The organism is Micromonospora sp. PLK6-60 (genome assembly GCF_019890675.1).
In the GTDB taxonomy this organism is placed as follows: Bacteria; Actinomycetota; Actinomycetes; order Mycobacteriales; family Micromonosporaceae; genus Micromonospora.
This window is the reverse complement of sequence record NZ_JAIOAA010000002.1, coordinates 1-57,671: the sequence shown is the minus strand read 5'-3', so window position 1 is coordinate 57,671 and position 57,671 is coordinate 1. Positions and strand designations below refer to the sequence as shown.

Here is a 57,671-nt window from a genome sequence, read left to right as displayed (position 1 = left end):
AAACAATTGCCTAGTATGCGATTTCCATGCGCTGTGGCCAGGTGGAACGTAGCACCGGCAAAAGCCGCGAGTCAACGCTCCATCGGGGACACCGGAAGCGGCGCAGATTGGGCATGATAATTGCGAGCAGCCTACGCCCAACCATTCACGAATTGTTTTCGGGCCACCTGCGGCGGCACCGTCCGCTACCGTGACCGGCATGATCATCGAGACCGGGCGGCGGGTCGCACCGGCCCGCCGGGCCCGCGCCACGCTCGGCTGGCTCATCGTGGCACCGGGCGTCGCCTGGGCGGCGGTCCGGCTGCCCGGGGTGGAACGGGGACCGCTGGTGCAGTTGCTGGCCTTCACCCCGTACGTCGCGGGGTGGAGCCTGGTCGCGCTGGTGGCCGCGGTCGCCCTGCGGCACCGGTGGGCGGCGCTGGTCGCGGGGCTCACCGCGGTCGCGCTGGTCGGCGTGGTCGCGCCCCGCACGCTGCCGGGCGGGGGTCCGGCCGCCGACGGCCCGACGGTACGACTGCTCACCGCCAACCTGCTGCACGGCGCGGCCGACCCGGGCGCGCTCGTCGAACTGGTCCGCCGGCACCGGGTCGACCTGCTGACCGTGCAGGAGTTCACCCCGGCCGCCCAGGCCGGGCTGGACCGCGCCGGGCTCGGCGCGCTGCTGCCCCACCGGCAGCTCAACCCGGAGGACGGCACCACCGGCTCCGGACTCTATTCCCGCTTCCCGCTGGCCGAGCCGGGCGTGCGGCGCAACCGGGGCTTCGCCTTCACCCAGGCGTACGCGACGGTGACCGTGCCCGGCGCGCCGCCGGCGCGGGTGGAGTCGGCCCACCCGGCGGCGCCCTGGTCGGTCGCGGTGATCGACGAGTGGCGGATGGACCTCGCCGGGCAGCCGTCGGCCACCCCCGACGGGCCGCTGCGCATCCTCGCCGGCGACTTCAACGCCACACTCGACCACGCGCCGCTGCGCGCCCTGCTCGACACCGGGTACGTGGACGCGGCCGGCGCGGTCGGGGCCGGGCTGGTCGGCACCTGGGGCCCGTACGACGGCGACCCGATCCCGCCGGTGACCATCGACCACGTGCTGGTCGACCGCCGGATCGCGGTGCACGCGGTAAGCGTGCACGCGGTGCCGGGCAGCGACCACCGGGCGGCGCTCGCCACCCTCCGCCTGCCCGCCGGATGAGCCGTCAGGAGTGCGCGTTCACCGGGGGCACCGCGGTGCGCAGGCCGTAGGTGAGCGCGTCGACGAGGGCGTGCCAGGACGCCTCGACCACGTTGGGGTGCACGCCCACCGTGGTCCAGTCCCGGCCCGCGCCGTCGGCGGTCTCCACCAGCACCCGGGTCACCGCCCCGGTGCCGTGGCTGCCCTCCAGGATGCGGACCTTGTAGTCGGCCAGCTCGAAGTCGCGCAGCTCCGGATAGTGCCGGACCAGCCCGACCCGCAGCGCCTCGTCCAGGGCGTTGATCGGGCCGTTGCCCTCCGCGGTGGCGATCAGCCGCTCGCCGCGTACCCGGATCTTCACGGTGGCCTCGGAGACCACCGCGCCGTCCTCGCGGTGCTCGACCAGCACCCGGTACGACTCCAGGGCGAACGGTCGGGGCGCCTCGCGGCCCGGCAGCTCCGAGCGGACCAGCAGCTCGAACGAGGCGTCGGCGGCCTCGAACGACCAGCCGTCCGCCTCCAGTTCCTTGACCCGGCCGGTCACCCGGGACAGCGCCTCCGGATGGCCGGCCAGGTCCAGCCCCAGCTCGCGGCTCTTCAGCTCGACGCTGGCCCGGCCGGCCATCTCGGTCACCAGGATCCGCATGTCGTTGCCCACCACCGACGGGTCGACGTGGTTGTAGAGCAACGGGTCGACCTTGATCGCGCTCGCGTGCAACCCCGCCTTGTGGGCGAAGGCCGCCGCCCCGGCGTACGCCTGGTGGGTGTCGGGGGCGATGTTGGCGATCTCGGCGATGGCGTGCGAGACCCGCACCATCTGCTCCAGGCAGCCGTCCGGTAGGACGGGCATCCCGAGCTTGAGTTGGAGGTTCGCCACGACGGCGAAGATGTCGGCGTTGCCGGGGCGCTCGCCGTAGCCGTTGGCGGTGCCCTGGACGTGCCGCACGCCGGCCTCCACCGCGGCGATCGTGTTGGCGACCGCGCAGGCGGTGTCGTTCTGGGCGTGCATGCCGAGCAGTTCCGGGGCCACCCCGGTCCGCGCGGTCAGGTCGCCGATCGCGGCGGTGACCTGCGAGGGCAGCATGCCGCCGTTGGTGTCGCAGAGCACGAACCGCTCGGCGCCGGCGGCCAGCGCGGTCTGCACGACCACGGCCCCGTACGCCGGGTCGTGCCGGTAGCCGTCGAAGAAGTGCTCGCCGTCGACGAAGACCCGGCGCCCCTGCCGGACCAGGTGGGCCACGGTGTCGTGGATCATCGCCAGGTTCTCCGCCGGGGTGGTCCGCAGGGCCCGCTCGACGTGCCGCACGTCGGCCTTGGCGACCAGAGTCACCACCGGGGTCTCCGCGTCGAGCAGGCCGCGCACCTGCGGATCGGCCTCGACGGCGACGCCGGCCCGGCGGGTGGCGCCGAACGCGGCGAACACCGCGTGCCGCAGGTGCAGCTCGGTGCGCGCCCGGCGGAAGAACTCGGTGTCCTTGGGCACCGCGCCGGGCCAGCCGCCCTCGATGAAGCCGACCCCGAACTCGTCGAGCAGGCGGGCGACCGCCAGCTTGTCGACCACCGAGTAGCTGAGCCCCTCGCGCTGCGCGCCGTCGCGCAGCGTCGTGTCGTACACCTGGAAGGCCATGGGGGTCCCTTCTGTCTTCGTCCCGTGGCAACAAAAAGACCCCCCGCGGATGCGGGAGGTCTGCGCGTCGGCGGAGGGGGCCGGCGCGCTAGGTGCCAATAATCAGGGCGGTGCTGGTCACGACGGGTAGTCTGCCAGGCCACGGCGTTTCTGGGAGGACTAATCCAGATACCGGGACGGCGGGTCCCGGCGCGGACCGGGAACCGCCCGGCCGCGCACGCCGCCGCGGTGGCGCTGGACGCGCGGGCCGCGCTCGCCCGAGCCGTACGCCGGGTGGGTAGGCGTTTTTCACCCGGACGTGTGTAGGGCGCGGCCCGACCGGGTACCTCTTATGCGGACACGAAAGACCTTCTCTCCCAAAACGACTAAGGCAGTCGAGGTAGGAGCAACCATGGACAGGCTCGATCCGCAGAACCCGAACACCATCCCCGAGTCCACCATCGACGGTGGCCAGGGCGGCTACGCCGCCGGCACGCCGGGCGGCGGCTACGACCCGTGGCGCTACCGGGACGAGGCCGGCGTAGCCGGCGCCGACCTGGTCGGCTACAAGGTGGAGGCCACCGACGGTCACATCGGCAAGATCGACCGGGCCAGCCACGACGTGGACGACAGCTACCTGGTCGTCGACACCGGCCCGTGGATCTTCGGCAAGAAGGTGATGCTGCCGGCCGGCACCGTCAACCGCGTCGACCACGAGGACAACAAGGTCTACGTCGACCGGGACAAGGACCAGATCAAGGCCGCCCCGGAGTACGACGAGACCAGCCACGCCGACCCGGCGTACCGGGACCGGCTCGGCGGCTACTACGGCGAGAACTACTCGGCGCTGCCGCCGGACGCCCAGGGCCGGGTCTGACGCTGACCCACCCGGGGCACTGAACCCGGCCGACGGCCGGTGGGACCAGTTCCCACCGGCCGTTACCGTGTGCGGATGGATGCCGTCGACGCCGAGCGCAGCGTGCCGTTCACCACGATGTTCAACTTCCGGGACCTCGGCGGCCTGCCCGCCCGCGACGGTCGCCACGTCCGCCGCCGGCGGCTCTACCGCTCGGACTCCCCGCACCGGATCGACGGCGCCGACCTCGAATCCTTCGCCGCGCTCGGCGTCCGCACCGTCATCGACCTGCGCCGCCCCGCCGAGGTGGAGCGGGACGGGCGGGTGCCGGAGCTGCCCCGGCTGGCGTACCGCCACATCCACCCGGAGCACGTGGACTGGAGCGTCACCCTCTACCAGCCGGGCACCGACCTCGCCCGCTACCTCGCCGACCGGTACGCCGCGCTGGCCGAGACCGGTGCGGCGGGGCTGGCCGAGGCGGTCGGGCTGATCGCCGACGCGACGAACGCCCCGGTGCTGGTGCACTGCGTCGCCGGCAAGGACCGTACCGGGGTCGTCTGCGGCCTGACCCTGGCGGCGCTCGGCGTCCCCGACGCCGACATCGCCGCCGACTACGCGCTCAGCGCCGAGGGGCTCGAACGCTTCCAGGCCTGGTACGCCGGCGCGGGCGGGGTGCTGGGCCTGCCCCCGCTCACCACCCCCGCCGCCGCGATGACGCTCTTCCTGGCGGAGCTGCGCGAGCGGTACGGCTCGGTCGAGGACTACCTGCGGCAGTCGGGGCTGACCGACCGGCAACTGGCCGCGCTCCGCGACCACCTGCTGGACTAGCGCGCCCCGCGCCCCGCGCCGACGCCCCCGCCCATCCGGCGGCGGCCACCGCCCCGCCCGGCGGGTGTTAGGAAGGGGCCCTTCCTATACCGAATGCGTTAACAAGGGCCCCCTCCTTGCACCTCAGAGGATGCGCTGCACCCAGCCGTGCCGGTCCTCGGCGTCGCCCCGCTGGATGGCCACCAACTGCTGGCGCAGGGCCATGGTGGACCGGCCCGGCTCACCGCCGCCGATCAGGAACTCGCCGTCGGGGAACCGGACCCCGCCGATCGGCGTGATCACCGCGGCGGTGCCGCAGGCGAAGACCTCGCGCAGCCGGCCGCTCGCCGCGTCGGCCTGCCAGTCGGCGAAGCTGACCGGCCGCTCGCGCACCTGGTGGCCGGACTCGGCGGCCAGGGTGAGGATCGCGTCCCGGGTGATGCCCGGCAGGATGGTGCCGGTCAGCGGCGGGGTGACCAGGGTGTTGTCGTCGTAGACGAAGAAGACGTTCATGCCGCCCAGCTCGTCGACGAAGCGGCGCTCCACCGCGTCCAGGAAGACCACCTGGTCGCAGCCGGCGTCGATCGCCTCGGCCTGCGCGGCGAGCGAGGCGGCGTAGTTGCCACCGCACTTGGCCGCGCCGGTGCCGCCCGGAGCGGCCCGGGTGTAGTCCGGGGAGACCCAGACCGTCACCGGCTTCACCCCACCGGCGAAGTACGCCCCGGCGGGCGAGGCGATCACCGCGTAGAGGTATTCGTTGGCCGGGCGGACGCCGAGGAAGACCTCGCTGGCGAACATGAACGGCCGCAGGTAGAGGCTGGCGTCCGGCCCCTCGGGAATCCAGTCCCGGTCGATGGTGACCAGCTGGCGCAGCGACTCGACGAAGGTCTCCGGCGGCAGCTCCGGCATGGCCAGCCGCTTCGCGGAGGCGACGAACCGGGCCGCGTTCGCCTCGGGCCGGAACATGGTGACCGACCCGTCGGCCGTCCGGTACGCCTTCAACCCCTCGAAGATCTCCTGCGCGTAGTGCAGGACGGCGCTCGCCGGGTCCATCGGGATCGGGGCGCGGGCCTCGATCCGCGGGTCGTACCAGCCCTTGCCCTCGGCGTACCGGATGGTCACCATGTGATCGGTGAAGACCCGCCCGAAGCCCGGGTTGGCCAGCAGGGCGGCCCGGTCGGCGGCGGATACCGGCGCGGAATTCGGACGGATCTCGAAATCGAGCTTGTCACCACCGCTCATCGCGCTGACCTCCCTGCGGTCGGAAACGGCGTGCGGACGCGCACGCCGGCATCTCTGGTGCCAGAAACTTACCCCGAACGGTCGTTCAGCGGATAGCTCCGCCCGGCTGATCGACCGGCCCGGATGGGGGACGGACGGGGCACGGCGGGGGCCGAATGCGGCCCGGCCGGGGGCCGGTCCGTCGGAGCCGCCGCGGCCACTCGGCGGGCGGGCCGGCGGGCCGGCGGACGGCCGGCGCCGGCCGGCGCCGGCGGTCAGGCCACCGCGTACCCGGCGAGGCGGTCGCCCACCTCGGCCGTGCGCAGCGGTACGCCCGGTACTCGACCGGCCAGCTCGGTGCCGACGGCGGCGGTGACCCGGGCGGCGGCCTCGGCGTGGCCCAGCTGGTCGAGCAGGAGCGCGGCGGAGAGCACCGCGGCGACCGGGTCGGCCACGCCCTGGCCGGCGATGTCCGGGGCGGAGCCGTGCACCGGCTCGAACATCGACGGGAAACGCCCCGCCGGGTTGATGCAGCCGCTGGCGGCCAGCCCGATGCCGCCGGTCACCGCGGCGGCGATGTCGGTGAGGATGTCGCCGAAGAGGTTGTCGGTGACCACCACGTCGTACCGCTGCGGCTGGGTGACCAGGAACATCGCCGCGGCGTCGACGTGCTGGTATTCGGTGGTCACGTCCGGGTGCTCGGCGGCGACGGCCTCGAACGCCCGCGCCCACAGCGACCCGGCGTGGGTCAGCACGTTGGTCTTGTGCACCAGGGTCACCTTGCGCCGCTCGCGGCGGCTCGCCCGGGCGAACGCGTCCCGGATCACCCGCTCGACGCCGTGCCGGGTGTTCAGGCTCTCCTCGGTGGCCACCTCGGCCGGGGTGTCGCGGTGCAGCACCCCGCCGGCGCCGGCGTAGAGCCCCTCGGTGCCCTCGCGCACCACGACCAGGTCGACCTCGCCCGGCTTGACGGCGCCCAGCGGGCCGGTCACCCCGGGCCAGAGCCGGGACGGGCGGAGGTTGACGTACTGGTCGAAGGCGAAGCGGAGCTTGAGCAGCAGGCCCCGCTCCAGCACGCCCGGCGGCACGGTGGGGTCGCCGACCGCGCCGAGCAGGATCGCGTCGTGCCCGGCCAGCTCGGCCAGCACCGAGTCGGGCAGCACCTCGCCGGTGCGGTGGTAGCGCGCGGCGCCGAGATCGTACGCGGTGGCCTCGACGCCGGGCAGCACCGCGTCGATGACCTTGCGGGCCTGCGCGACCACCTCGGGTCCGATGCCGTCGCCGGCCACCACCGCGATCCGTGCCACCTGCCGCTCCCTCGCTCGTCGCTTCCGGCCACGGTACGTCGGCGTCCCGCCTCCCGGTACGAGCCTTCCACAATATGGGAGGGATGGATGCACAGCAGGCTCCCAGGTGGCATTCATGGACCGGTCATCTCCGCTGCCTAGGCTGCTCGGTGAGCGGGTCTTCGGGGCCCGTGACCGGACCGCCGCACCGCTGCGGCGCGTCGGCGAAGGAGCGCTGCGATGCGGATGGACGAGCAACCACGGACGACCTGGACGACCGACCGCCCGGCGAACCGTTGGGTGGCCCAGCCCGCATACCACGGGCGGCGGCCCGACCTGCGCCTCGGTGCCCGCAACCAGCACGTGGAGCGGATCGTCGGTCCGGCCGGCGACCGGCTCGCCGTCCACCATCCGGTGCGCACCGCCACCGCCGAGTACACGATCCTGCTCAACGCCCCGGAGTGGTTCGGCCACAAGGCGGTCGGGGACGCGCTGCGCGACGCCGTCGCCGAGCTGCGCGCGATCGACCTGACCTACGGCCCGACCCGACCGGAGAGCCTGGTCTCCCGGCTGCGCCGGGGCGAGATCAGCGCGGACTCGTACCCCCCGCTGGCCGACCTGGTGGACCGGTGCGCCGCGATGCGCGCCGCCACCGACGGCTGGTTCGACGCCTGGGCCGTGCCCGGCGGGTTCGACCCGGGCGGCCTGCTCGGCGGCTGGGCGGTGGAGCGGGCCGCGGCCCGGCTGCGCGCCGCCGGCATCCACGACTACGCCGTGCTCACCGGCGCCGACCTCGTGGTACGCGGCCACGCCGCGCACGGCGGCCCGTGGCGGGTGGCGGTGCACCACCCCACCGACGGCCGCCGCCCACCGATGGTGCTGGAGATGACCGCGGGCGCGGTCGGCACCTCGGGGGTCACCGGGCGGCGGGGGCACGTGGTCGACCCGCACACCGGCGAACCGGCCGAGCACCTGGTGGCGGCGACCGTGGTCGGGCCGGACCTGGCCGTGGCCGACGCCTACGCGACCGCCCTCTACGCGGCCGGGCCGGCCGGGCTGTCCTGGTTCCACAGCGGTTCCGACTATCGGGCGCTGCTCGCCGACCACCGCTGACGCGCGCGGAGCCGATCCGCGATCGGCCCCCACGATCTCGGCAAAGACCGCAGGGGCCGGTCAGCGACGAGTGCGCGTGGCTCGCGCAATCGAGGGGTGCGGACCGGTGGTCGAACGTGAGGCCGCGCCACCCGAAGACGGGCCCGACGTCCCGCCCAGCCGGCAACCGCCCCCGTACGCTAGCGAATCGACGCAACTCGACGCAAGAGTCTCCACACCGGACCGTCCGGTCATCACGTTTCCGTTACCTGACAGTCGACCAGCGGCGGGGCGGTTTTCGCCGCACGGTCGCCGGATGGCACCCTGTCCGCCGTGAGTTTCGATCTGAGCGTGTGGGCCCTGCCGGACGGGGCCACCCCGGCGGACGTGCGGGTCGCGGTGGAACAGTGCCGCGCGGGCCGGCACACCGACCGCCACCCCGACCCGCGGGTCGTCGGCTTCTACCGGGCGATCACCGCCACCTACCCGGACCGACCGTCCCGGCCGGACACCCCGTGGGAGGTCGCCCCGCTGCACGCGGCCGGCGACCACGTCGAGATGAATCTCTTCCCGACCTGCACCGACCAGGTGCTGCTCGACATCGAGCGGCTGGCCGGCGAGCACGGCCTGATGCTGTTCGACGCGCAGGACGGCTCGGTCTATCCCCCGCCGACCCGCGCCGCCGCCGGCTGACCGTCCGGTCCGCCGATCCGGCGCCGCCCGGCGGCGACCGGCCGTCGCCCCGTGCGTCCACGTCGGGGCGCGGGCCTGGACATACGACGCGGGGACCCGACCTGCCGGCCGAGCCCCCGCGATCCGTCCTGGGTGGACTACTCGTCGCGCAGGTCCGCCGCGCTGGCCGAGGTGGCGCCGATCGAGTCGGCCGCCTCGGTGAGCAGGTCCGCGCCGAGGGCCTGGTCGACGGTGAGCGTCATCAGCGTCTCGCCGCCGGCCTCCCGGCGGGCCACCTGCATCGCCGCGATGTTGACGCCGGCCGCGCCGAGCAGCGTGCCGACGGTGCCCACCACGCCCGGCCGGTCCGCGTAGCGCAGGAAGACCAGGATGCCCTCCGCGCCGATCTCCACGTCGAAGCCGTCCACCTCGGTCAGCTTGATGACGTCCCGGGCGCCGGCCTGGGTGACGGTGCCGGAGACGCTTACCGTCCGGCCGTCCGGCAGCGCGCCGCGCACGGTCACCAGGATCGGATCCTCGACGGTCTCGGTCCGGGTGTCCAGGGTGACCTCGACGCCCCGGTCGGCGGCCAGGTGCGGCGCGTTGACGTAGGTGACCTGCTCCTCCACCACCGAGCTGAACAGCCCCTTGGTGGCGGCGAGCTTGAGCACCGACACGTCGTGGTTGACGATCTCGCCGCGCACCTCGACGGTGACGGCGGCGGCCACCCCGCCGGCGACCGCGGTGAAGGCCCGGCCGAGCTTCTCCGCCAGCGGCAGCAGCGGCCGGACGTCCTCGGCGACCACGCCACCGGCCTGCACGTTCACCGCGTCCGGCACGAACTCGCCCTGCAACGCCAGCTTGACGCTCTTGGCCACGGCCAGACCCGCCTTGTCCTGCGCCTCGGCGGTGGAGGCGCCCAGGTGCGGGGTGGCCACCACGTTGTCGAAGGCGAACAGCGGCGAGGAGGTGCACGGCTCCTTGGCGTACACGTCGACGCCGGCGCCGGCGACCCGGCCCTCGGCGATCGCGTCCGCGAGGGCCTGCTCGTCGACCAGACCGCCCCGGGCGGCGTTGACGATCCGGACGCCGGGCTTGACGACCGCCAGCTCCTTCTCCCCGATCAGGCCGACGGTCTCCGGGGTCTTGGGCAGGTGGATGGAGATGAAGTCGCTCTCCCGCAGCAGCTCCTCCAGGCCGACCAGGCGCACCCCGAGCTGCGCGGCGCGGGCCGGCTGGATGTACGGGTCGTAGGCGATCAGCCGGGTGCCGAACGCGGCGATGCGCGACGCGAAGAGCACCCCGATGCGGCCGAGGCCGACCACGCCCACGGTCTTGCCCTGGATCTCGACGCCGGTGTACTTGGACCGCTTCCACTCGCCGGCCTTGAGCGCGGCGCTGGCGCTGGCGGTGTTCCGCGCGACGGCGAGCAGCAGCGCGACGGCCTGCTCGGCGGCGGAGACGATGTTCGAGGTGGGGGCGTTGACGACCATCACACCCCGGGCGGTGGCCGCCGGCACCTCGACGTTGTCCAGGCCGACGCCCGCCCGGGCCACCACCTTCAGCCGGGGCGCCGCGGCGATCGCCTCGGCGTCGATCTGGGTGGCACTGCGTACGATCACCGCGTCGGCCGCGGCGAGCGCGGAGAGCAGAGCCGGGCGGTCGGTGCCGTCGACGTGGCGCACGTCGAAGTCGTGCGCGAGCACCTCGATGGCGGCGGGAGCGAGTTCTTCGGCGATCAGTACGACAGGATTCATCGGTCCTCGTAGACGCTCGTTCTGGTCGGCCTGGTGCCCCGGGACGCCGCGCTGCGCCCGACGCTGGTCCGTGCCGTGGCCGTCAGGTGCCGGCTGCGGCACCTACAGGCGATCGTAGGGGGCATACCGGGAGACGTGTCCCGGACCGGGAGGTGAGGGCCCTCACACAGGGTTGTCGCATGTCGGTCATCCCCCGTTCACCGCGCGGGCCGCCCCCGCGCCGCCCAGCACCGGCCGCCGAGGCGTCCGTCACCCGGTCCCATCAGGTGAGCCGGCGCGCGGCGATCGACCAGCACGCCGCAGGCCGGGTAACCCGGCGCGCGGAAAGCCCAGCCCGCGGCAAGCCGGGACCACCCGGCGCGCGGAAAGCCCAGCCTTCGGCAAGCCGGGGCCACCCCGCGCGGAGAGGCCGACCTGCGGCAAGCCGGGGCAACCCGGCGCACGGAAGACCCGACCTGCCGCAGCCGGGGTGTGGCCCTGGCGCGCGGACAGCCCCGCACGCCGCGTCCGGGGGTAACCGGGCTCGCGGGGGACGGTGCGGCCCGCGACCCGAGCCGGGGAGAGCGTCGGGTCGCGGGCCGCGGGCCCCCGTGCCGGGAACGTCGTCAGGCGGTCTCGGTGATCGGCCGGTCCACCCAGCTCATCATGGCGCGCAGCTTCTGGCCGGTCTCCTCGATCGGGTGCGCCGCGCCCTCGGCCCGCCACTTGGCGAAGTTGGGGCGGCCCGCCTCGTCCTCGGCCACCCACTCGCGGGCGAACTCGCCGGACTGGATCTCGCCGAGGATCTTGCGCATCTCCTCCTTGACCCGGGCGTCGACGACCCGGGGGCCGCGGGAGAGGTCGCCGTACTCGGCGGTGTCGGAGATGCTGTAGCGCATCCGGGCGATGCCGCCCTCGTACATCAGGTCGACGATGAGCTTCAGCTCGTGCAGGCACTCGAAGTAGGCCACCTCGGGGGCGTAGCCGGCCTCGGTGAGCACCTCGAAGCCGGTCTGCACCAGCGCCGCCGCGCCACCGCAGAGCACCGCCTGCTCACCGAAGAGGTCGGTCTCGGTCTCCTCGGTGAAGGTGGTCCGGATCGCGCCGGCCCGGGTCCCGCCGATCGCCTTCGCGTACGCCAGGGCGAGGGCGAAGGCGTTGCCGCTGGGGTCCTGCTCGACGGCGACCAGGCAGGGCACGCCCTTGCCGTCGACGTACTGGCGGCGGACCAGGTGACCGGGGCCTTTCGGGGCGACCATCGCCACGTCCACATCGGCCGGCGGCTTGATCAGGCCGTACCGGATGTTGAAGCCGTGGCCGAAGAAGAGCGCCTTGCCGGGGGCCAGGTTCGGGGCGATCGCGTCGGCGTAGAGCTTCCGCTGGGCGGTGTCCGGGGCCAGGATCATGATCACGTCGGCCTCGGCCGCCGCCTCGGCCGGGGTGAGCACCCGCAGGCCCTGCTCCTCGGCCTTCGGCCGGCTCTTCGAACCGGCCGGCAGGCCGATCACCACGTCGACGCCGGAGTCACGCAGCGACAGCGCGTGGGCGTGCCCCTGGCTGCCGTACCCGATCACCGCGACCTTGCGGCCCTGGATCACGCCCAGGTCGGCATCGTCGTCGTAGTACACCTCAACGCTCATGGACTTCCCTTTCGTACGGCGGCCCGGGCGGCCCGTCGTGGCTCTTGCGGTTGGCGGCGGCGCGCGGGCGCCGTCGGGTTCAGGCGGCGCGCAGCGCGGGACCGGCGGTGATCGACCGCGAGCCGCGCCCGATGGCCACCAGTCCGGACTGGACCATCTCCTTGATGCCGAACGGCTCCAGGTCGCGCAGCAGCGCGTCGAGCTTGTCCGGGGTGCCGGTGGCCTCGATGGTCAGCGTGTCCGGCGCGACGTCGACCACCCGGGCGCGGAACAGGCTGACCGTCTCCAGCACCTGCGCGCGGGCGGCGCGGTCCGCGCGGACCTTCACCAGCAGCAGCTCCCGGGCCACCGACACCTGCGGGTCCAACTCGACGATCTTGAGTACGTTGACCAGCTTGTTGAGCTGCTTCGTCACCTGCTCCAGCGGGGACGACTCGGCGTTGACCACGATGGTGATCCGGGAGACGTCCGGGTTCTCCGTCTCGCCGACGGCGAGGCTGTCGATGTTGAAGCCGCGCCGGGAGAAGAGCCCGGAGACCCGGGCCAGCACGCCCGGCTTGTTCTCCACCAGCACGGAGAGCGTATGCATCGTCATAGTTAGATGTCGTCCTCATCGAAGGCCGGGCGCACGCCCCGGGCGAACATGATCTCGTCGTTGCTGGTGCCGGCGGCCACCATGGGCCAGACCATGGCGTCCTTGCCGACCACGAAGTCGATGACGACCGGGGCGTCGTTGATCGCCATGGCGGCCTCGATCGTGCGGTCCACGTCCTCGGCCGTCTCGCAGCGCAGCCCGACGCAGCCCAGCGCCTCGGCGAGCTTGACGAAATCCGGGATGCGGTGCTTGTGGGTGCCCAGCTCGGTGTTGGAGTAGCGCTCGTTGTAGAAGAGCGTCTGCCACTGCCGGACCATGCCGAGGTTGCCGTTGTTGATCACGGCGATCTTGACCGGGATCCCCTCCAGGGCGCAGGTCGCCAGCTCCTGGTTGGTCATCTGGAAGCAGCCGTCGCCGTCCACCGCCCAGACCACCGTGTCCGGCTTGCCGACCTTGGCGCCCATCGCCGCCGGCACCGCGTAGCCCATGGTGCCGAGACCGCCGGAGTTCAACCAGGTGTACGGCTTCTCGTAGGAGATGAACTGCGAGGCCCACATCTGGTGCTGGCCCACCCCGGCCACGTAGATCGCGTCCGGGCCGGCGATCTCGCCGAGCCGCTTGATGACGTGCTGCGGGCTGAGCGTGCCGTCGGCCGGCTCCTCGTACCCGAGCGGGTAACGCTCGCGCAGGTCGTCGAGCTGGGTCCACCAGTCGCCCAGGTCGGCCCGGTGGCCGGCGGACTGCTCCACCGTCACCGCGGCGATCAGCTCCTCGATCACGTGCCGGGCGTCGCCGACGATCGGCACGTCCGCGTGCCGGTTCTTGCCGATCTCGGCCGGGTCGATGTCGGCGTGCACCACGGTGGCGTCCGGGGCGAACGAGTCCAGCTTGCCGGTCACCCGGTCGTCGAACCTGGCGCCGAGCGCCACGATCAGGTCGGAGCGTTGCAGGCCGTAGACCGCGGCGACGGTGCCGTGCATGCCGGGCATGCCCAGGTGCTGCGGATGCGAGTCGGGGAACGCGCCAAGCGCCATCAGGGTGGTGACCACCGGGATGCCGGTCAGCTCGGCCAGCCGGCGCAGGCTCTCGGTGGCCCCGGCCTTGAGCACGCCGCCGCCGACGTACAGCACCGGGCGGCGGGCGGTGGTCATCAGCCGGGCCGCCTCGCGGATCTGCTTGCCGTGCGGGTGCAGGGTCGGCCGGTAGCCGGGCAGGTCCAGCGTCGGCGGCCAGGCGAAGCTGGTCTGCGCCTGGAGCACGTCCTTGGGGATGTCGACCAGGACCGGGCCGGGCCGGCCGGTGGCGGCCAGGTGGAACGCCTCGGCGAGCACCTGCGGGATCTCCTCGGCGCTCTGCACCAGGAAGTTGTGCTTGGTGATCGGCAGGGTGATGCCCTGGATGTCCGCCTCCTGGAAGGCGTCCGTGCCGATCGAGGGCCGCGCCACCTGCCCGGTGATCGCGACCAGCGGCACCGAGTCCATGTACGCGTCGGCGATCGGCGTGACCAGGTTGGTGGCGCCCGGCCCGGAGGTGGCCATGCAGACGCCCACCTTGCCGGTGGCCTGGGCGTAGCCGGTGGCGGCGTGCCCGGCGCCCTGCTCGTGCCGGACCAGGATGTGCCGGACGGTGGAGTCGTAGAGCGGGTCGTACGCGGGCAGGATCGCGCCGCCGGGGATGCCGAAGACCACGTCGACGCCGAGCGCCTCCAGGGACCGGACCAGCGAGCCGGCGCCGGAGACCGGGGCCGGGGCGGCCTGCCGTACCGCCGGCGGGGCCGGGACGGCGGTGGTGCGCGGGGCCGGGGTGTGCTCGGCGGCGCCGGAGTGCTCGGCGGCGGCGCGGGCCCGGCGGGCGGAGTGGGCGAGGGTCTCGGGCGTGGGTCTCGTCATGGCGGTTGCGACCTTCGACTGAAGTGATGGGGCTGACGCAGGCGGTGCGAGGCGGGTCGGGCCCGCCCCGGCGGGTTATCGGCGGCAACAAAAAAGCCCACGTGCAGAACGCACGGGGCCAGCGCACTCTCGACGAGGGAGAGTGCGCTCAGATAAGTACTCGCGGCGACCACGGGGACGACATGCGGTCAAGCCTGACGCATCTCACGCGATGAGTCAACTGATCCCACATTTTGGTTCACAGACTGCGACGGATCACCCGGACGGGTGCCGTCGGCACGCGGTTCCACCTGCGGAGATCCGCTTCCCGCCGGCTCGCCGGACCGCTGGGCGGGCAGCGCCGGCAGCGGTGCCGGCCGGGCTCCCGGCGAGGTGGCCGCCTCCAGCATCGCCTCCAGGTGCTCGGCCGGTACGCCCCAGCCGAACAGCGCGCCCTGCCCGAACCGGCAGCCAGCGGCCACCACCGCGGCCAGCTCGGTCGGCGTGGTGACCCCCTCGGCGATCACCTCCAGCCCGAGCTGGTGGCCGAGCCGCATGACGATGTCCACCATCGGGGCGAACGCCGGGCCGTCCCGGTCCACGGGACGCACCGGCTCGTGCTCGGCGACCAGCCCATGATCGATCTTGAGGATGTCGATCGGCAGCCGGCGCAGCTGGCCCAGCGACGAGTAGCCGGCGCCGAAGTCGTCCAGGGCGATCCGCACGCCGGTGCGGCGCAGCGCGGTCAGCCGCCGGATCAGCTCGTCCAGGTCGGTGGCGACCGCGTGCTCGGTCACCTCCAGCACCAGCCGCTGGGGCGGTACGTGGTGGGCGCGCAGCGCGTCGGTCACCTGCACCACGTATTCCGGGGCGTGCAGCTCGCGCGGCGAGACGTTCACCGAGACCCAGACGTCGTGCCCGTCGGCCAGCCAGCGGGACAGCTGCCAGCAGGCCTGGTGCAGCACCCAGGCGCCGAGCGTGGCGATCATGCCGCACTCCTCGGCCAGCGGGATGAACTCGTCCGGCCGGACGTTGCCCAGCTCCGGGTGGTGCCAGCGCAACAGCGCCTCGGCGCCGACCGGGCGCACCGACGGCAGCGAGGCCACCGGCTGGAAGGCCAGCCGCAGCTCGTCCCGCTCGATCGCGCCGCGCAACTCGTGCTCCAGCGTGGTGCGCCGGCGCAGCAGCTGGTCGTATGCCACGTCGTAGCGCTCGATCCGGTTCTTGCCGCGCTGCTTGGCGTAGCGCAGGGCCAGGTCGGCGTTGCGCTGGAGCAGCTCCACGTCCGGGGCGTCGGGCTGGCCGGCCACCCCGATGCTGACCGAGAGGAAGACCGGCCGGTCCGGTTGCTCGTAGGGCAGGCCGAGCAGCCCGAGCAGCCGCTCGGCGACCGGGTCCGCCTCGGCCGGACGGCCGTGCACCAGGACCGCGAACTCGTCGCCGCCGAGCCGGGCGGCCAGGTCGCCGGGGCGCAGGTTGCCGCGCAGCCGCCGGCCCACCTCCGCCAGCACCGCGTCGCCGACGTCGTGCCCCCGCATGTCGTTGACGTTCTTGAAGCCGTCCAGGTCCAGCACGAGCAGCACGCAGGGCACCCCGGCCTCGGCGCACCGGTGCAGCGCCCGCAGCAGGCCGCGCCGGTTGGCCAGCCCGGTCAGCGGGTCGGTGTGCGCCAGCTCGCGGAAGTGCCGTTCCCGCTCGGCCAGCCGGTCCGCGTACCCGCGCACGTCGTTGAGGGTGAGGTATTGCCGGGCGACCAGGGCGAAGCCCTCCAGGCTGCCGGCGACGATGGCCGGCAGGGCGAAGCCGCCGCCCTGCGCCACGTGGTAGATCGCCGAGGCGGCCATGCCGAACATCGGCACGAAGGCGTACCCGCCGTCCCGGCCGATCGGGTCGACGTCCAGCTGGCCGGCCGGTCCCACCCGGCGCACCGCCACCGCGCAGGCCGCCAGGGCGGCCGCGGCGACCGCGCCGGCGACGACGACCACCGCCGGCCCGCCGACGCAGAGCGCGCCGGCCACCGCGAGGGCGGCCCAGGTGGCCACCGAGCCGCCCACGCCCAGCAGGGCCAGCCGGCGCCGCGGCGCGGCCGAGCGCAGGACCACGATCAGCGCGAGGCCGGTGGTGAGCGCGGCGCTGACCGAGGCGAGCAGGATCGGCGGGCACCCGTCCGGGGTGGCCCCGCCGAGCAGCCGGGTCGGCTCGGCGCAGAGCACCCAGCCGACGAACCAGAGCGCGGTCGCCAGGACCAGGCCGTCGAGGACCAGCCGGGCGGTCACCGCCCGGGTGGTGGCCGCGCCGGGCAGCCGGAGCAGGCCGGCGCAGAAGGCCAGGCCGCCGAGGGCGCCGCCGGCGGCGATCACCGTGGCCCAGGCCGTACGCATGCCCTGTTGCTCGCCCCAGCTGTCCGCGACGGTGAGCGTGACCACGAGCCCGACCACCAGGCTGACCAGCGCGATCCCCGCCGCGACGGTGAGCAGCAGGTGGGCCCTGCGGTGCGCGCCGGCCCGGCGGCCGGCGGACCGGGCCTGCACGGCGACGGAACCGGCGGCGACCAGCCCGCTCAGCATCGCTGCGGCGACCATGCTCGGCGGGGGCTGCACGCCCTCAACTGTGCCGGATGGGCGCCGCCCGTGGGGCACCGGGTGTGCAACTGTTGGGACACGGGTCGCGCGGGGGCGGCGCCCCGGCCCGACGGTGCAAGACTGGTAGGCATGCCTGAGCTGCGGTCGAAGACCTCCACGCACGGTCGGACGATGGCCGGCGCCCGGGCCCTGTGGCGGGCCACCGGGATGACCGACGACGACTTCGGTAAGCCGATCGTCGCCATCGCGAACAGTTTCACCCAGTTCGTCCCCGGCCACGTACACCTCAAGGACCTCGGTGGCCTGGTCGCCGACGCGGTGGCCGAGGCCGGCGGGGTGGGCCGGGAGTTCAACACCATCGCGGTCGACGACGGCATCGCGATGGGGCACGGCGGGATGCTCTATTCCCTGCCCAGCCGGGAGCTGATCGCCGACGCGGTGGAATACATGGTCAACGCGCACTGCGCGGACGCCCTGGTCTGCATCTCCAACTGCGACAAGATCACGCCGGGCATGCTGCTGGCCGCGCTGCGGCTCAACATCCCCACCGTCTTCGTCTCCGGCGGGCCGATGGAGGCCGGCAAGACGGTGGCGATCGAGGGCGTCGTGCACTCCAAGATCGACCTGATCGACGCGATGATCGCCTCCTCCAACGAGGCGGTCACCGACGACCAGCTCGGCGAGATCGAACGCTCCGCCTGCCCGACCTGCGGCTCCTGCTCCGGCATGTTCACCGCCAACTCGATGAACTGCCTGACCGAGGCGATCGGCCTGGCGCTGCCCGGCAACGGTTCGACCCTGGCCACCCACGCCGCCCGCCGGTCGCTCTTCCTGGAGGCCGGCCGGACCGCCGTGGAGATCGCCAAGCGCTGGTACGACGACGACGACGCCACGGTGCTGCCCCGGACGGTGGCCTCCCGGGCCGCGTTCGAGAACGCCGTCGCGCTGGACGTGGCGATGGGCGGCTCGACCAACACGATCCTGCACCTGCTCGCCGCCGCCCGCGAGGCCGAGCTGGACTTCACCGTCGCCGACATCGACGAGATCTCCCGCCGGGTGCCGTGCCTGGCCAAGGTCGCGCCGAACTCGCCGCAGTACCACATGGAGGACGTGCACCGGGCCGGTGGCATCCCGGCCATCCTCGGCGAGCTGGACCGCGCCGGCCTGCTGCACCGGGACGTGCACGCGGTGCACTCCCCCTCGCTGGCCCAGTGGCTTGCCGACTGGGACGTCCGGGGCGGTTCACCGAAGCCGGCGGCGGTCGAGCTGTTCCACGCCGCGCCGGGCGGGGTGCGCACCACCGAACCCTTCTCCACCGACAACCGCTGGTCCTCGTTGGACACCGACGCGGCCGGCGGCTGCATCCGGGACCTCTCCCACGCCTACAGCGCCGACGGCGGGCTGGCCATCCTGCACGGCAACCTCGCGCCGGACGGCTGCGTGGTCAAGACCGCCGGGGTGCCCGAGGAGTGCCTGACCTTCCGCGGCCCGGCCAAGGTGTACGAGTCGCAGGACGACGCGGTCACCGCCATCCTGGCCAAGGAGATCGTCGCCGGGGACGTGGTGGTGATCCGGTACGAGGGCCCGAAGGGCGGGCCCGGCATGCAGGAGATGCTCTACCCCACCTCGTTCCTCAAGGGCCGAGGGCTGGGCCGGGCCTGCGCGCTACTCACCGACGGCCGGTTCTCCGGCGGCACCTCCGGCCTGTCCATCGGGCACGTCTCCCCCGAGGCCGCCTCCGGCGGGCTGATCGCCCTGGTCGAGAACGGCGACGAGATCGTCATCGACATCCCCGGCCGGTCGATCACGCTCGACGTGGCGCCCGACGTGCTCGACGCCCGCCGGGTGGCGCAGGAGAAGCGCGACCGGCCGTACACGCCGACCGACCGGCAACGCCCGGTCTCCGCGGCGCTGCGCGCGTACGCCTCGATGGCCACCTCGGCCAGCGACGGCGCCTACCGCCGCGTCCCCGAGTGAACGGAGGGGCCCCCTGTTAACGCATTCTGCATAGCAGGGGGCCCCGCTTAACACCCGTCGAACCGAGCATAGATATCGGTCTATTATTGCGGCACCCGGGCACCGTCGCCCGATCCTTCCGTACCACCAACGGAGGTGATCCGTGTCCTGCCGCCAACCCCAACCCGTCTCCCGCCGTCGCCGCCCGTCGGCGCTGCTCCTGGCGCTCGGCCTGCTGCTGGGCCTGGCCGTTCCCACGGCCCTGACGGCCCCCGCGTCGGCTCGGTCCGCAGCACTGGCCGGCGATCCGCTCTGCGTCACCAACGGCTACAGCATCCCGCCGGGGGTCGGCCACCCGGTGGCCGTGACCTGGTCGAATGTCGGCGCCCGGACCACCGCCGGCTACGACTACCGGTACTGGATGAAGCAGGAGCTGACCGGGTCGACCTGGTACTACGCGTCCAGCCTCGTGGCCAAGTGCTCCGGCGGCACGCTGATCTCCAGCGCCACCATCCCTACGACCGACGGATTCGGCACCGTGGCCTGCACCAGCAGCGTCGACCGCTTCCCGACGACGTCCGATGCCGAACGGTACGTCGGGCAGGCCGTCTCCTGGGACCGGGCGTACCTCTACCGGATCACGTTCCGCTACTGGCAGCGGGAGTGGTACTCGGTGGCCACCCTGCGGTGGACCTACGGATCAAGTTTCGTGGTGCGCTGCTAGCCCGAAAGGCGGGGCCCTCGCTGAGGTGTTAACAGGGGCCCCTTGCTATGCAAAATGCGTTAACAAGGGGCCCCTCCTTTCAGTCGTTGACGCAGCGCAGCACCGGGCGGGCGGTGAGCGCCGCCGGTTCGAGCGGCGCGTCGGCCGTCACCGTGAACGTCGCGGTCTCGCCCGGGAGCAGCGTCACCAGCGCCTCGTCGACCTCGGCGGACGGGTCGAGGCGGTCGGGGAAGAGGGTCAGGTCGCGCAGCACCGTCCGCGCGGTCACCCGCACCCGCTGGCCGCCGTCCGCCGGTTCGACCGTCGCGTCCCACTCCGCCGCCGGCCAGTCGATGTCGCGGTCCTCGGCGAAGAACCACAGCGCCCGCTCCGCGCTCTCCCCCGCCTCGGCGACCAGCAGCTCCCGCCGGGCCTCGTCCGGCCGGGCCAGCTCCGCCGGCAGCGCCAGCACCACCGAGGAGTACGCCGGGACGTCGAGGTCGACCGTGGTCTTCGCCCTCGGCTCCCCGGCCAGGGTGCGCCGGGTGACCGTGGCCGCCGCCCGCCACGGCCGCGCGGTCTCGTTCACCGCCACCAGCGCCGGCCCGCCGTCGCGCGGCTGCACGGTGAGCAGCCGGTCGGCGTACGCCCGGCGCAGCGCGTACCACAGGGGTTTGCGCCGGCCGTCGCCGTCGATCGCGGACCAGGAGGTGACCGGCCAGCAGTCGTTGAGCTGCCAGACGATGGTGCCCATGCAGACCGGCCGGTGCGACCGGAAGTGTTCCACGCCGAGCGCGATGGCCCGGGCCTGGTTGAGCTGGGTCAGGTAGTGCCAGTCGTCGAAGTCGGCCGGCTCCGGCAGGTGCGCGTCGAGCCCGCGTTGGAGCTTGCGGTCGCCGTCGATCGCCTTCTGGTGGTGGGTCATGCCCGGCGAGTCGTGCGCCAGCGGCTCGTCGGAGATGGACCGGCGCAGGGTGGCATACGCCGGGGGCGCCTGGTAGCCGAACTCGGCGACGAACCGGGGCACGTACTCCCGGTACTTGGTGTAGTCGTCGTCGTTCCACACGTCCCAGATGTGCATGGTGCCGTGCGCCGGGTCGTTGGGGTGGATGTCCTCACGCCCGGACCACGGGCTGCCCGGCCAGTACGGGACGGTCGGGTCGAGTTCGCCGACGACGCGGGGCAGCAGGTCGAGGTAGTAGCCCCGCCCCCAGGTGCGCCCGGCCAGCGGCCGCTGCCAGTCCCAGTCGTGCCAGCCCCAGATGTTCTCGTTGTTGCCGGTCCACAGCACCAGCGACGGGTGCCCGGCGAGCCGGGTGACCTGTTCCCGGGCCTCCGCCTCGACCTCGCCGCGCAGCGGCTCCTCCTCCGGGTACGCGGCGCAGGCGAAGAGGAAGTCCTGCTGCACCAGCAGCCCGAGGGTGTCGGCGAGCTGGTAGAAGTCGTCGGACTCGTACCGGCCGCCGCCCCAGATCCGGAGCAGGTTGATGTTCGCCCCGGCCGCCTGCGCGAAGCGTCGCGCCAGCCGGTCCCGGGTGACCCGGTTCGGGAAGGCGTCGTCGGGGATCCAGTTGACGCCCCGGACGAAGACCGGCACGTCGTTGACGTGCAGCGTGAACGGGGTGCCGTGCGCGTCGGGGGTGGTGTCGAGGCGTACCGACCGGAAGCCGATCCGGCGGGACCAGCCGTCGAGGACCCGGCCGTCGGGGGCGCACAGGGTCACCTCGAGGTCGTACAGCGGCTGGTCGCCGTACCCGATCGGCCACCAGCGGGCGGGGTCGCGGACGGTGAGGGTGGCGACGGCGGTGCGTTCCCCCGCTCCGACGGTGACCTCGGCGTCCGCGCCGCCGACCGCGGCCCGGACCACCAGCGGCCCGGCCATAGCCCGCTCGACCTCGACGTGCAGCTCCACCCGGCCGGTGTCGCCGGCCATGGTGACCAGCGGGCGGACGGTGGCCAGCCGGGCGGTGGACCAGCCGTGCAGGCCGATCTCCTGCCAGATGCCGGCGGTCACCACCGTCGGCCCCCAGTCCCAGCCGAAGTTGCAGGCCGTCTTCCGGATGAAGTTGAACGGCTCCGGGTACGCGTTGGGCCGGTCGCCGAGCCGGTCCCGCTGCGCCTCGGCGTAGCGGTACGCCGAGTCGAAGCGGACGCTGAGCAGGTTCGCGCCGGGCCGCAGCAGCGCCCCGACGTCGAACCGGTAGCCCCGGTGCTGGTTGGCGGTGCGGCCGACCTCGGTGCCGTTGAGGGTGATCGTGGCGACCGTGTCCAGGCCGGCGCAGACCAGGTCCACCCGGTCGTCGTCGCCCGGCGGCCGGTCCACCGTGGTCTCGTACACCCAGTCGGTGCGCCCGATCCAGGTCAGCGCCGTCTCGTTGTCGTCCAGGTAGGGGTCGGGGATCAGGCCGGCGGCCAGCAGGTCGGTGTGCACCGATCCGGGCACGGTGGCCGGCACCGAGCGGCCGGCGATCTCCGCCGGCACCTGGGGACCGGGTACGGCCCGCAGCCGCCAACCCTCGTGCAGGGTGTGTCGGCTCGCGCTCACGCCTTCACCGCGCCTTCCATGATGCCGCGGACGATCTGCCGGCCGCCGATGAAGAGCATCACCAGCAGCGGGATGGTGGCGACGAACGCGCCGGCCAGCACCCGACGGTAGATGACGTAGTTGCCGCTGGCCAGGTCGGAGATCGCCACCATCGAGGTCGGGTAGTCGGTGCCGCTGAGCGTGATCAGCGGCCACTGGAAGTCGTTCCAGGTGGCCACGAAGGTGAGCAGGCCGAGTACGGCCAGGGCGGGGCGGATCGCCGGCAGCACGATGTTGGCGTACACCCGCATGGTGCTGGCGCCGTCCATCCGGGCGGACTCGACCAGCTCGTCGGGGACGCTGTTGACGATGAACTGCCGCATGTAGAACACCCCGAACGCGGTGACCAGGCCCGGCGCGATGACGGCGAGCAGGGTGCCGTTCCAGCCGAGCTTGCCCATCACGATGTACAGCGCGACGATGCCGAGCTGGTTCGGCACGGTGAGGGTGAGTACCACGAAGACCATCAGCGCGTTGCTGCCGCGGAAGCGCAGCTTGGCGAAGGCGAAGCCGGCCAGCGAGCAGAAGAACAGCACCGACGCGGTCACCACGATCGACACGATCGCGCTGTTGACAAGCGAGGCGGCGAAGTAGACGTCCTGGAGGGAGAAGACCTCGCGCAGGTTCACCAGGAACCGGTCGCCGGGCAGCACGGCCGGCGGCAGCTTCGCCAGCGCCTCGTCGGTGCTGGTGGCGATGACGAACATCCAGTAGAGCGGGAACGCGGCGAACAGCATGGTCACCGCGAGCAGCAGGTACGTCCCGATCCCGGCCGGGGTGTCCTGCGGCGCCCGTCCCAGCAGCGCCGCCCGACGCCGCCTGACCGGGGCGGCGGCGGGCGGCGGCACGGTCACGGCGGTCATTTGCGCCCTCCGGAGAGTCGGTTGGTGAGCAGGAAGTTGATGCCGGCGACGATCAGGATGATGAGGAACAGCGCCCAGCTCATCGCGGCGGCGTAGCCGAGGTTCAGGTCCTTCCAGCCCACCTTGTAGATGAGTTGCGCGATGGTCTGCCACTCGCCGTTCGGCCCGCCGCGCGCGTTCTGCGCGTTGAGGTCGAACAGCATCGGCTCGGTGAACAGTTGGAGCCCGCCGATGGTGGACAGCACCACGGTGAAGACGACGATCGGCTGGATCATCGGCACGGTGATCCGCCACAGTTGCCGCCACGGGCCGGCACCGTCGATCGCGGCGGCCTCGTAGACGTCGCGCGGGATGGACTGCATGGCGGCCAGGTAGAGCAGGGCGTTGTAGCCGATCCACTTCCAGTTGACCATCGTGGCGACGGCGATCCAGGAGTGCAGCTTGTCGGCGCGCCAGTCGATCGGGGTGTCGCCGCCGCCGATGCCGAACAGACCGAGCCCCCAGTTGGCCATGCCGAAGTCGCGGGAGAAGAAGACGCTGAACACCATGGTCGAGGCGACGATCGGGGTGATGTAGGGCAGCAGCATGCCGACCCGCCACCAGGTCTGCGCCCGCAGCCTGCGGTTGAGCAACGCGGCGACCACCAGGGCGAGCAGCAGTTGCGGCACCGAGGAGAGCAGGAAGATGCCGAAGGTGTTGTAGAGGGCGTTCCAGAAGTCCTCGTCGCCGAAGAGCCGGGTGAAGTTCGCCCCGCCCGCCCAGTACGGCAGCGTCGGGTCGTCCAGCCGGTAGTTGCGCAGCGAGACCACGCCGTTGAACAGCAGCGGGAACAGCCCGAAGACGATGAAGAGCAGGAAGAACGGGGCGATCATCAGGTACGGCATGTAGCGCACGTCGAAGCGGTACAGCCGGTTGCGCCAGGTCACTCGCCGTTCGTCGGCCCCGGAGCCGCCGCGCGGGGACGCGGAACGGCGGCCGGGCGGCGCGGGCGCGGCACGCGTGGTGGACATGGGAAACACTCCAGGGCCGAAGAGTCGGTGGGTACGGGGGCGGGTGCCGGCGGCGGAGCGGGACAGCGGGTCCCGTTCCGCCGCCGGTCAGCGGCCGGTCAGGACTTCTGGGCCTTCTCGGCGGCCTTGACCGCCTCCGGCCACGCGGCCTCCGGCTTCAGGGTCTTGTTCTCCACCCGGCGGATGACGTCCTCCACCTCGACCCGGGTCGGGCCGTTCTTCTTGCCGAGGTACTGCGGGGTCAGCCCCTGCGCCATCTTGGGGAAGATCTGGCCGACCGGGGCGTTGTTGAAGAACGGGTTCTTGAACTCGGCGATCGCCGGGTCGGAGTAGAGCGCCGGCTGGGACGGCAGGTTGCCGACCTGCTTGAAGATCTCGATCTGCTGCGCCGGCTGCACCAGCCACTCCAGCAGCTTGTACGCCTCGTCGACGTGCTTGCCCTGCTTGGGGATGGTCAGGAACGAGCCGCCCCAGTTGCCGCCGCCGCCGGGCACCGCGGCGATGTCCCACTTGCCCTGGGTGCCGGGGGCGGTGTCCTTGATGTGGCCGAGCATCCACGCCGGGCAGGCGAGCACGGCGAAGGCGCCGCTGGTGAAGCCCTTGTCCCAGTCCGCCTGGAAGCTGACCAGGTTGGCCGAGAGCCCGGCCTGGATCGCCTTGACGGTGTAGTCGAAGGCGACCTTCGGGCCCTGCTCCATCTGGAGCTGTTCCTGCTCGTCATAGAAGCCGACCTGCTGCTGGCCGAGGATCGGGTTGAACAGGTTGGTGCCGGCGTCGATGAACTTCTTCTTCGTCTTGCCGGTGTACTGCTGGCCGACCTCGATGAACTTGTCCCAGGTGGGCCAGAGGGCGGAGACCTGGTCCCGGTCGGTGGGCAGGCCGGCGGCCTTGAACAGGTCGGTGCGGTAGCACATGGCCAGGCCGCCGACGTCGGTGCCGAGGCCGATCTGGGTCTTGCCGTCGGCCGACAGCGACTGCTTCCACTTCCAGGGCAGGTACTTGCTCTCGTAGTCGGCGGCGCCCTTGTCGAGCAGGTTGACGAACTTGTCGGACTGGCTGCGGAACTGGACCATGAAGCCCTCGTCGATCGCCGCGATGTCCGCCGCGCCGTTGCCGGCGACGAGCTTCTTCTGCAGGTCCTCGTGCTGGGCGTTGTACTCGCCGGAGTTGAGCTGGATCCTGACGTTGGGGTGTTCCGCCTCGTACTTGGTCTTCAGCTCGGTCAGCCCGAAGTCCCCCCAGAAACTGATCTTCAGTGTGACCGTGCCGTCGGAGCCCGAGCCGCCGGTGGTGCTCTTGCCGCTGCACGCGGCGACCAGGCTCAGACCGACCGTGCCCACGGCGACCGCGCGGGCCCACCGCGCCCAGGACCGTTTCATCTCACCCTCCGAACAGATGGGAACGCTCCCGACATCGAGAAGCGTTGACTGAACCGTGTAAGTGGAGCCACCGTACGGTCGGCCTCCCGCAGTGTCAACGGCCGGTTAACTCCGTGGCCGTGCCGTAACCGCCCGGACCGACTGGGAGCGCGACCATGCGTGGTGGAGCGCTTTTTCGCGCAGTAGTGAACGGGCACCGCCCGCAGCGGCGGACCGGGCAGGCCGTACGCTTAACCGCGCAAGTCACCGTCTCGATCAACACCGAGCGGGCCTGCGCTAGCGTGAGTGGCCGCCGGAGACCCCGGCGGCGCGACCGACCCGCCCCCGGAGGGGCCGGACAGTTGGAGGAGCACACCGGTGAAGCGGCCGACCATCGCCGATGTCGCCCGGCGCGCCGGGGTCTCCAAGGGCGCGGTGTCGTACGCGCTGAACGGCCAGCCCGGCGTGTCCGAGGCCACCCGTCGACGGATCCTCGCCATCGCCGAGGAGATCGGCTTCAGTCCGAGCAGCGCCGCCCGGGCGCTCTCCGGCGCCACCGCCAAGGCGGTCGGCCTGGCGCTGTGCCGGCCGGCCCGGATCCTCGGCATCGAGCCGTTCTTCATGGAGCTGATCAGCGGCGTCGAGGCCGAACTGTCGGCCCGCTCGTACGCGCTGACCCTCCAGGTGGTGGCCGACCAGGAGGCCGAGATCGCGGTCTACCGCCGCTGGTGGGCCGAGCGCCGGGTGGACGGGGTGTTCGTCTGCGACCTGCGCACCGACGACCGGCGGGTGGCGGCGCTGGAGGAGCTCCAGCTCCCGGCCGTGGTGATCGGCGGCCCGGGGCACACCGGCAGCCTGGCCAGCATCTGGTCCGACGACGCCGCCGCGCTGGCCGAGACGGTGGAATATCTGGTCGCCCTCGGCCACCGGCGGATCGCCCGGGTGGGCGGGCTGCCGTCGCTGCTGCACACCGAGATCCGCACCGACGCCTTCGCCGAGGTCTGCGCCCGGCTCGGGCTGACGGAGTCCACCACCGTCTGGTCCGACTACACCGGCGAGGAGGGCGCCCGGGCCACCCGCCGCCTGCTCAGCTCGGCGCAGCGCCCCACCGCGGTCATCTACGACAACGACGTGATGGCGATAGCGGGCCTGTCGGTGGCGCAGGAGATGGGCCTCCAGGTGCCCGGCGACCTGTCGATCGTGGCCTGGGACGACTCCCCGCTCTGCCAGCTGGTGCACCCGCCGCTGACCGCGCTCGGCCGGGACATCCCGGCGCACGGGGCGCACGCCGCCCGGCAGTTGCTCGCGGTGATCGCCGGCGAGCGGGTGGGCGGGCTCCAGGACGAGACCGCGCACCTCACCCCGCGCGGCAGCACCGCCCCGCCCCGGGCCAGCTGAACCGGTTCAGCAACCGGCCCCACCGGCCGCCTTCACCGGGACGTGGACGGGAACTCCTCCAGGTACGCCTCGACCCGCTCCGCGGTGGCCGGCCGGGCCAGCGCGAAGCCCTGCCCGTAGCGGCAGCCGGCCCGGCGCGCCCGCTCCACCTGGGCCGGCGACTCCAGCCGCTCGACCGTCACCGCCGCCCCCAGCCGGTCGGCCAGGCTGACCACCACGTCGAGCAGCACGCGCTGCCGGTCGTCCGCCCCGCCCACCACGTCCGGGTCCACCTTGAGCAGGTCGATCGGGAGCCGGCGCAGCTGCGCCAGTGAGGCGTGCTCGGCCCGGAAGTCGTCAAGCGCGATCCGCACCCCCAGTGACCGCAGGCCGGCCAGCCGGGCCACCACGGCGGCCGGATCGGCGGCGGAGAGCGGCTCGGCCACCTCGATCACCAGCCGCTCGCCGGGCACCCCGTGCTCGGCCAGCACCGCCGCGGTCCGCTCGACGAAGTCCGCCCCGGCCAGCTCCGCCGGCGTCACGTTGACCGCCATCCAGAGCGGCGAGCCCGCCTCCGCCCAGTCGGCGAGCTGCCGGCAGGCCCGACCCAGCACCCACCGGCCCAGCTCACCGGCGAGCCCGAGGTCCGCGGCGACCGGCAGCAGCTCGGCGGGGAGCACGGTGCCCAGCGCCGGGCTGCGCCAGCGCACCAACGCCTCGGTGCCCACCGGGCAGCCGTCGGCCAGCCCCAGCACCGGCTGGTAGACCAGATCCAGCTCGCCCCGGGTGGCCGCCCCGGGCAGCTCCCGTTCCAGGTCCAGCCGGCGGACCAGTTGCTCCTCCAGGTAGCCGTCGTACCACTCGAGCCGGTTGCGGCCCAGCTGGGTGGCGCGGCGGCGGGCCAGGTCCGCCTGGCGCAGCACGTCCTCCGGCCCGGCGTCAACGAGCTCCGCCAGCCCGATGCTGGCGGCCAGCCGGACGGCGCCACCGGGCAGCGGGTACGGCTCGGCCAGCGCGGTCAGCAGCCGGGTCCCCAGCGCGTACGCCAGCACCGGGCCGGCGGTGGTGACCACCGCGAACTCGCTCGCGGCCAGCCGGGCCACCAGGCCGTCGGGCCCGACCGCCGACCGCAGCCGGTCGGCGGCCTGGACCAGCACCGCGTCCCCGGCGGCCCGGCCGCTGGTGTCGTTGACCCCGCCGACGCCGTGCAGGTCCACCACGAGCAGGGCGCCGGTGCGCCGGCCGGCGGCCAGCGCCCGCAGCAGCTCCACCCGGTTGGCCAGCCCGGTGAGCTGGTCGGTCGCGGCGAACCGGTGCACCGCCCGCTCCAGCCGCCGCCGCTCGCCCACGTCCCGCATGTGCAGCACCAGCGCGCCCACCTCGGCCACCCCGCGCTGGTCGGTCACCGTGGACTCGGTCTCCCGCCAGCCGCCGTCCCCGCCGCGCAGCCGGGCCGTCAGCAGCGGCGGCGGGGTGCCGGCGAGCACCCCGGCCAGCAGCTCGGCCGCGCGCGGGACGTCCGCCGGATGCAGCAGGTCGGTCACCGGGCGGTCCAGCACGTCCGCGTCGGTGAGCCCGAACAACCGGGCCGCGGCCGGGGACTGCCAGCGCACCCGCAACGTCTCGTCCAGCAGCAGCACCAGGTCGTGCCCGCCGGAGACCAGCGCCCGGAAGCGGGCCTCCTGGGCGCGCAACCGCTCGGCGTGCCGCCGGGCGTCGGTGGCGGCGAGGAGATCCCGGGCCACCAGCGGCGGGATGACGGTCAGGCCGAGCAGCACGGCGGGCCGGTCCAGCTCCCCCACCACCCAGGCGTGCCAGCCGGCGGCCAGGGTGGCGACCGCGGCGGGCGCGGCCACCACGGGCCACCCCCGGCCCGCCGCCGGCCGGGGCGGGTCGCCACCGGCGAGCCGCCCGGCGCCGGCCGCGACGGCCAGCGCACCGGCCAGCACCGGCGGCACGGCGAGCAGGGCCGCCCGGTCCGGCGCGCGGAGGACCAGCAGCACCAGCAAAGCGCCGAGGCCGAGCAGGGTGGCCGCCGCCCCGGCCCGGCAGAGCGCCGCACCGGGCCGGTGCCGCCGGTCGGCCAGCGCGCCGCCAGCGAGCACCGCCAGCGGCGCCGCTCCGGCCACGGTCAGCTCGCGCACCCCGGGCGGCAGCTCGCCGGGCGGCAGCAGGACCCAGCCGGCGAAGGCCAGACTCACGCCGAGGCTCAGCACGTCCACCGCCCGCCGCAGCCGGACCCGCCGGGCCGGCCGGGCGCGTGCCGGCAGCAGGATCAGCGCGCCGGCGTGCAGCAGACCGGTCAGCGCCAGCCCACCGGCGACGACCGCCGGCCGGTGCGCCGGAGCGACCAGGGCCGGCAGCGCGGTGGTCAGGCCGGCCGTCGCCACGGCGGCGTCGAGCAGCCAGACGACGCGGCGGCGCACGGCCCGGCGCCGGGCGAGCCGGCCGGCCGGCGGGGGCGCCCCGCCGCGGGCCACCAGCCCGGACAGCCGTACGCCGGCCAGCACGGCGCCCGCCGCGCCGGCGAGCGCGACGGCGGACAGCGGCGGGACCAGCCCGGCCGCCGAGGTGAGCAGGAGCAGGGCCGCCACCGCCAGCACGACCGCCTCCGGCAGCGGCGGTCGGTGGTCGGTCTCGCGGCGGGGGTACGCGAACGGCACGGTGGTCGCCTTCGTGGAGGGGGACACGGGGCGGTCAGGCGGGCACGGGGTTGCGGACCCGGCACGCTCACCGTGCCAACGATCCGAGCGCCGGAAGGTTACGAGGCCGATTCGGTGATCCAGGTCACCCGATGGTTCCGGTCACCCCCGCTTCCGCCCGGCGCCGGCGGGCGGCACCCGGGGTGGGATCATTCGACGGTGAGCCGCGCCGACACCCTCCGCTTCCGGCACAACCAGGCGATCCTGGTCGCCGCGATCGTCGCCTTCGTCGGCGCGCTGCCGCTGGCCACCGCCCGGTGGTACCTGCTGCCCGTGCTGCTCGTGCCACTGGCCGTCGCGTTCTGGGCGGCCCGGGCGGGCACCGACGCCGACCGCGCGGAGCTGCGGCTGCGGGCGCTCACCGGGCAGCGCCGCATCCCCTGGGACCGGGTCCGCGAGCTGACCGCCGACGCCCGGGGCCGGGCCGTCGTGCGGCTCGCCGACGGCGGGGAGTTCGTGCTGCCGGCGGTACGCCGCGACGACCTGCCCCGCCTCGTGTCGGCCACCGGCCAGCGCCTCCCCGACGCCGACGTCGACGCCGGACCCGGTCAGTAGCCGTCGGCGACCACGTTGGCCAACGGCGCACCGGCGACGAACCGGCCCAGCTGCGCGCCCACCAGCCGGTACGCCCGCGGCAGCAGCCCCCGCACCGAGCCGGCCACGTGCGGGGTGAGCAGCACGTTCGGCAGCTCCCACAGGGGATGGTCGGCCGGTAGCGGCTCCGGGTCGGTGACGTCCAGGGCGGCCCGCAGCCGCCCGGTGGACAGCTCGGCGACCAGCGCCGACGTCCGGGCCACCGGGCCACGGGCGGCGTTGACCAGCAACGCGCCGTCCCGCATGGCGGCGAGGAACGTCTCGTCGATCAGCCCCCGGGTCCGGTCGGTCAGCGGCACCAGCACCACCACGACGTCCGCCGCCGGCAGCAGCCGCGGCAGCTCGTCGACCGGATACACCCTCTGTTCGGGGCGGGCGGTCCGGGCGACCAGGGTGAACTCGACCTCGAACGGCGCCAGCCGGTCGCGGACCGCCCGGCCGATCGACCCGGCGCCGACGATCAGCACCCGCTTGCCGGCCAGCTCGTCGGTCGGGGCGACCTCGGCGTACGCCCACTCCCGGCGGGCCTGCGCCCGGGCCAGCGCGGGGAAGCCGCGCAGCTGGGACAGGATCGCGGTGACCACCCACTCGGCGGTGGACGAGTCGTGCACGCCCCGGCCGTCGCAGAGGGTCACCCCGGGCCCGACCCGGCCGGCGAACACGTCCGCGCCCGCCGTGAGCAACTGCACCACCCGCAGGTCGGGCAGCCGGCGCAACTGGCCGGTCACGTCGCCGGCGGACAGGAACGGCGGCACCCAGAACCGCACGCCCGCCGGGTCCGACGGCGGCCGGTCCAGGTCGGCCGCCACCTCCACCGTGACACCCGGGGGCAGCTCGCCGAGCAGCTCACGACCGACCTCATGGGGGATCCACACCTTCACGTCAGCCGACGATAGCGGTCCCGCCGCAGCACGGCCCGCGAGGCGCCGACGTCGAGCGGGTATAACGGAGGATCGGAACACCGTCCGACGCCGCGGCCGAGAAGGAGGCCCATGACCGACGCCTCCCCCGCCCGCCGGGCCGGACCGCCCCGGGCCCCGGACGCGGTGCTGGCCGACCCGGACCGGCTGCGCGCCCTCACCGAGACCGGCCTGGACAACCGCCCCGACGAAGCCTTCGACCGGTTCGCCCGGCTGGTCGGCGCGCTGCTCGACGTACCGGTGGCGTTGGTCTCCCTGGTCGACGCCGACCGGCAGTTCTTTCCCGGCGCGGTCGGCCTGCCCGAGCCCTGGGCCGAGCAGCGGCAGACCCCGCTTACCCACTCGTTCTGCCAGCACGTGGTCGACATCCGGATCCCGCTGGTGCTGCCGGACGCCCGGCTCTACCCCCGGGTCCGTGACAACCTCGCCATCAACGACCTGGGTGTGGTGGCGTACGCCGGGATGCCGCTGACCGACCTCGACGGTCGGGTGCTCGGCTCGCTCTGCGCGATCGACAGCAAGCCACGGGCCTGGACAGCCGACCAGCTGCGCACCCTGTCGGACCTCGCCGCGGCCTGCTCCTCCGAGCTGCGGCTGCGGATCGCCCTGGAGAGCGCGGAGGACGCCCGGCGGCGGGCCGAGGAGGCCCACGAGCGGCTCACCATGCTGGCCGGGATGAGCGAGACCATCACCGGCACCCTCGACGCGGCCACCTCGATCCACCGGTTGAGCCACGCGATGGTGCCGCTGCTGGCCGACTGGTGCCTGGTGACGCTGGCCGACCGCAACGGCGACCCGCGTACCGTCTCGGCGGTGCACCGGGACGAGACCCGGGCCGACGAGGCCGACCGCTTCGCCGCGCTGATGACCACCGGCCTGACGCCCAGCTCGATCACCCGCTCGGTGCTGCGCAGCGGGAAGCCGGTGCTGGTCAGCGCCGGCACGGTCGCCGACGTGGCGCGGGGCAGCAGCGCGCCGGAGCTGCCCGCCCTGGCCGACCGGCTCGGCTTCGCCTCGCACCTGAGCGTGCCGATCACCGCACCCGGTCTCGGCGCCGTGCTCGGCTGCATCACCCTGGTCAACGGGCCGGGCCGGCGGCCGTTCGACGAGCGTGACCTCTACACCGCGCAGGACATCGGCCGCCGGGCCGGCCAGGCCGTGGGCAACAGCTGGATGTACGGCGAGCAGCGGCACGTCGCCGAGGTGCTCCAGCACAGCATGCTGCCCGAGCTGCCGCAGCCGTCCGGGGTGCAGGTGATCGCCCGGTACCTGCCGGTGGCGGACCGGGTCGAGGTCGGCGGGGACTGGTACGACGCGTTCGTCCAGCCCGACGGCGACGTGATCGCCGCGATCGGCGACGTCGCCGGGCACGACATCGAGGCGGCGGCGACCATGGGCCAGCTGCGCAACCTGGTCCGGGGCAACGCCTTCGGCCGCAACGACTCGGTGGCCGAGCAGATGACCCGGCTGGACGAGATGATCCGCGGGCTGCGGATCCCGACCGTCGCCACCGCCGTGCTGGCCCGGCTGCGGCGCGACGCGACCGGGGGCCTCTCGGTCACCTGGTGCAACGCCGGCCACCCGCCGCCGATGCTGGTGCGGGCCGGGGGCGGGGTGGAGGTGCTGTCCGGGCAGCGGGAGACGCTGCTCGGCCTGGCCCGCCCGACCCGGCGGACCGTACGGCAGGCCGCCCTGGCGCCCGGCGACACGCTGCTGCTCTACACCGACGGGCTGGTCGAGCGGCGGGACCGGTCGCTGGACGAGGGCCTCGACGAGCTGGTCGGACGGCTCGCCGGCGGGGACCGGCTCCCGGTGGCCGAACTCTGCGACCGGCTGGTCACCGCCGTGGACCGTCTGGAGGACGACCTCGCGCTGCTCGCCATCCGGCCCGCTGATCCCGCCCGCCGTCCGGCGGCGGGCTAGGCTGGGCGGGATGAGGGCCCGTCCGTACCCCCTTCCCGGCCGCCTCCGCGCGGCGCTCGCCGCATCCTGCGCGACGCTGCTGCTGGCCACCGCCGGATGCAGCTTCGGCGACCCGCCGCCGGACCCGGCCGGTGAGCCGCCCAGCTTCCCCACCCCGTCCGCCACGCCCGGGCAGGGCGTCGGGCAGGAGGTGGTGACCACCGTGCTGGCCAAGGGGCTGCGGGTGCCGTGGGCGATCGCGTTCCTGCCGGACGGCGGCGCGCTGGTCACCGAGCGGGACAGCGGGCGGATCCTCCAGGTCGGGCCGGAGTCCGGGCCGCAGGGGCTGAACGTCACGGTGGTGCAGACCCTGACCGAGGTGGCCGCGGCCGGGGAGGGCGGGCTGCTCGGCATCGCGGTCTCCCCGGCGTACGCGCAGGACCGCACCGTCTTCGCCTACTTCACCGGTGACACCGACAACCGGATCGTGCGGTTCACCCTCGGCGGCAAGCCGGTCCCGGTGCTGACCGGCATTCCCAAGGCCGGCAACCACAACGGCGGCGGCCTCGGCTTCGGCCCGGACGGTTTCCTCTACGCCAGCACCGGTGACGCGGGTGAGCGGGACGCCGCCCAGGACCGCAAGAGCCTGGCCGGCAAGATCCTGCGGATCACCCCCCAGGGCCGGCCGGCCCCCGGCAATCCGTTCCCCGACTCGCCCGTCTGGTCGCTGGGTCACCGCAACGTGCAGGGCTTCGCCTGGGACGGCGGCGAGCGGATGTACGCGGTGGAGTTCGGCCAGAACACCTGGGACGAGATCAACCAGATCGTCAAGGGCGGCAACTACGGCTGGCCGGTGGTCGAGGGGCGGGGCGGGGACAAGCGGTACCGCGAACCGATCGTGCAGTGGCGCACCTCGGAGGCATCCTGCTCCGGGCTGGCCGCCACCCAGCGCCTGCTGGTCACCTCCTGCCTGCGCGGCAAGCGGCTCTGGCTGGTCGAGCTGACCGACGCCGGCGGGGTGCTCGGCCAGCCCCGCGAGCTGCTCACCGACCGGTACGGCCGGCTCCGGGCGGCGGCGGCCGCGCCGGACGGCTCGATCTGGGTCAGCACCTCCAACCACGACGGGCGGGGCGACCCGGTCCCGGAGGACGACCGGATCCTGCGCCTGGTGTTCGGCGAGGGCGGGGCCGGGCGCAGCTGAACGGTCGGCTTCCTTCGGGTTTGCCAAGATCCGCTATCGGGCAGGTCAGAATCTCAGCATGGACGGTCAGGAAAACGAGCGGCGCGAGACCGGGGGCGAGCGCACCCCGGCGGCCGGGCGCACCCGGCGCTGGATCAGCCGGGTCCGGCGACCCGGGCGGCCGAGGCGCGACCACCGGTGGCGCCGGCTCGGGCTGGCGCTGGCCATCCTCGCGGTCACCCTGGGCGGGGTGGCCGCCGGCACGTACGTCGGTGGGCATGTCTTCACCGACATCGGGCCGTTCCGGGCCGAACTCAGCCTGCGCCCCGCGCTGGCCGGCAGCACCACCGTCGACATCCCCCCGCTGGGCGCGCTGATTCTCGACAGCCACGACGGGCCGACCCACCTGACGGTGCAGTTGGGCGCGCTGGACCAGGGCCGCACCGAGGCGTTGATCGACGACCCGGCGAGCATCAGCCGGGCCAGCCAGTCGGCCGTCGAGGACGTCCGGGCCGGGGTGCTGCGCCTGGGCCTGCGTACGCTGGCCTGCGCGGTGCTGGCCACCCTGCTGCTGGCGGCGTTGGCCTTCCGCGACACCCGGCGCACGGCCTGGGCCGGCGGGCTGGCCCTGGTGATCACCGGCGGCAGCCTGGGGTTGGCCGCCGGCACCATGCGACCGCAGGCCATCGAGGAGCCCCGCTACGAAGGGCTGCTGGTGAACGCGCCGGCGATCGTCGGTGACGCCCGGCGGATCGCCAACGACTACACGAAGTACGCCGAGCAGCTCCAGCGTCTGGTGGGCAACGTCAGCAAGCTCTACACCACCGTCTCGGCGCTGCCGGTCTATCAGCCCGCGCCGGGCACCACCCGGGTGCTGCACGTGTCGGACATGCACCTGAACCCGACCGGCTGGCAGCTGATCCGCACCGTGGTCGACCAGTTCGGCATCAACGTGGTGATCGACACCGGGGACATCACCGACTGGGGCAGCGAGCCGGAGGCGTCGTTCGTCAACTCCATCGGCGTGCTCAAGAAGCCGTACGTCTACATCCGGGGCAACCACGACTCGCCCCGCACGGCCGCCGCGGTGGCCCAGCAGCCCAACGCGATCGTGCTGAACAACTCGACCGTCACCGTCGACGGGCTGACCATCGCCGGCATCGGCGACCCCCGGTTCACCCCGGACAAGAACACCTCACCGGCCGGCAGCGACCTCACCCCGCAGGTGGCGAACCAGGTGATCTCCACGGGCGAACAGCTCGCCACGACCATCGCCAGGTCCCCGCGCCCGGTGAACATCGCGCTGGTGCACGACCCGGCGTCGGCCGGCCCGCTCTCCGGCGTCTGCCCGCTGGTGCTCGCCGGGCACACCCACGCCCGGCAGGTGTCGAAGCTGCCGGAGGTGCCCGGAAAGCCACCCACCACGCTGATGGTGGAGGGCTCCACCGGCGGGGCCGGGCTGCGCGGCCTGGAGGGCGAGAAGCCCACCCCGCTGTCGATGACGGTGCTCTACTTCGACCAGGAGAAGCAGCTCCAGGCATACGACGACATCACCGTCGGCGGCACCGGGCAGGCCCAGGTCAACCTGGAGCGGCACGTCATCAAGAACCCGGCCGAGGGCGACACGGTGCCGGTGACCGCGACGCCGACCCGGGGCGGCACCGAGTCGCCGGTCCCGAGCGGCACGGCACCGAGCGGCACGCCGCCGAGCCCGACCGCGACACGCTGACCGACACGACGCCTACCCGACCGCGGTGCCCTGACCGGCACGCCGCCGAGTTCGACTGCGGCGCGGTGACCGGCACACCGCCGAGCCCGACCGCGGCGCCCTGACCGGCACGCCGCCAAGCTCGACCGCGGCGTGCTGAGTCGCCTCGCCCTCGGCCCCCGCAGCATCGCCCCAACCCCGCGCGCATCACCCTCCGCCGCCATTTGCGGCCTCGACCCGGGCCTGCAACCCACCCCTTCGGTCGCCTTTGCTCTGCTTCCGCGGAGGCAACAGTTACTGGCCGCAGCCGGGCACGTGCCGGGCCAGCTCGCCTCACCCCTGGTCAAAGCCAGTGTTGCGGTGGGGGCAGCAGAGCAAAGTCTCGGCGCGGGGGTATGCAACCGGCCAAGCCGACCACCTTCCGTGACGGCTACGCAATGTCACGGCTGGCCGTGCAGACGGCGGGCCACGGGGGACGGCGGGCGACGCGGGACGGCCGGCCACCCGAGACGGCCGGGGGCGGCCCGGACGGACGCCCCCCGAAGGGCGGCGCGACGTCAGGCAGCGGGTGGGAGCGGTGGACGTGGGGCGCGGGAGGCGGTCAGCGCAGCGAGAGGGCGGCCAGGGCGGCGTTGACGACGCTGCCGGGCAGCAGGTCGTGCAGCTCGTACAGCTCGCGGACGCTGCCGGACTGGCCGAACTCGTCCACCCCGAGCGGGACCGCCGGGGCGGCCAGCGCCGAGCCGAGCCAGGCCATCGCGTGCGAGGCCGCGTCGTGCACGGTCACCACCGGCACCCGCTGGGTGAACGCCGACCGCAGCGCGCCGGGCACGCTCGGCACGGTCGCCGTCCGCACACCCTGGCGCAGGGTCCGCTGCCAGGCCCGGTAGAGCCGGTCCAGGCTGGTCACGTCGACCACGTGCGCCGCGATGCCCTCCTCGGCCAGCTCCGCCGCGGCGGCCAGGACCTCCGGCAGCACCGCGCCGGAGGCCGCCAGCTGCACCTGCGGGGCGTCCACCAGCTCCGGGTACGCCTGGTGCGCGTCCACCAGCCGGTACGCCCCGGCGACCACCTGCCGGCGCAGCACCGCGTCGCCGATCCGGGCCCGCGCCGCATCGAACGGCGCCTGGTCGACCGGGCGGGTGCTGAGCCGGAAGTAGTACGCCCCGTCCTCGGCCGGCGCGGCCGTGGTGGCGGGCGCCCCGCCGCCGGCGATCTGCCCCAGCGCGTCACAGAGCAGCCAGTCCAGGCTGGTGGCGTACGCCGGCTCGACGAAGGTCACCCCGGGCAGCTCCAGGCCCACGCTCGCGGTGATCGTGGACTGGTGGGCGCCGCCCTCCGGGGCCAGGGTGATGCCCGACGGGGTGCCGGCCACCACGAACCGGGAGCCCGAGTAGGTGCCGTAGAGGAACGCGTCCAGGCCGCGCAGCACGAACGGGTCGTAGACCGTGCCCACCGGCAGCAGCGGCTGCCCGGACAGGTCCCACGACAGCCCGAGCTGGCCGAGCAGCAGGAACAGGTTCATCTCGGAGATGCCCAGCTCGATGTGCTGCCCCGCCGGGCTCTCCGTCCAGCGCAGCATCCGGTCCTCGGACCAGGAGCGCTGCTCGGTCGGGGCGAACACGCCGGTCTTGTTGATGAACCCGGCCAGGTTGGTGGAGGTGGCCACGTCCGGCGCGGTGGTCACCAGATAGGGCGCGACCTGTGGCTCGCGGGCCAGGTCCACCAGCACCCGGCCGAAGACCTCCTGGGTGGAGACCGGCTTGTTGGCGCGTACCTTCGTGGTTTCCGGGACGGTGACCCCGAGCGCCCGCTCGCGCGGCGCGCGGGACAGCGCCTCCCGACGCTCGCCGGCCCGGATGCCGGCCTCCGACGCCGGGTCGAGCCGGTCCCACTCGGTCTCCGCGGTCAGGCCCAGCTCGGCCCGGAACGCGTCGACCTGCTCGGTGGTGAGGAGCGCCGAGTGGTTGCGCGGGTTACCGGCGATCGGCAGGCCCCAGCCCTTGACCGTGTACGCGAAGACCACGCTGGGCCGGTCGGTGACCGCGTCGCACTGGGCGTACGCGTCGAGCAGCGCCTCGGCGTCGTGCCCGCCCAGGTCGGTGACGAGCGGGCCCAGCTCGTCGTCGCCGATGCCGGCGATGAACTCCGCGATCCCGGCCGGCGCCCCGTCCAGGAACTGCTTGCGCAGGGCCGGCCCGGTCAGCCCGAACAGCGACTGGTACTGCTCGTTGGGCATCAGGTCGATCCAGTCGCGCAGCGCCTCCCCGCCCGGCCGGGCGTACGCCTCGGCGAGCTTGCGGCCGTACTTGACCTCGACCACGTGCCAGCCGGCGGCCTCGAACTGGCCCCGCCACTGGTTGATCCGGATGCCCGGCACGACCCGGTCCAGGGACTGGCGGTTGAAGTCGACAAGCCACATCACGTTGCCCAGCCCGGTGGTGGCCGGGTCGGCGACCGCCTCCCAGATGTTGCCCTCGTCGAGTTCGGCGTCGCCGATCAGCGCGATGAACCGGGAGTGCGGGCGCTCGCCGAAGTGCGCGTCGACGTAGCGGCGGGTGACCGCGGCGAACAGCGGCGCGGCGGCGCCCAGGCCGACCGAGCCGGTGGAGAAGTCCACCTCGTCCGGGTCCTTGGTCCGCGACGGGTACGACTGGAGCCCGCCACGCGCCCGCAGCCTCGGCAGGTAGGACTTGTCGAGGTTGCCCAGCAGGTACTGGATGGCGTGGAAGACCGGCGAGGCGTGCGGCTTCACCGCGACCCGGTCCTCGGCGTCCAGGTGGGCGAACCAGAGCGCGGTCATCGCGGTGACCAGCGAGGCGCTGGACGCCTGGTGGCCGCCGACCTTCACCCCGTCGCCGGTGTCCCGGTCGTGGTTGGCGGCGTCCACGATCCGGGTGGCGAGCCAGAGCACGCGGCGCTGGATCTCGTCGAGGACGTCGAGGTCGTGCTGCTTCACGGTGACTCCATCCGGGCGTCGCCGTTGACGCCCTCACGAGGGGTGTTAGGAGGGGGCCCCTCCTATACCGAATGCGTTAACAGGGGCCCCTTCCTTGCGCGTCAGGCGCCGAGGCGGGCCAGGATCAGCTCACGGACGGTCTTGGCGTCCGCCTGGCCGCGGGTGGTCTTCATGACCGCGCCGACCAGGGCGCCGGCCGCCGCGACCTTGCCGCTGCGGATCTTGTCGGCGATGTCGGGGTTGGCGGCGATCGCCTCGTCCACGGCGGCGGTCAGCGCGCCGGTGTCGGAGACCACCTCCAGGCCCCGGCTGGTCATGATGTCGGTCGGCGAACCCTCGCCGGCCACCACGCCCTCCAGCACGGTACGGGCCAGCTTGTCGTTGAGCTTGCCCGCGTCGACCAGCCCCTGCAGCTCGGCGACCTGGGCCGGGGTGGCCCCGATGTCGGCCAGCTCCACGCCGGTCTCGTTGGCCCGGCGCGACAGCTCACCCAGCCACCACTTGCGGGCGGCGGCCGGGGTGGCGCCGGCGGCCACGGTCGCCTCGATCAGCTCGACCGCGCCGGCGTTGACCACCGACTGCATGTCCAGGTCGGACAGGCCCCACTCCTGCTGGATCCGCTTGCGGCGCAGCCGCGGCAGCTCCGGCAGGGCGGCCTTCAGCTCGGCGACCCAGGCGGTGTCCGGGGCGAGCGGGACCAGGTCCGGCTCCGGGAAGTACCGGTAGTCGGTGGCGGTCTCCTTGGACCGGCCGGGGGTGGTGTCGCCGGTGTCCTCGTGGAAGTGCCGGGTCTCCTGGGTGATCCGGCCCCCGGCCTCCAGCACGGACGCCTGGCGCAGCATCTCCGAGCGGACCGCCCGCTCCACCGAGCGCAGCGAGTTGACGTTCTTGGTCTCGGTACGGGTGCCCCACTCCTCGCCCGGCCGGTTCAGCGAGGTGTTGACGTCGCAGCGCAGCGAGCCCTCCTCCATCCGGACGTCGGAGACGCCCAGCGAGCGGAGCACGTCGCGCAGCTCGGTGACGTACGCCCGGGCGGTCTCCGGCGCGAGCGCGCCGGTGCCGGGGATCGGCTTGGTGACGATCTCCACCAGCGGGATGCCGGCCCGGTTGTAGTCGACGAGCGACTCGGTGGCGCCGTGGATGCGGCCGGTGGCGCCGCCGACGTGCAGCGTCTTGCCGGTGTCCTCCTCCAGGTGCACCCGCTCGATGCCGATCCGCACCAGCTCGCCGTTGACCTCGACGTCCAGGTAGCCGTCGACGCAGAGCGGCTCGTCGTACTGGCTGATCTGGAAGTTCTTCGGCATGTCCGGGTAGAAGTAGTTCTTCCGGGCGAACCGGCACCACTCGGCGATGGAGCAGTTCAGCGCCAGCCCGATCCGGATGGTCGCCTCGATGGCCGCCTTGTTGGCCACCGGCAGCGAGCCGGGCAGGCCGAGGCAGACCGGGCAGACCCGGGTGTTCGGCTCGCCGCCGAAATCGGTCGGGCAGCCGCAGAACATCTTGGTGTTCGTGCCCAGCTCGACGTGGGTCTCCAGGCCGATCACCGGTTCGAAACGCGCGACGACCTCGTCGTACGCGGGCAGTGTCGTCGTCATCTGAGCTCCAGGCGCGATCCGGACAGAACCGTTCCAGCCTAATGGGGCTGCCGGTGATCACCGCGCCCGGGTTTCGTCCCGCCCGCCGGCCCCCGGCGTAGCCACTCGGCCACCCGGGTAGGGATCGACCATGACGAACACGGGGATGCCCTCTTCCGACCCGGACCCGGCCGCGCTGCTCGCCGAGGCGCGCCGCCGGCAGCGCCAGGTGAACCTGTACGTGTCGGCCGCGCTGGTCGTGGTCGCCTTCGCGGCGTTCGGCGCGGGCGTGCTCGCCGGGGACACCGCCCCGGACAAGCTCTGGCCGGCGTTCCTGCTGATGCTGATCCCGCCGCTGATCGGCGCGGTGGTTGCCCTGGTCTTCGGCCGCCGGATCCTGCGCCGGCTGCCGAACCGGGCCCCGGCCGACCCGGAGACCCTGCGCCGGGTGAAGCGGGCGCTGCGCGACGGGCACACCGACGACCCGCGGATCGACGCGCTGGCCCGCGACGAGGCGACCAGGTGGCTGAGCCAGGGTTGGGTGCGCTGGGGCGCGGTGGCGCTGCTGCTCTCCCAGACGTGGCTGCTCGTCCGCGACGCGGACACCGTCATCCGGGTGGTGGCGGCGGTCGGCGTGCTCTGCGCGGTGGTGCTGCTCTGGACGCAGGGCTGGAGCCGCCGGCAGGCCCGCCGCTACCTGGCCGGCCGGCACGACGGCTGACCGCCACCCGTCGACCGGACGCCGGCGGACCGGAAGAGCTACCGGGCGTAATGATCTTTTCCGGTTACGGCCGGTGGGTCCCGCGGGGCGGCCGGTAGCCGCCCCGCGGGCTCGGGTCACAACGCCGGCGGGGTGAGCGTGCCGACCACGGACTCCAGCGCGGCGGCCACCCGGTACATCCGGTCGTCCGCCATCGTCGGGGCCATCACCTGCAGGCCCACCGGCAGCCCGTCGGCCAGCCCGCACGGCACCGAGATGCCCGGGCCGCCGTACAGGTTGGTGGGGATGGTGAACAGGTCCGCCAGGTACATCTGGTACGGGTCGGAGGTGCGCGCGCCCATCTCGAACGCCACGAACGGCGTGGTCGGCGAGATCAGCGCGTCCACCTGCTCGAACGCCGCGGTGAAGTCGCGGGTGATCAGCGTGCGGACCTTCTGCGCCTGGCCGTAGTAGGCGTCGTAGTAGCCCGACGACAGGGCGTACGTGCCGAGCATGATCCGGCGCTTGACCTCGGGGCCGAAGCCGGCGTCCCGGGTCAGCGACATGACCTCCTCCAGCGACCGGTTGCCGTCGTCGCCCTCGCGCAGGCCGAAGCGCACGCCGTCGAAGCGGGCCAGGTTGGAGGAGCACTCGCTCGGCGCGATCAGGTAGTACGCCGGCAGCGCGTACCGGAAGTGCGGGCAGGAGACCTCGACGATCTCGGCGCCCAGCTTGGTCAGCGCCTCCACCGCGTCCCGGAACGCGGCCAGCACGCCCGGCTCGGCGCCCTCGCCGGAGAACTCGGTGACCACGCCCAGCTTCACGCCGGTCAGGTCGCCGGTCGCGCCGCGCTTCGCCGCGGCCACCACGTCCGGCACCGGCTGCGGGATGGAGGTGGAGTCGCGCGGGTCGTGGCCGCCGATCACCTGGTGCAGCAGGGCGGCGTCGAGCACCGTACGGGCGCACGGGCCGGGGGTGTCCAGCGACGAGGAGAACGCCACCAGGCCGTACCGGGAGGTGCCGCCGTAGGTGGGCTTCGCGCCGACGGTGCCGGTGACCGCGCCGGGCTGGCGGATCGAGCCGCCGGTGTCCGAGCCGATCGCCAGCGGCGCCTCGTACGCGGCGAGCGCGGCGGCGCTGCCGCCACCCGAGCCGCCCGGGATCCGGCCCAGGTCCCACGGGTTGTGGGTCGCGCCGTACGCGGAGTATTCCGTGGAGGAGCCCATCGCGAACTCGTCCATGTTGGTCTTGCCGAGCATCACCGTGCCCGCGTCGCGCAGCCGCCGCACGATCGTCGAGTCGTACGGCGGGCGCCAGCCCTGGAGGATCTTCGAGCCGACGGTGGTCGGCACGCCCTTGGTGGTGAGCACGTCCTTCACCGCGACCGGCACGCCGGCCAGCGGGCCGAGCTGCTCGCCGGCGGCCCGGCGCTCGTCGACCGCCCGGGCGGCGGCCAGCGCGCCCTCGGTGTCGACGTGCAGGAAGGCCCGCACCCGGTCGTCGACCGCGGCGATCCGGTCCAGGTGGGCCTGGGTCACCTCGACCGCCGAGGTCTCCCCGCCGGCGACGAGGGCGGCGATCTCGGTCGCCGTCTTCTTGATCAGCTCGCTCATGACGCCACATCCTCGTCCAGGATCCGCGGGACGCGGAACCGCTGCTCCTCCGCGTCCGGCGCACCGGACAGCGCCTCGGCGGGGGTCAACCCCGGCACCACCACGTCCTCGCGGAGCACGTTCGTCAGCGGTACGGAGTGCGAGGTCGGCGGGATGTCCGCCGCGGCGACCTCGCCGACCTGCGCGACCGCCTGGAGGATCACGTCGAGCTGGCCGGCGAAGGTGTCCAACTCCTCCTCCGTGACGGCGAGCCGCGACAGTCGCGCCAGGTGCGCGACCTCCTCGCGGGAGATGGCGGCCATCGGTGCCCCCTTCGTGGCTGTGCTGCTGGATCCTTCGGTCCCGCCGACCGCGACGGTCGGGCGATGACGCGCGGTGACCGGAGCGAGTCTATTGTCCCGCGCTCGCGCCGGGTCCTCCGACTCCCCCTCCCCGGGTCGCCACCCCGCGCGTACGCCCGCTCCGGCACCCTGCGTGCGCGCCGGTCGGGCCCGCGACGCCCGGCAGCCGGCGATGTCGCCGACCAGATCGACCGCACCGGGCGACGTCGCGGCCGGCTGCCGGTCAGCGGGTGGGGCGGCGGTGGCCCGGCTCCTCGACCGGCACCGTCGGCCGCACCGGCCGGTAGCGGGCCAGCCACCCGGTCAGCTCCTCGGCGGGCATCGGCCGGGCGTAGAACCAGCCCTGGGCCACGTCGCAGCCGGCCGCGTGCAGCAGCCGCCAGGTCCGCTCGTCCTCCACGCCCTCGGCGACCACCCGCAGGCCGAGCGCGCCGGCCAGCTCGATCATCGACCGGACGATCGCAGCGTCGTCGGCGTCCTCGGCCATGCCCAGCACGAACGACCGGTCCACCTTCACCTCGGACAGCGGCAACCGGCGCAGGTGCTGCAACGACGAGTAGCCGGTGCCGAAGTCGTCAAGCGCGATGCCCACCCCGATCCGGTGCAGCCGGGAGATGGTGGCGAGCACCCGGCGCGGGTCGGCCATCAGCGCCCCCTCGGTGATCTCCACCTGGAGCCGGTCGGGCCGTACGCCGAAGCGGGTGAGCCGGTCGGCGATCTGGTCGGCGACCTCGCCGGTGTGCAGGTCCCGCACGCTGACGTTCAGCGCCGCCCGCAGGTCGGTGCCGGCGGCGGTCCACTTGGCGAGCTGCTCGACCACGTCGTCGACCACCCGGCGGGTGAGCAGGCGCATCACCGCGCTCTGCTCGGCCACCTGGATCAGTTCCCCCGGGTCGACCATGCCGCGCCGGGGGTGCCGCCAGCGCAGCAGGGCCTCCACGCCGACCACCTCGCCGGTGGCGATGGCGATCTGCGGCTGGTAATACATGGTGATCTCGCCGACCTCGGCGTCCGGCCGCCGCTCCTCGGTCCGGGCGGCGGGCACCACGCCGGCCGACGCGCCGGGCCCCTGACCGACCGGCACGGCCCGGTCACCCGCGACGGTCCCGTCGTCCGGCACGGTCCGCCCAGCCGGCACGGTCCCGTCGCCCGGCACCGTTCCGTCAGCGACCGAACCGGCCTCGGCACCGTCCGATGACGCAGCGGCCGGAACGACTTCGGCACCGTCCGACGGCACGGCCGGGGTCGCCTCGCGGCCCCCGGGGGCGCCGTCGCCGTCCGGGCTGGTCCCGCCGTCCGGGCTGGTCCCGGCGTCCGGGGTGCCGTCGGCACCGCCGGCGCGGGCCGCGGCCCGGCGGCGGATCGGGTCCGCCCCGGTCACGATCCGGTTGATCAGCTCGTCGGTGCCGGCCAGCTCCACCGGGTCCCGGCGGCGACGACCCCACCGGCGGGACGAGGCCGGGCGGGCGGCCGGCACCGCGTCGGTCGCGGTGGGCAACGCCGCGCCGTCCCCGCCCCGCACCCCGCCGGCACGCTCGCCGCCACCGGCCGGGCCGGACTCCAGCACCCGCCGCAGATCGGCCAGGAGGGCCAGCCGCTCGGCCGAGTTGTGGTCGGACTCCGGCGTGTAGACGGCGATGGTGTCGTTGCGGTGCTTGGCGTCGTACATCGCGACGTCGGCGTGCCGCATCAGGGTGGCGTAGTCCTCGCCGTGGTCGGGAAAGACCGCGATGCCGATCGAACCGCCGACGTCAAGTGGGAGCCCGTCCAGCGAGACCGGCTCCACCAGCGCCCGGACCACCCGCTCGGCGAGTTCCCGCGCCTGGTCGGACCCGCCGAGCCCGGTGCTGACGATGGCGAACTCGTCCCCGCCCAGCCGGGCGAGCAGGTCACCGGGGCCGACCACGCCGGTCAGCCGGGCGCTCACCTCGACCAGCAGCCGGTCCCCCACCGCGTGCCCGAGCGCGTCGTTGACGTGCTTGAACCGGTCCAGGTCGATGAGCAGCAGCGCCAGGTGCCCGTCCGGGTCGCCCCGGGCCACCCGTTCCGCGTGCAGGTGCACCTGTTCGGCGACCTCCGCCAGCAGTGCCTTGCGGTTCGGCAGGCCGGTCAGCGGGTCGAGGGAGGCCAGCTCTTCCTGCTCGGCGGAGAGCCGGGCCATCCGGTAGACCGCGAAGAGCGGCACCAGCACCAGCGGGATCAGCGCGGCGCTGGCCCGGGCGGCGGCCACCAGCACCGGGGCCAGCAGCAGCAGCGACCCGGTGGAGAGCAGCTCGTACGCCAGCCCCTGCCGTACGCCCGGCCACCACCGCTCGCCGAAGCGCAGCCGTACCGCGGTGCTGACCAGGCCGTAGTTGACCAGGAACCAGGCGGCGGTGGCGCCCCCGACGGCCGCCACCTCCGTCCAGTGCAGCCGGCCGCCGTCGAAGAGGTCGCCGGGACCGAGCCGGGTGACCAGGTACGCGGCGGCGAGGGCCACCGCGTACTGGGCCGCGTTGAAGCCGGTGCGCCAGACGGCGTGCCGCATCCGCCACCCGGAGACGGCCACCGCCACCGCCTGCACCGCCACCGCCGGGCCCAGGCCCCAGCCGAGCAGGATGGCGAAGGTGAAGCAGGTGGACGGGAAGACGGCGGAGGACTCCCGCCGCCCGGGCGGCACGAACGGTCGCGCGTCGCAGGCCACGGCGAGCGCCGCCATCGTCCAGAACGCGGCCGGCAGGTCGCCCAGCCGGTCGGCCAGGGCCGCCAGCGGGCCGGCCGACACCAGCACGGCCAGCGCGCCGACGCCGAGCACGAACCCGAAGAACGGCGTCGCCCGCCCCGGTGGCACCGAGTTTCGGGGATCGCCGGTCTCCATCGCACCTCCCGCGGCAGGATCGTGGCGGGCCGTCCGCCCGCCATGCCCCCCATGAAAGCCCTGACGGGTCGATTTCCGGATGCGACAGTCACGAATCGGTCGTAGTCGTAATTAAGTTGGTATACGCCGCCGGGTGCCGGGCGCGGCCTGCTCGACCGCCGAAGCGGTCATGCCGCAGGGTCAGCCCTCGACGGTGGCCACCTCGCGGGCCGCCTCCGGGCCGGCGTCGAGCAGCACCCGGAAGCCCGCCTCGTCGAGCACCGGCACCTTGAGGCTGGCCGCCTTGTCGGCCTTGGCACCCGGATTCTCCCCCACCACGACGAAGCCGGTCTTCTTGGAGACCGAACCGCTCACCTTGCCGCCCCGGCTCTGGATCGCCTCCGCCGCCTGGTCCCGGGAGAAGTCGGCGAGCGTGCCGGTGACCACCACGGTGAGCCCTTCCAGCGGACGCGGCCCCTCCTCGCCGGCCTCCTCCGCCATCCGGACGCCGGCCCGGCGCCACTTGTCGACCACCTCGCGGTGCCAGTCGACGGTGAACCACTCCTTGATGCTGGCGGCGATGGTCGGGCCGACACCGTCCACCGAGGAGAGTTCCTCCTCGGTGGCCGCCTCGATCGCGTCCATCGAGCGGAAGTGCCGGGCCAGGGCCTGTGCGGCGGTGGGCCCGACGTGCCGGATGGAGAGACCGACCAGCACCCGCCACAGGTCGCGTTCCCGGGCCACGGCGAGATTGTCCAGCAGCTTGGTGGCGTTGCTGCCCAGGCTGCCGTCCTTGTTGACGAAGAACGGGGAGTTGGCGAGCTGCTCGGCGGTGAGGCCGAACAGGTCGCCCTCGTCGTGGATGATCCCGGCGTCGAGCAGCGCGGACGCGCCCTTGTAGCCGAGCACCTCGATGTCGAACGCCCCCCGGCCGGCCAGGTGGAACACCCGCTCGCGCAACTGGGCGGGGCAGCTGCGCGAGTTCGGGCAGCGGATGTCGATGTCGCCCTCCTTCGCCGGGGCGAGCGGGGTGCCGCAGGCCGGGCAGGAGGTGGGCATGACGAACGGCCGGGCGTCGGCGGGGCGCAGGTCCACCACCGGGCCGAGCACCTCGGGGATCACGTCGCCGGCCTTGCGCAGCACCACCGTGTCGCCGATCAGCACGCCCTTGCGCTCCACCTCCCGCGCGTTGTGCAGGGTGGCCAGCGCGACCGTGGACCCGGCCACCCGCACCGGTTCGAGGACGGCGAACGGGGTGACCCGGCCGGTGCGGCCGACGTTCACGTCGATGTCGAGCAGCTTGGTGGTCACCTCCTCCGGCGGGTATTTGAAGGCGATCGCCCAGCGCGGCGCGCGGCTGGTCGAGCCGAGCCGGCCCTGGATGGCGACCGGGTCGACCTTGACCACCACGCCGTCGATCTCGTGCTCGACGTCGTGCCGGTGCTCGGCGTACCAGGCGATGTATTCCGCGACGCCGGCCAGGTCGGGCACCACCCGCCAGCGGTCGCTGGTCGGCAGCCCCCACGCCTTCAGGGCGGCGTACGCCTCGGACTGGGTGGTCGGCTGGAAACCCTTGCGGGCGCCGATGCCGTGCACCACCAGGCGCAGCGGCCGGGAGGCGGTGATCCGCGGATCCTTCTGCCGCAGGCTGCCGGCGGCGGCGTTGCGCGGGTTGGCGAACGGCGCCTTGCCCTGCTCGACCAGGCCGGCGTTCAGGTCGGCGAAGGCGGCCACCGGGAAGTAGATCTCGCCGCGCACCTCGAGGAGCGCGGGCACCTCCGGGAAGGCGCCGGACGGGGTGAGCCGGGCCGGCACGTCGGCGATGCTGCGCACGTTGGCGGTCACGTCCTCGCCGGTGCGGCCGTCGCCGCGGGTCGCCGCCCGGACCAGCCGGCCCTTCTCGTAGGTCAGGTTGATCGCCAGCCCGTCGACCTTCAGCTCGCACAGATATGGAACCGGGCCGCCGGCGTCCCGCTCGACCCGCTCGGCCCAGAGCGCCAGCTCCTCGTCGGCGAAGGCGTTGTCCAACGAGAGCATCCGCTCGGCGTGCGCGACCGGGGTGAAGTCGGTGGAGAAGGTGCCGCCGACCCGCTGGGTCGGCGAGTCCGGGGTGCGCAGCGCCGGGAACTCCTCCTCCAGCGCCTCCAGCTCGCGCAGCTGCCGGTCGAACTCGGCGTCGGAGATGGTCGGGGCGTCGAGCACGTAGTAGCGGTATTGGTGCTCGGTGAGCTCCTGGCTGAGCGTGGCGTGCCGCTCCCGCGCCTCGGGGGGCGGCTCGGCGCCGGCCGCCGCCTCCTGGGCGGGGCTGACGGCTTGGGAAATCGCTTCTTCGGACACCGCTGACCTCCGTGATCACGCTACCGGAGCACCGTATCGGTCGGGTGGGACAACGCGCGTCCCGCCCGCCGCGCCCACCGGGCGACCGGGCGCGGACCGTGCGAGGATCGCCGCACGCCGACCGGCGGCGCGGCGGTGGAGAGGCGGGGTACGGATGCCCGAGTGGCTGTGGTGGGGACTGCTGATCGTCCTGGCGGTCGCCGCCGGCTGGGCCTGGAACGAGTGGCGCCGGCCGGGCGGGCGCGGCCCGCGTACCGGCGCGGAGCGGGACCGGCCGGCCCGGGACCGGAGCCGGCCGACCGCGCCGCCGCGCCCGCGGGCCCCCGCCGGTACGCCCCGGTCCGGTGAGATCTGGTGGGCCGACGTGCCGTACGCCGACGGCAGCGGCTCGAAGGTGCGTCCCTGCCTGGTGCTGCGGGCCGGCACCGGGGACGCCGAGGTGCTCAAGATCACCAGCCAGGACAAGAGCGGCCGGGACGACCACGTCCGCATCCCCACCCGCGACTGGGACCCGGGCGCGGAGCACGACAGCTGGCTCGACCTCGCCGAGCCGCTGCCGGTGCCGCTCACCGCGTTCGAGAAGCGGGCCGGCAGCTGCGAGCCGCACCTGTGGCGCCAGGTCCGGCGGCTGCACGCCCGGCGGAGCCCGGCCTGACCGGGCGGCCCTGCCGGCGATGCCCGGGTTCGGCGATGCTGGTGCGGTGACCGGACCCACCGTCGCGCCGATCGGGTGGCCACGTCGGCTGGTGGCCGCCATCGTGTCGCTGGCGGCCCTGCCGCTGCTGCCGCTGCTGGGCTACCGGCTGGCCTGGTTCGCCCCGTACGCCGACCCGGCGTCCACCGTCCCCGCGCCGGGCGAGGCGGCACCGCCGCCGCACGCCACCACCATCTGGTACGCGCTGCTCGCCGCCCTGACCGTCACCACCGTCGGGTTGGCGCTCAGCTGGCGCCGGCTGCGCCACCCGGCCCCCGCCTGGTGGCTGCTGCCGACCGGCGCGCTGGCCGGCCTCGGCTGCGCCACCCTCCTGGCCGACCGCCTCTACTGACCGGCTCCGCCGGCCGCCGTGGTGCCGCCAGGTGGCATGTCCCCGCCAGTCGGCGTGGGGCCGTCGGGCCGGTCCCAGGCGGCGGCGAGCGTGGCGAGCTGGTCGGCGTACTCGATGCGGGCGGCCCATCCCTCGGGCCAGCCGGCCAGGCCGTGCGCGGCGCCGACGAAGGCGCCGGCCAGGGCGGCGATCGAGTCCGAGTCGCCGGCCGTGGTCGCGCCCCGGGCCAGCGCCGCCACCGGGTCGTCGGGGTGGCGCAGCGCGCAGAGCAGCGCGGTGGCGAGCGCCTCCTCGGCCACCCAGCCCTCCCCCGTGTACCGGCACGGATCGCCGCCGTCATCGGCCCGGGCCAGCGCGTCGTCCAGCCGGGCCAGCGCGTCGAGGCACTCGTCCCAGCCGCGCGCGATGAACTCCTCCGGCGTGCGCTCGCCGGAGCGCTGCCACAGGTCGCCCAGCCAGTCGGCCCGATAGACGGCGCGCTGCTCGCGGGCCCGGGCGGCGAGCCGGCCCGGCAGCTCGGCGAGCGCCGCGCCGTCGCACACCAGCCGGACGGCGTACGCGGTCAGCTCGCTGGCCGCCAGGCCGGTCGGGTGGCCGTGGGTCAGGCCGGCCTGGAGCTGCGCCAGCCCGGCGAGGGTGTCCAGGTCGACGTCGAGCAGCCCGACCGGGGTGACCCGCATGTTGGCCCCGCAGCCCTTCGAGCCGGCCACGGTGGCCTCCTGCCACCGGACGCCCCGGGCCAGCTCACCGCAGGCGCGCAGGCAGGTCATGCCCGGGGCGCGGTTGTTCTCCGGGCTGACCGACCACTCGACGAAACGCCGCCGCAGCAGCGGCTCGACCTCGGCCGCGGTGTGCCCGGGCGCGTCGTGCAGCGCCCAGGCCACCGCGAGCGCCAGCTGGGTGTCGTCGGTGACCAGGGCGGGCGCCCCGACCAGCTCCCGAGGGCCGGTCGGGCCGTACCGGCCGACGATCTCGGCGACGGTCAGGAACTCGGTGGGCCGGCCCAGCGCGTCGCCGAAGGCGAGCCCGAACAGCGAACCGGCGGCCCGGCGGGGTGCGGAGTCGATCACCCCGCGATCATGCCCGGCCGGGTCAAGCCCGCCCCGGTCAGTCCCAGCAGAGGCAGAACGGGTGGCCGGACGGGTCGGCGTAGACCCGCCAGCCCTCCCCCTCGCCCGGCAGCCGCCGGGCCCCCAGGTCGAGCGCCTTCTTCTCGGCGGCGTCGATGTCCTCGACGGTGACGTCGATGTGGAACTGCTGCGGCCGCTCCGGGTCGGGCCAGGCCGGCGGGCGCAGGTCGAGCGCCTTCTGGAAGGCCAGCCGCGGCAGGTGCCCCGGTGGGCCGCCGAGCACCACCCAGTCGTCGCCCTCCGAGTTCTCCTCGACCACGGGCAGGCCGAGCAGCTCGCCGTAGAAGGCCGCCAGGCCGCGCGGATCGGGAGTGTCGATCACCACTGAACGAAGTTGTCCCACCATGCCGGCCATCCTGCCCGTCGGGTACGACACGGAAACCCGGTCCGGGCCACCGCCGCGCACCGCCATGATCGACGGGACGCGGGCTACTCCTCGGCGAGCCGCCGGCCGGCGTCCCGGCAGGCGGCGAGCACCGCCCGGGCGTACGTCGGGGTGGCCCCGGCCAGGCCGCAGGCGGGGGTGACGACGACCTGCTCGGCGAGCCGGCGGCGCGGGAAGCCCAGGCGGTCCCAGAGCTCGCGTACCCGATCGGCGACCTGGGCCGAGGTCGGCGCGCGACCGGCCGGCGGCGGCAGCGCCGGCGCGGCCCCGGCCAGCAGCCCGAGCCCGGCGTCGATCGCCTCGCCCAGCGGGTCGAGGTCGCGGAGCAGGCTCAGGTCCAGGGCGACGCCGACCGCGCCGGTGGTGCGGATCAGCTCCAGCGGGACGTCCGGGGCACAGCAGTGCACCACGGTCGGCACCCCGGCCGCCTCGATCACCTGGCGCAGCAACGCCCGGGCCACCTCGGACTCCACCGTGCGGTACGTGCCGAGGCCGCTCTCGGTGGGCACCCGGCCGGCCAGCGCCGCGGGCAGCGACGGCTCGTCGACCTGGAGCAGCACCGTCGCCCGGGGCAGCCGGCGGGCGACCGCAGCGACATGCCCCCGGACCCCCTCGGCGAGCGAGCCGGCGAGGTCGCGGACCGCGCCCGGGTCGCGCAACAGCCGGCCGCCGATCGGCAGCTCCAGCGCGGCGGCCAGGGTGAACGGCCCGGCCACCTGCACCTTCACCGGGCCGGCGTACTCCTCGGCCTGCTCGGCGAGCTGGTCCAGGTCGCGTTCCATCAGGTCCCGGGCGCGCCGCAGTTCACGACCGGGGCGCGGGGCGATCCGCCAGCGCGCCGCGTACAGCTCGACCGGCAACTCGACCAGCAGGCCGCCGGTGCGGCCCACCAGGTCGGCGCCGGGGCCACGGGCCGGCAGCTCGGGCAGGTGCGGCAGGTCGGGCAGCTCACCGAGGACGATCCGCTGGGCCTCGGCGATGTCGGTGCCGGGCAGCGAACCGATGCCGGTCGCCGCACCGGTGGGCCAGGGCCAGGACTGTTCGGTCACGGCCGAAGATTATCCGCCCCCATCCCCTCGGCGGACGGCGCCACGTGCCGCGCATGGGGCCATCCCGGACGCAGGATCGCCCGACATGCCGCAGACCGCGCTACGCGAGGCCGGCGGTCAGGCGGAGATGGTGGCCGAGCCGAGCACCACGTCCCCGGCCGGATCCGGCCGGTACGCCACGATCGCCTGGCCCGCGGCGACACCGCGCAGCGGGCGGCGCAGCTCGGCGCGCAGGCCGTCGGCGTCCAGCGAGACCGCGGCCGGGACCACGTCGCCGTGCGCCCGCAGCTGCACCTCGCACTCGATCGGCCCGGCCGGCCGCTCGCCGCCGGTCCAGACCGGGCGGGTCGCCCGCACCGAGGAGACCTCCAGCGCCTCGGCCGGGCCGACGGTCACCGTGTTGGTCTTCGGGGTGATGGAGAGCACGTAGCGGGGGCGGCCGTCCGGGGCGGGGCGGTCCAGGTGCAGGCCGCGCCGCTGCCCGACGGTGTACTGGTACGCGCCGCTGTGGCTGCCGACGGTGGCGCCGGTGAGCGCGTCGACCACGTCGCCGGGCGCCTCGCCGAGCCGGTCGGCGAGGAAACCACGGGTGTTCCCGTCGGCGATGAAGCAGATGTCGTGCGAGTCCGGCTTGTCGGCCACCGCCAGGCCGCGCCGGGCGGCCTCCTCGCGTACCTGGGCCTTGGTCGAGTCGCCGAGCGGGAAGATCGACCGGTCCAGCTGCGCGCGGGTGAGCACGGCCAGCACGTACGACTGGTCCTTGGCCGCGTCGACGCTGCGGCGCAGCAGGCCGTCCGCGCCGAGCCGGGCGTGGTGGCCGGTGACCACCGCGTCGAAGCCAAGGGCCACGGCCCGGTCCAGCACCGCCGCGAACTTGATCTTTTCGTTGCAGCGCAGGCAGGGATTCGGGGTACGGCCGGCCGCGTACTCGGCGACGAAGTCGTCCACCACGTCGGCGTGGAACCGGTCGGCCATGTCCCAGACGTAGAACGGGATGCCGAGCACGTCGGCGGCCCGCCGGGCGTCCCGGGAGTCCTCCAGGGTGCAGCAGCCCCGGGCCCCGGTGCGGTAGGTCTGCGGGTTGCGGGCCAGCGCCAGGTGCACCCCGGTCACGTCGTGCCCGGCGTCCACCGCACGCGCCGCCGCCACCGCGGAGTCCACCCCGCCCGACATCGCCGCCAGCACCCTCACCAGCGCCCTCCCTTCCTCCGCACCGAGCGTATCCCGGCGTCAGCGGGGGGTACGCAGGGCGGCGGCCCGGCGGGCCCGGTCCACCGCGGCTGGCAGGGCGGCGATCAGCGCGTCCACCTCGGCGGACGTGCTGGTGTGACCCAGGGTGAAGCGCAGCGACGAGCGGGCCCGGTCGTCGTCGGCGCCCATCGCGATCAGCACGTGCGAGGGCTGGGCCACCCCGGCGGAGCAGGCCGAGCCGGTCGAGCAGGCGATGCCCTGGGCGTCGAGCAGGAGCAGCAGGGCGTCGCCCTCGCAGCCGGGGAAGGAGAAGTGCGCGTTGCCGGGCAGCCGGTCGGCCGGGTCGCCGTTGAAGATCACCTCGGGCACCGCCTCGCGGACCCGGCGTACCAGGTCGTCGCGGAGGGCGGACACCCGGGCGGCGTACTCCTGCTGGCCCTTGACCGCAGCCTCCACCGCGACCGCGAAGGCCACGATGCCGGCGGTGTCCAGCGTGCCGGAGCGGACGTCGCGCTCCTGGCCGCCGCCGTGCAGCAGCGGCGTCGCGGCCACGTCCCGGCCGAGTAGCAGCGCCCCGACGCCGGCCGGGCCACCGAGCTTGTGGCCGGTCACGGTGAGCGCGGACACCCCGCTGGCGGCGAAGTCGACGGGGACCTGCCCCACCGCCTGGATCGCGTCGGTGTGGAACGGCACCCCGTGCTCGGCGGCGACGGCGGCCAGCTCGGTCACCGGCTGCACCGTGCCGACCTCGTTGTTCGCCCACATCGCGGTGACCAGGGCCACCCGGTCACCGGACGCCGCCAGCTCGGCGCGCAGCCGGGCCGGGTCGAGACGGCCGGCGGTGTCCACCGGCAGCCAGCTCACCTGGGCGCCCTCGTGGTCGACCAGCCAGTCCACCGCGTCGAGCACGGCGTGGTGCTCCACCGCGCTGGAGATCACCCGGTCGCGGTCCGTGCCGGCCGCCCGGCGGGCCCAGAAGACGCCCTTCACGGCGAGGTTGTCGCTCTCGGTGCCGCCACCGGTGAAGATCACCTCGGAGGGGCGGGCGCCGAGCGCGGCGGCCACCCGCTCCCGGGACTCCTCCACCCGCCGGCGCGCCCGGCGGCCGCACGCGTGCAGGGACGACGCGTTGCCGACCTCGCGGGCCGTGGCGACGTACGCCTCCAGTGCCTCGTCGAGCATCGGAGTCGTCGCCGCGTGATCCAGGTATGCCATCACGGTTCAGCGTACTGACCGGGCCCCCCGGACGCCGGAGGGGATCCGGCACCCGGGGGATCGCTCGGCGAGGTCAGGCCGGCACCGCGGTCACCACGATGTTGTCCCGGTAGTGGCGGGTCTTCGGGTCGAACGGTCCGCCACAGGTGATCAGCGTGAGCCGGGGCCGGCCGTCGCGGGCGAAGTACCGGTCCAGCGGGATCTTCGTCTTCAGGTACTCCTCCCGGGCCACCACCCGGTAGCGCCGCTCCCGGCCATCGGAGCCGGTGGCGGTGAGGGTGTCTCCCCGGTCCAGCTCGCGCAGCCGGAAGAACGCCCCCTTGCCCTGGTCGGCGCTGTCCACGTGGCCGGCGATCACCACCGAGCCGGCGGTGGCCTCCAGGCCGGGGCCGTAGCGGTACCAGCCGACCTGGTCGACGCTGGGCGGCACGTCGAACTCGCCGGTGCGCTGGTCGACGCCGACCGGGTCGACGGTGGCGGCGACCCGGATCCGCGGGATGCTCAGCCGGGCCGGCTCGATCGTCTCCCCGGCCGCCGGCAGGGTGCCCGCGTTCACCGGCACCCGCGGCGCGCCGGCGCCGGTCGCCGTCGGCGTCGGCGCCGGGGTGGGACTGGCCAGCGCCGCCACCTCACCGGCCCCGACGTCCTCGGCGGGCTGGGACCCGCAGGCCACCAGGGCGGCGGCGGTGAGCGCGGCGGCGCCGGCGGCCATCGCCGCCAGCGCCCCGCGGTGCCGCACCGTCACCGGCGACCGGTCCGGGCGGTGGCCAGCCGCGCCCCGCCGCCGACCAGCAGCAGCACGCCCGCGCCGGCCAGCGCGTACCACCAGGTGGCCACGCCGGTGCCGGCCAGGCCGCCGGAGCCGCTGGGCACGCCGTGCGGGGCCGAGTGCAGGCCGGTGATGGTCTGCGCGACCAGTTCGAGGTTCTTGGCCTCGGCGGAGCCGATCGCGTAGACAACGGTGGCGGTGCCCTCCTTCAGGTTCAGGTCCGCCGGGCCGATCGCCACGGTGTCGGTGCCGGCGAGCACCACGTCCGCCTTGACGGTGCCGGCGTCGACGTCGGCCTTGGCCTCCTTCGGGTTGGTCAGGTCCTGGAACACCGGCGTTCCGCCGGCCCGTACGTCGACGGCCGGGGCGGCCGCCGTGTGCCGCACGATCAGCCGGGCCTTGCCCGCGCCCACCTTGGACACGTCGTTGACGAACGGGGTGATCCGCGGCTGGCCGTCGGCGCTCAGGTGGGCGGCGAGGCTGATGTTCGCCCCGCCCGGCACCTTCGCGGCGTCGACCTTGAGGATCGCCTGGCCGACCGGCTCGCCCGGCTTGGTCAGCGCGATGTCGTACGACCCCTCGGGCAGGGTCAGCGGGCCGGCCACGTCGCCCGGCTGGAAGTTGTCGAGCGTCTTCTTGCCGTCGACGTACACGTCGACCGGGGTGTCCGGGATGCCGTGCACCACGGAGACCTTGGCCGAGGCGGCGTAGGCCGGGCTGATGGTGGCCGCGCCGACGCCGGCGAAGGTCAGGGCGGCCACCGCGCCGCCCGCGGCGACCCGACGGAACATGGCGAACTGCATTTTGCGTGCCTCCTGGTGGTTGGCGCTGATTCGTCACGACTGGCGTGCAGAACGAGTTACGCCGGCACCGACACCGGCGGATGCGCCCCGAAACGACTTTTCTTTCTCCGCCCGGACCGCATCCGCCGGGGCCGCCGGCGACGAATGAGTGGGCGATGGAGCTGCGCAGACACCGGGAAGTGGGGCGAGGGCTGTGGGCGTTACAGTCGGGCATGCCCCACGGAAGGCGAGCCGCCCGGTGACGGCGGCACGCCCGGACCCGGAGCCACCGTCGGTCGACGACGACCTGGCGGACCGGTTCCGGGCCGGCGACGAGACAGCGCTGCGCGAGGCGTACGACCGGTACGGCCGCGCCGTGTTCCACCTGGCGACCAGCACGCTGGCCAACCGCAGCGACGCGGAGGACGTCACCCAGGCGACGTTCGTGGCCGCCTGGCTCGGGCGGGACACCTTCGATCCGACCAAGGGGTCGCTGATCGGGTGGCTGCTCGGGATCGGCCGGCGCAAGGTGATCGACCGGCTGCGCGCGGCTGCCCGGGAGACCCGGGTGGTCGATACGGTCCGGCAACTGCCGGAGCCGGTGCCCACCGGGCCGGACCCGGACGCCGTGGTCGACCGCCTGGTGGTCGCCGACGAGCTGGCCCGGCTCCCCGAGGACCAGCGCCGCATGCTGGAGTTGGCCTTCTACGACGACCTGACCCACCAGCAGATCGCGGCGGTCACCGGGGTGCCGCTCGGCACCGTCAAGAGTCACATCCGGCGCGGCATGCAGAGCTTGAAACGCAGATGGGAGGTGGACGGTGCAGCACCTGGACCACGACCGGCTGGTCTTTCTGGCGCTCGGTGAGAGCGACGCGGAGGACGGTGAGACCACCCACCTCGACAGCTGCCCGCACTGCCGCGGCGAGCTGGCCACCCTCCAGCACGTCGCCGGCCTCGGCGCCGACACCCAGGGCCTGGCCGACCTGCCGGCCCCGCCCGAGCACGTCTGGCAGGGCATCGTCACGGAGATCGGCGCCGCGGAGCGCCTGCCGTCGCTGCCGGCGGCCCGGCGGGCCACCGCGTCGCCGGACGGTGCGGACCCGGCGTCGCCGGCCGGCCCGACGACGCCGGCCGGACCAGCCCGGCGGGCCCGCCGGCGCTGGCCGCGCTGGGCCACCACTGCGGTGACGGCCGTGGCCGCCGCGGCGGTCGCGGTGGTGGGCACGGCGGTGGTGCTCGGCGGCCCGGCCGCGGACCCGGAGCCGGGGCCGGAGGTGCTGGCCAGCGCCCCGCTGGCCGCCTTCGGCGGTACGCCGAAGGACGCCGCCGGGGACGCCCGGGTCCTCGCCGACGGCCAGTTGCACCTGCACGTGGCGAATCTCCCGGCCGTTCCCGGGTACTACGAGGTCTGGCTGATCAACCCGACGAACATGAAGATGTTCTCGATCGGTGTGCTGCGCGCCGCGTCCGGGGATGTGCTACTCCCCTTGCCACCGAACGTGGACCTTCAGGCATACTCAGTTGTCGACGTTTCCGCCGAGCGATACGACAACGAGCCCGCCCACTCCGGCGACAGCCTGCTGAGGGGCACCCTGACGGGCTGATCGGCGGGCCGGCTCAGCTCCCCGGCCCGCCGATCAGCTCCCTTCCCCGCCCCAGTGCGGCGGCACCGCGGCGAACAACCCGCCGCGAGGGAAGGGGTCGAGACGACCGAAGCCGCCACCCGGAACACCGGGCGGCGGCTTCGTCGTGCCGGGA

At 74.1% G+C, this 57,671-nt stretch carries 44 protein-coding genes; 17 read left to right on the top strand and 27 right to left on the bottom strand.

From position 1 onward, the window contains the following. Nucleotides 1-199 precede the first annotated feature (199 nt). Complete coding sequence (locus tag K7640_RS03240) at nucleotides 200-1,186, top strand: endonuclease/exonuclease/phosphatase family protein (protein WP_222953180.1); 987 nt, start codon at nucleotides 200-202, stop codon at nucleotides 1,184-1,186. Between the two features lie 4 nt (nucleotides 1,187-1,190). Here K7640_RS03240 and cimA read toward each other — a convergent pair whose 3' ends face one another. Then, entirely contained in the window at nucleotides 1,191-2,792 is a 1,602-nt protein-coding gene (cimA, locus tag K7640_RS03235; RefSeq protein WP_222953179.1) for a citramalate synthase, read from the bottom strand. A gap of 391 nt (nucleotides 2,793-3,183) precedes the next feature. Here cimA and K7640_RS03230 point away from each other — a divergent pair, with 391 nt between their 5' ends. Next, nucleotides 3,184-3,648 carry a PRC-barrel domain-containing protein gene (locus K7640_RS03230; RefSeq protein WP_222953178.1) on the top strand — a complete coding sequence of 155 codons (465 nt, stop codon included), beginning with the start codon at nucleotides 3,184-3,186 and terminating at the stop codon, nucleotides 3,646-3,648. Between the two features lie 75 nt (nucleotides 3,649-3,723). Continuing rightward, nucleotides 3,724-4,455, top strand: coding sequence for a tyrosine-protein phosphatase (locus K7640_RS03225; protein WP_222953177.1), 732 nt, complete (start codon nucleotides 3,724-3,726; stop codon nucleotides 4,453-4,455). Between the two features lie 123 nt (nucleotides 4,456-4,578). Here the strand turns inward: K7640_RS03225 and K7640_RS03220 are convergent, their stop codons facing one another. Further along, nucleotides 4,579-5,676 (bottom strand): branched-chain amino acid aminotransferase, encoded by a 1,098-nt coding sequence (locus tag K7640_RS03220; RefSeq protein WP_222953176.1) that lies wholly within the window; start codon nucleotides 5,674-5,676, stop codon nucleotides 4,579-4,581. 254 nt (nucleotides 5,677-5,930) lie between these two features. Beyond that, complete coding sequence (locus K7640_RS03215) at nucleotides 5,931-6,962, bottom strand: 3-isopropylmalate dehydrogenase (RefSeq protein ID WP_222953175.1); 1,032 nt, start codon at nucleotides 6,960-6,962, stop codon at nucleotides 5,931-5,933. Nucleotides 6,963-7,181: 219 nt separating this feature from the next. Between K7640_RS03215 and K7640_RS03210 the strand changes: the two genes are divergently transcribed. Next, the gene (locus K7640_RS03210; protein ID WP_222953174.1) at nucleotides 7,182-8,054 is read left to right on the top strand and encodes an FAD:protein FMN transferase; all 873 of its coding nucleotides are present in this window, start codon (nucleotides 7,182-7,184) and stop codon (nucleotides 8,052-8,054) included. Nucleotides 8,055-8,366: 312 nt separating this feature from the next. Next, nucleotides 8,367-8,726 carry a hypothetical protein gene (locus tag K7640_RS03205; protein WP_222953173.1) on the top strand — a complete coding sequence of 120 codons (360 nt, stop codon included), beginning with the start codon at nucleotides 8,367-8,369 and terminating at the stop codon, nucleotides 8,724-8,726. A 137-nt stretch (nucleotides 8,727-8,863) separates the two neighbouring features. Here K7640_RS03205 and serA read toward each other — a convergent pair whose 3' ends face one another. The 5 genes from serA to K7640_RS03180 form a co-directional block, all read right to left on the bottom strand. After that, nucleotides 8,864-10,462 carry a phosphoglycerate dehydrogenase gene (gene serA, locus K7640_RS03200; protein ID WP_222953172.1) on the bottom strand — a complete coding sequence of 533 codons (1,599 nt, stop codon included), beginning with the start codon at nucleotides 10,460-10,462 and terminating at the stop codon, nucleotides 8,864-8,866. 605 nt (nucleotides 10,463-11,067) lie between these two features. After that, nucleotides 11,068-12,081 (bottom strand): ketol-acid reductoisomerase, encoded by a 1,014-nt coding sequence (gene ilvC / locus K7640_RS03195; protein WP_222953171.1) that lies wholly within the window; start codon nucleotides 12,079-12,081, stop codon nucleotides 11,068-11,070. Nucleotides 12,082-12,160: 79 nt separating this feature from the next. Beyond that, complete coding sequence (gene ilvN, locus K7640_RS03190; protein ID WP_120726558.1) at nucleotides 12,161-12,676, bottom strand: acetolactate synthase small subunit; 516 nt, start codon at nucleotides 12,674-12,676, stop codon at nucleotides 12,161-12,163. Between the two features lie 2 nt (nucleotides 12,677-12,678). After that, a complete protein-coding gene (locus K7640_RS03185) occupies nucleotides 12,679-14,565 on the bottom strand; it encodes an acetolactate synthase large subunit (RefSeq protein ID WP_222953170.1) in 1,887 nt (628 codons plus the stop codon). Nucleotides 14,566-14,753: 188 nt separating this feature from the next. Further along, a complete protein-coding gene (locus K7640_RS03180; protein ID WP_374198048.1) occupies nucleotides 14,754-17,144 on the bottom strand; it encodes a putative bifunctional diguanylate cyclase/phosphodiesterase in 2,391 nt (796 codons plus the stop codon). A gap of 111 nt (nucleotides 17,145-17,255) precedes the next feature. Between K7640_RS03180 and ilvD the strand changes: the two genes are divergently transcribed. Together ilvD and K7640_RS03170 are read left to right on the top strand one after the other, a co-directional pair. Then, the gene (gene ilvD, locus K7640_RS03175) at nucleotides 17,256-19,103 is read left to right on the top strand and encodes a dihydroxy-acid dehydratase (RefSeq protein WP_222953169.1); all 1,848 of its coding nucleotides are present in this window, start codon (nucleotides 17,256-17,258) and stop codon (nucleotides 19,101-19,103) included. Between the two features lie 142 nt (nucleotides 19,104-19,245). Next, nucleotides 19,246-19,806 (top strand): hypothetical protein, encoded by a 561-nt coding sequence (locus K7640_RS03170; protein ID WP_222953168.1) that lies wholly within the window; start codon nucleotides 19,246-19,248, stop codon nucleotides 19,804-19,806. A gap of 79 nt (nucleotides 19,807-19,885) precedes the next feature. Here the strand turns inward: K7640_RS03170 and K7640_RS03165 are convergent, their stop codons facing one another. The 4 genes from K7640_RS03165 to K7640_RS03150 form a co-directional block, all read right to left on the bottom strand. Further along, complete coding sequence (locus K7640_RS03165; protein WP_222953167.1) at nucleotides 19,886-22,330, bottom strand: glycoside hydrolase family 2 protein; 2,445 nt, start codon at nucleotides 22,328-22,330, stop codon at nucleotides 19,886-19,888. Further along, nucleotides 22,327-23,232, bottom strand: coding sequence for a carbohydrate ABC transporter permease (locus tag K7640_RS03160; protein ID WP_222953166.1), 906 nt, complete (start codon nucleotides 23,230-23,232; stop codon nucleotides 22,327-22,329). The genes K7640_RS03165 and K7640_RS03160 overlap by 4 nt, the downstream gene beginning before the upstream one ends. Continuing rightward, nucleotides 23,229-24,242 (bottom strand): carbohydrate ABC transporter permease, encoded by a 1,014-nt coding sequence (locus K7640_RS03155; RefSeq protein WP_222953165.1) that lies wholly within the window; start codon nucleotides 24,240-24,242, stop codon nucleotides 23,229-23,231. The genes K7640_RS03160 and K7640_RS03155 overlap by 4 nt, the downstream gene beginning before the upstream one ends. 98 nt (nucleotides 24,243-24,340) lie before the next feature. Next, nucleotides 24,341-25,621, bottom strand: a complete 1,281-nt coding sequence (locus K7640_RS03150) for an ABC transporter substrate-binding protein (RefSeq protein ID WP_222953164.1) — start codon at nucleotides 25,619-25,621, stop codon at nucleotides 24,341-24,343. 357 nt (nucleotides 25,622-25,978) lie between these two features. On the opposite strand from K7640_RS03150, the gene K7640_RS03145 reads away from it, so the two are divergent. Further along, nucleotides 25,979-26,998 (top strand): LacI family DNA-binding transcriptional regulator, encoded by a 1,020-nt coding sequence (locus K7640_RS03145; protein ID WP_222953163.1) that lies wholly within the window; start codon nucleotides 25,979-25,981, stop codon nucleotides 26,996-26,998. A 32-nt stretch (nucleotides 26,999-27,030) separates the two neighbouring features. Here the strand turns inward: K7640_RS03145 and K7640_RS03140 are convergent, their stop codons facing one another. Beyond that, nucleotides 27,031-29,667 (bottom strand): EAL domain-containing protein, encoded by a 2,637-nt coding sequence (locus K7640_RS03140; protein WP_308042436.1) that lies wholly within the window; start codon nucleotides 29,665-29,667, stop codon nucleotides 27,031-27,033. A 171-nt stretch (nucleotides 29,668-29,838) separates the two neighbouring features. On the opposite strand from K7640_RS03140, the gene K7640_RS03135 reads away from it, so the two are divergent. Further along, nucleotides 29,839-30,234, top strand: coding sequence for a PH domain-containing protein (locus K7640_RS03135; protein ID WP_222953162.1), 396 nt, complete (start codon nucleotides 29,839-29,841; stop codon nucleotides 30,232-30,234). On the opposite strand, the gene K7640_RS03130 is transcribed toward K7640_RS03135, so the two are convergent. Beyond that, nucleotides 30,228-31,154, bottom strand: coding sequence for a 2-hydroxyacid dehydrogenase (locus tag K7640_RS03130; protein ID WP_222953161.1), 927 nt, complete (start codon nucleotides 31,152-31,154; stop codon nucleotides 30,228-30,230). The genes K7640_RS03135 and K7640_RS03130 overlap by 7 nt on opposite strands. Before the next feature lie 111 nt (nucleotides 31,155-31,265). Here K7640_RS03130 and K7640_RS03125 point away from each other — a divergent pair, with 111 nt between their 5' ends. From K7640_RS03125 to K7640_RS03115, 3 genes are read left to right on the top strand one after another with little or no spacing between them, the layout of a single operon-like run. After that, complete coding sequence (locus K7640_RS03125; protein ID WP_222953160.1) at nucleotides 31,266-33,116, top strand: SpoIIE family protein phosphatase; 1,851 nt, start codon at nucleotides 31,266-31,268, stop codon at nucleotides 33,114-33,116. A gap of 10 nt (nucleotides 33,117-33,126) precedes the next feature. Then, the gene (locus K7640_RS03120; RefSeq protein ID WP_222953159.1) at nucleotides 33,127-34,296 is read left to right on the top strand and encodes a sorbosone dehydrogenase family protein; all 1,170 of its coding nucleotides are present in this window, start codon (nucleotides 33,127-33,129) and stop codon (nucleotides 34,294-34,296) included. 58 nt (nucleotides 34,297-34,354) lie between these two features. After that, nucleotides 34,355-36,004 (top strand): metallophosphoesterase, encoded by a 1,650-nt coding sequence (locus K7640_RS03115; RefSeq protein WP_222953158.1) that lies wholly within the window; start codon nucleotides 34,355-34,357, stop codon nucleotides 36,002-36,004. A gap of 580 nt (nucleotides 36,005-36,584) precedes the next feature. Here the strand turns inward: K7640_RS03115 and K7640_RS03110 are convergent. Then, a complete protein-coding gene (locus K7640_RS03110; protein ID WP_222953157.1) occupies nucleotides 36,585-38,942 on the bottom strand; it encodes a transketolase C-terminal domain-containing protein in 2,358 nt (785 codons plus the stop codon). A 101-nt stretch (nucleotides 38,943-39,043) separates the two neighbouring features. Beyond that, the gene (gene gatB / locus K7640_RS03105) at nucleotides 39,044-40,537 is read right to left on the bottom strand and encodes an Asp-tRNA(Asn)/Glu-tRNA(Gln) amidotransferase subunit GatB (RefSeq protein ID WP_222953156.1); all 1,494 of its coding nucleotides are present in this window, start codon (nucleotides 40,535-40,537) and stop codon (nucleotides 39,044-39,046) included. A gap of 130 nt (nucleotides 40,538-40,667) precedes the next feature. On the opposite strand from gatB, the gene K7640_RS03100 reads away from it, so the two are divergent. Continuing rightward, nucleotides 40,668-41,237 carry a hypothetical protein gene (locus tag K7640_RS03100; protein WP_222953155.1) on the top strand — a complete coding sequence of 190 codons (570 nt, stop codon included), beginning with the start codon at nucleotides 40,668-40,670 and terminating at the stop codon, nucleotides 41,235-41,237. Nucleotides 41,238-41,353: 116 nt separating this feature from the next. On the opposite strand, the gene gatA is transcribed toward K7640_RS03100, so the two are convergent. From gatA to ligA, 4 genes are all read right to left on the bottom strand, one after another. Continuing rightward, entirely contained in the window at nucleotides 41,354-42,829 is a 1,476-nt protein-coding gene (gene gatA / locus K7640_RS03095) for an Asp-tRNA(Asn)/Glu-tRNA(Gln) amidotransferase subunit GatA (protein ID WP_222953154.1), read from the bottom strand. Continuing rightward, a complete protein-coding gene (gene gatC / locus K7640_RS03090; protein WP_222953153.1) occupies nucleotides 42,826-43,131 on the bottom strand; it encodes an Asp-tRNA(Asn)/Glu-tRNA(Gln) amidotransferase subunit GatC in 306 nt (101 codons plus the stop codon). The genes gatA and gatC overlap by 4 nt, the downstream gene beginning before the upstream one ends. A gap of 262 nt (nucleotides 43,132-43,393) precedes the next feature. Then, nucleotides 43,394-46,027: a bifunctional diguanylate cyclase/phosphodiesterase gene (locus tag K7640_RS03085; RefSeq protein ID WP_222953152.1), complete on the bottom strand. Its 2,634-nt coding sequence runs from the start codon at nucleotides 46,025-46,027 to the stop codon at nucleotides 43,394-43,396. A 180-nt stretch (nucleotides 46,028-46,207) separates the two neighbouring features. Beyond that, nucleotides 46,208-48,343: an NAD-dependent DNA ligase LigA gene (ligA, locus tag K7640_RS03080; protein WP_222953151.1), complete on the bottom strand. Its 2,136-nt coding sequence runs from the start codon at nucleotides 48,341-48,343 to the stop codon at nucleotides 46,208-46,210. 154 nt (nucleotides 48,344-48,497) lie between these two features. Here ligA and K7640_RS03075 point away from each other — a divergent pair, with 154 nt between their 5' ends. Together K7640_RS03075 and K7640_RS03070 are read left to right on the top strand one after the other, a co-directional pair. Further along, on the top strand, nucleotides 48,498-48,998 hold the full coding sequence (locus K7640_RS03075; RefSeq protein ID WP_222953150.1) for a type II toxin-antitoxin system PemK/MazF family toxin: 501 nt from the start codon (nucleotides 48,498-48,500) through the stop codon (nucleotides 48,996-48,998). A 46-nt stretch (nucleotides 48,999-49,044) separates the two neighbouring features. After that, on the top strand, nucleotides 49,045-49,389 hold the full coding sequence (locus K7640_RS03070; protein WP_222953149.1) for a hypothetical protein: 345 nt from the start codon (nucleotides 49,045-49,047) through the stop codon (nucleotides 49,387-49,389). Here K7640_RS03070 and K7640_RS03065 read toward each other — a convergent pair. The 7 genes from K7640_RS03065 to K7640_RS03035 form a co-directional block, all read right to left on the bottom strand. Next, nucleotides 49,383-50,459 (bottom strand): ADP-ribosylglycohydrolase family protein, encoded by a 1,077-nt coding sequence (locus tag K7640_RS03065; RefSeq protein ID WP_222953148.1) that lies wholly within the window; start codon nucleotides 50,457-50,459, stop codon nucleotides 49,383-49,385. The two genes, K7640_RS03070 and K7640_RS03065, sit on opposite strands and share 7 nt — an antisense overlap. Nucleotides 50,460-50,496: 37 nt before the next feature. Further along, nucleotides 50,497-50,844, bottom strand: coding sequence for a VOC family protein (locus K7640_RS03060; RefSeq protein ID WP_308042435.1), 348 nt, complete (start codon nucleotides 50,842-50,844; stop codon nucleotides 50,497-50,499). Between the two features lie 104 nt (nucleotides 50,845-50,948). Then, nucleotides 50,949-51,953 (bottom strand): methionine synthase, encoded by a 1,005-nt coding sequence (locus K7640_RS03055; protein WP_222953146.1) that lies wholly within the window; start codon nucleotides 51,951-51,953, stop codon nucleotides 50,949-50,951. Nucleotides 51,954-52,070: 117 nt separating this feature from the next. Continuing rightward, a complete protein-coding gene (gene mnmA, locus K7640_RS03050) occupies nucleotides 52,071-53,144 on the bottom strand; it encodes a tRNA 2-thiouridine(34) synthase MnmA (RefSeq protein WP_222953145.1) in 1,074 nt (357 codons plus the stop codon). Between the two features lie 39 nt (nucleotides 53,145-53,183). Continuing rightward, entirely contained in the window at nucleotides 53,184-54,359 is a 1,176-nt protein-coding gene (locus tag K7640_RS03045) for a cysteine desulfurase family protein (RefSeq protein ID WP_222953144.1), read from the bottom strand. Between the two features lie 73 nt (nucleotides 54,360-54,432). Beyond that, a complete protein-coding gene (locus K7640_RS03040; protein ID WP_222953143.1) occupies nucleotides 54,433-55,104 on the bottom strand; it encodes a class F sortase in 672 nt (223 codons plus the stop codon). After that, nucleotides 55,101-55,931 carry a DUF4397 domain-containing protein gene (locus tag K7640_RS03035; protein ID WP_222953142.1) on the bottom strand — a complete coding sequence of 277 codons (831 nt, stop codon included), beginning with the start codon at nucleotides 55,929-55,931 and terminating at the stop codon, nucleotides 55,101-55,103. Before K7640_RS03035 ends, K7640_RS03040 begins: the two co-directional genes overlap by 4 nt. 238 nt (nucleotides 55,932-56,169) lie before the next feature. On the opposite strand from K7640_RS03035, the gene K7640_RS03030 reads away from it, so the two are divergent. Continuing rightward, complete coding sequence (locus tag K7640_RS03030; protein WP_222953141.1) at nucleotides 56,170-56,778, top strand: RNA polymerase sigma factor; 609 nt, start codon at nucleotides 56,170-56,172, stop codon at nucleotides 56,776-56,778. Beyond that, nucleotides 56,732-57,517: an anti-sigma factor gene (locus K7640_RS03025; protein ID WP_222953140.1), complete on the top strand. Its 786-nt coding sequence runs from the start codon at nucleotides 56,732-56,734 to the stop codon at nucleotides 57,515-57,517. Before K7640_RS03030 ends, K7640_RS03025 begins: the two co-directional genes overlap by 47 nt. Nucleotides 57,518-57,671: the final 154 nt, after the last annotated feature.

What these genes read in the sequence shown, in the direction of transcription:
- K7640_RS03240 (WP_222953180.1), top strand. Translation starts at nt 200, where the DNA reads ATGATCATCGAGACCGGGCGGCGGGTCGCACCGGCCCGCCGGGCCCGC.
- cimA (WP_222953179.1), bottom strand. Translation starts at nt 2,792, where the DNA reads ATGGCCTTCCAGGTGTACGACACGACGCTGCGCGACGGCGCGCAGCGC.
- K7640_RS03230 (WP_222953178.1), top strand. Translation starts at nt 3,184, where the DNA reads ATGGACAGGCTCGATCCGCAGAACCCGAACACCATCCCCGAGTCCACC.
- K7640_RS03225 (WP_222953177.1), top strand. Translation starts at nt 3,724, where the DNA reads ATGGATGCCGTCGACGCCGAGCGCAGCGTGCCGTTCACCACGATGTTC.
- K7640_RS03220 (WP_222953176.1), bottom strand. Translation starts at nt 5,676, where the DNA reads ATGAGCGGTGGTGACAAGCTCGATTTCGAGATCCGTCCGAATTCCGCG.
- K7640_RS03210 (WP_222953174.1), top strand. Translation starts at nt 7,182, where the DNA reads ATGCGGATGGACGAGCAACCACGGACGACCTGGACGACCGACCGCCCG.
- serA (WP_222953172.1), bottom strand. Translation starts at nt 10,462, where the DNA reads ATGAATCCTGTCGTACTGATCGCCGAAGAACTCGCTCCCGCCGCCATC.
- ilvC (WP_222953171.1), bottom strand. Translation starts at nt 12,081, where the DNA reads ATGAGCGTTGAGGTGTACTACGACGACGATGCCGACCTGGGCGTGATC.
- ilvN (WP_120726558.1), bottom strand. Translation starts at nt 12,676, where the DNA reads ATGACGATGCATACGCTCTCCGTGCTGGTGGAGAACAAGCCGGGCGTG.
- K7640_RS03185 (WP_222953170.1), bottom strand. Translation starts at nt 14,565, where the DNA reads ATGACGAGACCCACGCCCGAGACCCTCGCCCACTCCGCCCGCCGGGCC.
- ilvD (WP_222953169.1), top strand. Translation starts at nt 17,256, where the DNA reads ATGCCTGAGCTGCGGTCGAAGACCTCCACGCACGGTCGGACGATGGCC.
- K7640_RS03160 (WP_222953166.1), bottom strand. Translation starts at nt 23,232, where the DNA reads ATGACCGCCGTGACCGTGCCGCCGCCCGCCGCCGCCCCGGTCAGGCGG.
- K7640_RS03155 (WP_222953165.1), bottom strand. Translation starts at nt 24,242, where the DNA reads ATGTCCACCACGCGTGCCGCGCCCGCGCCGCCCGGCCGCCGTTCCGCG.
- K7640_RS03150 (WP_222953164.1), bottom strand. Translation starts at nt 25,621, where the DNA reads ATGAAACGGTCCTGGGCGCGGTGGGCCCGCGCGGTCGCCGTGGGCACG.
- K7640_RS03125 (WP_222953160.1), top strand. Translation starts at nt 31,266, where the DNA reads ATGACCGACGCCTCCCCCGCCCGCCGGGCCGGACCGCCCCGGGCCCCG.
- K7640_RS03120 (WP_222953159.1), top strand. Translation starts at nt 33,127, where the DNA reads ATGAGGGCCCGTCCGTACCCCCTTCCCGGCCGCCTCCGCGCGGCGCTC.
- K7640_RS03115 (WP_222953158.1), top strand. Translation starts at nt 34,355, where the DNA reads ATGGACGGTCAGGAAAACGAGCGGCGCGAGACCGGGGGCGAGCGCACC.
- gatB (WP_222953156.1), bottom strand. Translation starts at nt 40,537, where the DNA reads ATGACGACGACACTGCCCGCGTACGACGAGGTCGTCGCGCGTTTCGAA.
- K7640_RS03100 (WP_222953155.1), top strand. Translation starts at nt 40,668, where the DNA reads ATGACGAACACGGGGATGCCCTCTTCCGACCCGGACCCGGCCGCGCTG.
- gatA (WP_222953154.1), bottom strand. Translation starts at nt 42,829, where the DNA reads ATGAGCGAGCTGATCAAGAAGACGGCGACCGAGATCGCCGCCCTCGTC.
- gatC (WP_222953153.1), bottom strand. Translation starts at nt 43,131, where the DNA reads ATGGCCGCCATCTCCCGCGAGGAGGTCGCGCACCTGGCGCGACTGTCG.
- K7640_RS03085 (WP_222953152.1), bottom strand. Translation starts at nt 46,027, where the DNA reads ATGGAGACCGGCGATCCCCGAAACTCGGTGCCACCGGGGCGGGCGACG.
- K7640_RS03075 (WP_222953150.1), top strand. Translation starts at nt 48,498, where the DNA reads ATGCCCGAGTGGCTGTGGTGGGGACTGCTGATCGTCCTGGCGGTCGCC.
- K7640_RS03045 (WP_222953144.1), bottom strand. Translation starts at nt 54,359, where the DNA reads ATGGCATACCTGGATCACGCGGCGACGACTCCGATGCTCGACGAGGCA.
- K7640_RS03035 (WP_222953142.1), bottom strand. Translation starts at nt 55,931, where the DNA reads ATGCAGTTCGCCATGTTCCGTCGGGTCGCCGCGGGCGGCGCGGTGGCC.